This window comes from Pacificispira spongiicola (assembly GCF_012926505.1).
GTDB lineage: Bacteria > Pseudomonadota > Alphaproteobacteria > UBA8366 > Aestuariispiraceae > Pacificispira > Pacificispira spongiicola.
In genome coordinates this window covers 115,344-170,213 of the sequence record NZ_JABBNT010000005.1, presented here as the reverse complement: position 1 = coordinate 170,213, position 54,870 = coordinate 115,344, and the positions used below count along the sequence as shown (strand labels likewise).

Annotated in this window: 60 protein-coding genes and 2 tRNA genes (1 of these 62 cut by a window edge); 35 read left to right on the top strand and 27 right to left on the bottom strand. The window is 59.6% G+C overall.

Annotated features, from left to right (window positions below):
* Positions 1–133: 133 nt before the first annotated feature.
* Together HH303_RS16610 and HH303_RS16605 are read left to right on the top strand one after the other, a co-directional pair.
* The gene (locus HH303_RS16610; RefSeq protein WP_169626505.1) at positions 134–1,420 is read left to right on the top strand and encodes a mechanosensitive ion channel family protein; all 1,287 of its coding nucleotides are present in this window, start codon (positions 134–136) and stop codon (positions 1,418–1,420) included.
* Positions 1,417–1,971: a flavin reductase family protein gene (locus tag HH303_RS16605; RefSeq protein WP_169626504.1), complete on the top strand. Its 555-nt coding sequence runs from the start codon at positions 1,417–1,419 to the stop codon at positions 1,969–1,971. Before HH303_RS16610 ends, HH303_RS16605 begins: the two co-directional genes overlap by 4 nt.
* A 24-nt stretch (positions 1,972–1,995) precedes the next feature.
* Here the strand turns inward: HH303_RS16605 and HH303_RS16600 are convergent, their stop codons facing one another.
* Positions 1,996–2,280, bottom strand: a complete 285-nt coding sequence (locus HH303_RS16600) for a winged helix-turn-helix transcriptional regulator (protein ID WP_227421915.1) — start codon at positions 2,278–2,280, stop codon at positions 1,996–1,998.
* Positions 2,281–2,470: 190 nt separating this feature from the next.
* Between HH303_RS16600 and gstA the strand changes: the two genes are divergently transcribed.
* The 4 genes from gstA (at position 2,471) to HH303_RS16580 (ending at position 4,876) form a co-directional block, all read left to right on the top strand.
* The gene (gene gstA, locus HH303_RS16595; protein WP_169626502.1) at positions 2,471–3,082 is read left to right on the top strand and encodes a glutathione transferase GstA; all 612 of its coding nucleotides are present in this window, start codon (positions 2,471–2,473) and stop codon (positions 3,080–3,082) included.
* Entirely contained in the window at positions 3,079–3,459 is a 381-nt protein-coding gene (locus HH303_RS16590; RefSeq protein ID WP_169626501.1) for a nuclear transport factor 2 family protein, read from the top strand. Before gstA ends, HH303_RS16590 begins: the two co-directional genes overlap by 4 nt.
* A 3-nt stretch (positions 3,460–3,462) precedes the next feature.
* Entirely contained in the window at positions 3,463–3,684 is a 222-nt protein-coding gene (locus HH303_RS16585) for a tautomerase family protein (RefSeq protein WP_169626500.1), read from the top strand.
* A 205-nt stretch (positions 3,685–3,889) separates the two neighbouring features.
* A complete protein-coding gene (locus HH303_RS16580; protein ID WP_169626499.1) occupies positions 3,890–4,876 on the top strand; it encodes an LLM class flavin-dependent oxidoreductase in 987 nt (328 codons plus the stop codon).
* 70 nt (positions 4,877–4,946) lie between these two features.
* Here the strand turns inward: HH303_RS16580 and HH303_RS16575 are convergent, their stop codons facing one another.
* Both HH303_RS16575 and HH303_RS16570 read right to left on the bottom strand, forming a co-directional pair.
* Positions 4,947–5,246, bottom strand: a complete 300-nt coding sequence (locus HH303_RS16575; protein WP_169626498.1) for a putative quinol monooxygenase — start codon at positions 5,244–5,246, stop codon at positions 4,947–4,949.
* A gap of 16 nt (positions 5,247–5,262) precedes the next feature.
* Positions 5,263–6,279 (bottom strand): NADP-dependent oxidoreductase, encoded by a 1,017-nt coding sequence (locus HH303_RS16570; RefSeq protein WP_169626497.1) that lies wholly within the window; start codon positions 6,277–6,279, stop codon positions 5,263–5,265.
* A gap of 107 nt (positions 6,280–6,386) precedes the next feature.
* Here HH303_RS16570 and HH303_RS16565 point away from each other — a divergent pair, with 107 nt between their 5' ends.
* Positions 6,387–6,956, top strand: coding sequence for a TetR/AcrR family transcriptional regulator (locus tag HH303_RS16565; RefSeq protein ID WP_169626496.1), 570 nt, complete (start codon positions 6,387–6,389; stop codon positions 6,954–6,956).
* Positions 6,957–7,065: 109 nt separating this feature from the next.
* Here HH303_RS16565 and HH303_RS16560 read toward each other — a convergent pair whose 3' ends face one another.
* Positions 7,066–7,944: a sigma-70 family RNA polymerase sigma factor gene (locus HH303_RS16560; protein WP_319637440.1), complete on the bottom strand. Its 879-nt coding sequence runs from the start codon at positions 7,942–7,944 to the stop codon at positions 7,066–7,068.
* A complete protein-coding gene (locus HH303_RS16555) occupies positions 7,931–8,395 on the bottom strand; it encodes a carboxymuconolactone decarboxylase family protein (RefSeq protein ID WP_169626494.1) in 465 nt (154 codons plus the stop codon). The genes HH303_RS16560 and HH303_RS16555 overlap by 14 nt, the downstream gene beginning before the upstream one ends.
* A gap of 477 nt (positions 8,396–8,872) precedes the next feature.
* Between HH303_RS16555 and hemP the strand changes: the two genes are divergently transcribed.
* The 6 genes from hemP (at position 8,873) to HH303_RS16525 (ending at position 12,186) form a co-directional block, all read left to right on the top strand.
* Positions 8,873–9,043 (top strand): hemin uptake protein HemP, encoded by a 171-nt coding sequence (gene hemP, locus HH303_RS16550; protein ID WP_169626493.1) that lies wholly within the window; start codon positions 8,873–8,875, stop codon positions 9,041–9,043.
* A gap of 78 nt (positions 9,044–9,121) precedes the next feature.
* Complete coding sequence (locus HH303_RS16545; RefSeq protein ID WP_169626492.1) at positions 9,122–10,180, top strand: hemin-degrading factor; 1,059 nt, start codon at positions 9,122–9,124, stop codon at positions 10,178–10,180.
* 143 nt (positions 10,181–10,323) lie between these two features.
* A tRNA-Pro gene (locus HH303_RS16540) sits at positions 10,324–10,400 on the top strand.
* Positions 10,401–10,569: 169 nt separating this feature from the next.
* On the top strand, positions 10,570–11,100 hold the full coding sequence (locus tag HH303_RS16535) for a DUF2975 domain-containing protein (RefSeq protein ID WP_169626491.1): 531 nt from the start codon (positions 10,570–10,572) through the stop codon (positions 11,098–11,100).
* Between the two features lie 20 nt (positions 11,101–11,120).
* Complete coding sequence (locus HH303_RS20140; protein ID WP_169626490.1) at positions 11,121–11,423, top strand: helix-turn-helix domain-containing protein; 303 nt, start codon at positions 11,121–11,123, stop codon at positions 11,421–11,423.
* A complete protein-coding gene (locus HH303_RS16525; protein ID WP_169626489.1) occupies positions 11,350–12,186 on the top strand; it encodes a MipA/OmpV family protein in 837 nt (278 codons plus the stop codon). Before HH303_RS20140 ends, HH303_RS16525 begins: the two co-directional genes overlap by 74 nt.
* Positions 12,187–12,270: 84 nt before the next feature.
* Here the strand turns inward: HH303_RS16525 and HH303_RS16520 are convergent, their stop codons facing one another.
* The 3 genes from HH303_RS16520 to HH303_RS16510 form a co-directional block, all read right to left on the bottom strand.
* Complete coding sequence (locus HH303_RS16520) at positions 12,271–13,623, bottom strand: PepSY-associated TM helix domain-containing protein (protein ID WP_169626488.1); 1,353 nt, start codon at positions 13,621–13,623, stop codon at positions 12,271–12,273.
* Between the two features lie 73 nt (positions 13,624–13,696).
* Positions 13,697–14,107, bottom strand: a complete 411-nt coding sequence (locus HH303_RS16515; protein WP_169626487.1) for a hypothetical protein — start codon at positions 14,105–14,107, stop codon at positions 13,697–13,699.
* A 36-nt stretch (positions 14,108–14,143) separates the two neighbouring features.
* Positions 14,144–14,818, bottom strand: a complete 675-nt coding sequence (locus HH303_RS16510; protein ID WP_169626486.1) for a TetR/AcrR family transcriptional regulator — start codon at positions 14,816–14,818, stop codon at positions 14,144–14,146.
* A 228-nt stretch (positions 14,819–15,046) separates the two neighbouring features.
* On the opposite strand from HH303_RS16510, the gene HH303_RS16505 reads away from it, so the two are divergent.
* The 6 genes from HH303_RS16505 to HH303_RS16480 all read left to right on the top strand — a co-directional run bounded on the left by HH303_RS16505 (position 15,047) and on the right by HH303_RS16480 (position 22,850).
* Positions 15,047–16,699: a phytoene desaturase family protein gene (locus HH303_RS16505; protein WP_169626485.1), complete on the top strand. Its 1,653-nt coding sequence runs from the start codon at positions 15,047–15,049 to the stop codon at positions 16,697–16,699.
* Positions 16,699–18,246: a phytoene desaturase family protein gene (locus HH303_RS16500; protein WP_169626484.1), complete on the top strand. Its 1,548-nt coding sequence runs from the start codon at positions 16,699–16,701 to the stop codon at positions 18,244–18,246. Before HH303_RS16505 ends, HH303_RS16500 begins: the two co-directional genes overlap by 1 nt.
* Positions 18,243–19,442, top strand: coding sequence for an aminomethyltransferase family protein (locus HH303_RS16495; RefSeq protein ID WP_227421883.1), 1,200 nt, complete (start codon positions 18,243–18,245; stop codon positions 19,440–19,442). Before HH303_RS16500 ends, HH303_RS16495 begins: the two co-directional genes overlap by 4 nt.
* 4 nt (positions 19,443–19,446) lie before the next feature.
* Complete coding sequence (locus HH303_RS16490) at positions 19,447–20,868, top strand: aminotransferase (protein ID WP_319637439.1); 1,422 nt, start codon at positions 19,447–19,449, stop codon at positions 20,866–20,868.
* A 55-nt stretch (positions 20,869–20,923) separates the two neighbouring features.
* Positions 20,924–22,003: an extracellular solute-binding protein gene (locus tag HH303_RS16485; protein ID WP_169626482.1), complete on the top strand. Its 1,080-nt coding sequence runs from the start codon at positions 20,924–20,926 to the stop codon at positions 22,001–22,003.
* A 70-nt stretch (positions 22,004–22,073) separates the two neighbouring features.
* The gene (locus HH303_RS16480; protein ID WP_169626481.1) at positions 22,074–22,850 is read left to right on the top strand and encodes a methyltransferase domain-containing protein; all 777 of its coding nucleotides are present in this window, start codon (positions 22,074–22,076) and stop codon (positions 22,848–22,850) included.
* A 10-nt stretch (positions 22,851–22,860) separates the two neighbouring features.
* On the opposite strand, the gene HH303_RS16475 is transcribed toward HH303_RS16480, so the two are convergent.
* The 4 genes from HH303_RS16475 to HH303_RS16460 form a co-directional block, all read right to left on the bottom strand.
* Complete coding sequence (locus tag HH303_RS16475; RefSeq protein ID WP_319637438.1) at positions 22,861–23,964, bottom strand: ABC transporter ATP-binding protein; 1,104 nt, start codon at positions 23,962–23,964, stop codon at positions 22,861–22,863.
* Positions 23,961–24,761 (bottom strand): ABC transporter permease, encoded by an 801-nt coding sequence (locus HH303_RS16470; protein ID WP_169626480.1) that lies wholly within the window; start codon positions 24,759–24,761, stop codon positions 23,961–23,963. The genes HH303_RS16475 and HH303_RS16470 overlap by 4 nt, the downstream gene beginning before the upstream one ends.
* A 16-nt stretch (positions 24,762–24,777) precedes the next feature.
* Positions 24,778–25,659 carry an ABC transporter permease gene (locus tag HH303_RS16465; RefSeq protein WP_319637437.1) on the bottom strand — a complete coding sequence of 294 codons (882 nt, stop codon included), beginning with the start codon at positions 25,657–25,659 and terminating at the stop codon, positions 24,778–24,780.
* Between the two features lie 163 nt (positions 25,660–25,822).
* The gene (locus HH303_RS16460) at positions 25,823–27,055 is read right to left on the bottom strand and encodes an aromatic ring-hydroxylating oxygenase subunit alpha (protein WP_169626478.1); all 1,233 of its coding nucleotides are present in this window, start codon (positions 27,053–27,055) and stop codon (positions 25,823–25,825) included.
* A gap of 236 nt (positions 27,056–27,291) precedes the next feature.
* On the opposite strand from HH303_RS16460, the gene HH303_RS16455 reads away from it, so the two are divergent.
* From HH303_RS16455 to HH303_RS16410, 10 genes are all read left to right on the top strand, one after another.
* A complete protein-coding gene (locus HH303_RS16455) occupies positions 27,292–27,597 on the top strand; it encodes an ETC complex I subunit (protein WP_169626477.1) in 306 nt (101 codons plus the stop codon).
* A gap of 20 nt (positions 27,598–27,617) precedes the next feature.
* Positions 27,618–27,694: transfer RNA gene (locus HH303_RS16450), tRNA-Arg, on the top strand.
* A 121-nt stretch (positions 27,695–27,815) separates the two neighbouring features.
* Entirely contained in the window at positions 27,816–28,844 is a 1,029-nt protein-coding gene (locus tag HH303_RS16445) for a LacI family DNA-binding transcriptional regulator (protein WP_169626476.1), read from the top strand.
* Between the two features lie 157 nt (positions 28,845–29,001).
* Positions 29,002–30,324: an ABC transporter substrate-binding protein gene (locus tag HH303_RS16440; protein WP_169626475.1), complete on the top strand. Its 1,323-nt coding sequence runs from the start codon at positions 29,002–29,004 to the stop codon at positions 30,322–30,324.
* Positions 30,325–30,433: 109 nt separating this feature from the next.
* Positions 30,434–31,381: a carbohydrate ABC transporter permease gene (locus HH303_RS16435; protein WP_169626474.1), complete on the top strand. Its 948-nt coding sequence runs from the start codon at positions 30,434–30,436 to the stop codon at positions 31,379–31,381.
* Complete coding sequence (locus HH303_RS16430; RefSeq protein ID WP_169626473.1) at positions 31,378–32,316, top strand: carbohydrate ABC transporter permease; 939 nt, start codon at positions 31,378–31,380, stop codon at positions 32,314–32,316. Before HH303_RS16435 ends, HH303_RS16430 begins: the two co-directional genes overlap by 4 nt.
* Positions 32,313–32,516 (top strand): hypothetical protein, encoded by a 204-nt coding sequence (locus HH303_RS16425; RefSeq protein WP_169626472.1) that lies wholly within the window; start codon positions 32,313–32,315, stop codon positions 32,514–32,516. The genes HH303_RS16430 and HH303_RS16425 overlap by 4 nt, the downstream gene beginning before the upstream one ends.
* Before the next feature lie 7 nt (positions 32,517–32,523).
* Positions 32,524–33,621: an ABC transporter ATP-binding protein gene (locus tag HH303_RS16420; RefSeq protein ID WP_169626471.1), complete on the top strand. Its 1,098-nt coding sequence runs from the start codon at positions 32,524–32,526 to the stop codon at positions 33,619–33,621.
* Positions 33,614–34,609: an ABC transporter ATP-binding protein gene (locus HH303_RS16415; protein WP_169626470.1), complete on the top strand. Its 996-nt coding sequence runs from the start codon at positions 33,614–33,616 to the stop codon at positions 34,607–34,609. The genes HH303_RS16420 and HH303_RS16415 overlap by 8 nt, the downstream gene beginning before the upstream one ends.
* Positions 34,610–34,620: 11 nt before the next feature.
* Positions 34,621–36,240: a dihydroxyacetone kinase subunit DhaK gene (locus tag HH303_RS16410; protein WP_169626469.1), complete on the top strand. Its 1,620-nt coding sequence runs from the start codon at positions 34,621–34,623 to the stop codon at positions 36,238–36,240.
* Between the two features lie 30 nt (positions 36,241–36,270).
* On the opposite strand, the gene HH303_RS16405 is transcribed toward HH303_RS16410, so the two are convergent.
* Positions 36,271–37,392, bottom strand: a complete 1,122-nt coding sequence (locus tag HH303_RS16405; RefSeq protein ID WP_169626468.1) for a CaiB/BaiF CoA transferase family protein — start codon at positions 37,390–37,392, stop codon at positions 36,271–36,273.
* Between the two features lie 122 nt (positions 37,393–37,514).
* Here HH303_RS16405 and HH303_RS16400 point away from each other — a divergent pair, with 122 nt between their 5' ends.
* From HH303_RS16400 to HH303_RS16390, 3 genes are all read left to right on the top strand, one after another.
* Entirely contained in the window at positions 37,515–38,465 is a 951-nt protein-coding gene (locus HH303_RS16400; protein ID WP_169626467.1) for a LysR family transcriptional regulator, read from the top strand.
* A 116-nt stretch (positions 38,466–38,581) separates the two neighbouring features.
* Entirely contained in the window at positions 38,582–39,508 is a 927-nt protein-coding gene (locus tag HH303_RS16395) for a TauD/TfdA family dioxygenase (protein WP_169626466.1), read from the top strand.
* A 13-nt stretch (positions 39,509–39,521) separates the two neighbouring features.
* The gene (locus HH303_RS16390) at positions 39,522–40,238 is read left to right on the top strand and encodes an aldolase (protein WP_169626465.1); all 717 of its coding nucleotides are present in this window, start codon (positions 39,522–39,524) and stop codon (positions 40,236–40,238) included.
* A gap of 15 nt (positions 40,239–40,253) precedes the next feature.
* On the opposite strand, the gene HH303_RS16385 is transcribed toward HH303_RS16390, so the two are convergent.
* From HH303_RS16385 to HH303_RS16335, 11 genes are all read right to left on the bottom strand, one after another.
* Positions 40,254–41,078 (bottom strand): FAS1-like dehydratase domain-containing protein, encoded by an 825-nt coding sequence (locus HH303_RS16385; protein ID WP_169626464.1) that lies wholly within the window; start codon positions 41,076–41,078, stop codon positions 40,254–40,256.
* Positions 41,075–42,400, bottom strand: a complete 1,326-nt coding sequence (locus HH303_RS16380; protein WP_169626463.1) for an MmgE/PrpD family protein — start codon at positions 42,398–42,400, stop codon at positions 41,075–41,077. Before HH303_RS16380 ends, HH303_RS16385 begins: the two co-directional genes overlap by 4 nt.
* A complete protein-coding gene (locus tag HH303_RS16375; RefSeq protein WP_169626462.1) occupies positions 42,397–43,227 on the bottom strand; it encodes an HpcH/HpaI aldolase/citrate lyase family protein in 831 nt (276 codons plus the stop codon). The genes HH303_RS16380 and HH303_RS16375 overlap by 4 nt, the downstream gene beginning before the upstream one ends.
* A 2-nt stretch (positions 43,228–43,229) precedes the next feature.
* Entirely contained in the window at positions 43,230–44,393 is a 1,164-nt protein-coding gene (locus HH303_RS16370; RefSeq protein ID WP_169626461.1) for an acyl-CoA dehydrogenase family protein, read from the bottom strand.
* 129 nt (positions 44,394–44,522) lie between these two features.
* Complete coding sequence (locus tag HH303_RS16365; RefSeq protein WP_319637436.1) at positions 44,523–45,275, bottom strand: sulfite exporter TauE/SafE family protein; 753 nt, start codon at positions 45,273–45,275, stop codon at positions 44,523–44,525.
* 106 nt (positions 45,276–45,381) lie between these two features.
* On the bottom strand, positions 45,382–45,993 hold the full coding sequence (locus HH303_RS16360; RefSeq protein WP_227421882.1) for an HD family hydrolase: 612 nt from the start codon (positions 45,991–45,993) through the stop codon (positions 45,382–45,384).
* The gene (gene otnI, locus HH303_RS16355; RefSeq protein ID WP_169626460.1) at positions 45,990–46,769 is read right to left on the bottom strand and encodes a 2-oxo-tetronate isomerase; all 780 of its coding nucleotides are present in this window, start codon (positions 46,767–46,769) and stop codon (positions 45,990–45,992) included. The genes HH303_RS16360 and otnI overlap by 4 nt, the downstream gene beginning before the upstream one ends.
* Positions 46,770–46,778: 9 nt before the next feature.
* Positions 46,779–47,666, bottom strand: a complete 888-nt coding sequence (locus tag HH303_RS16350) for a C40 family peptidase (RefSeq protein ID WP_169626459.1) — start codon at positions 47,664–47,666, stop codon at positions 46,779–46,781.
* Positions 47,663–48,220, bottom strand: a complete 558-nt coding sequence (locus tag HH303_RS16345; RefSeq protein ID WP_169626458.1) for a protein phosphatase CheZ — start codon at positions 48,218–48,220, stop codon at positions 47,663–47,665. The genes HH303_RS16350 and HH303_RS16345 overlap by 4 nt, the downstream gene beginning before the upstream one ends.
* A 17-nt stretch (positions 48,221–48,237) precedes the next feature.
* Positions 48,238–48,477 carry an Lrp/AsnC ligand binding domain-containing protein gene (locus tag HH303_RS16340; RefSeq protein WP_169626457.1) on the bottom strand — a complete coding sequence of 80 codons (240 nt, stop codon included), beginning with the start codon at positions 48,475–48,477 and terminating at the stop codon, positions 48,238–48,240.
* Positions 48,478–48,587: 110 nt separating this feature from the next.
* On the bottom strand, positions 48,588–50,033 hold the full coding sequence (locus HH303_RS16335) for a DEAD/DEAH box helicase (RefSeq protein ID WP_227421881.1): 1,446 nt from the start codon (positions 50,031–50,033) through the stop codon (positions 48,588–48,590).
* Between the two features lie 206 nt (positions 50,034–50,239).
* Between HH303_RS16335 and HH303_RS16330 the strand changes: the two genes are divergently transcribed.
* Positions 50,240–50,782 (top strand): hydrolase, encoded by a 543-nt coding sequence (locus tag HH303_RS16330; protein WP_169626456.1) that lies wholly within the window; start codon positions 50,240–50,242, stop codon positions 50,780–50,782.
* Positions 50,783–50,788: 6 nt separating this feature from the next.
* Here the strand turns inward: HH303_RS16330 and HH303_RS16325 are convergent, their stop codons facing one another.
* Both HH303_RS16325 and parE read right to left on the bottom strand, forming a co-directional pair.
* Complete coding sequence (locus tag HH303_RS16325) at positions 50,789–51,289, bottom strand: hypothetical protein (protein ID WP_169626455.1); 501 nt, start codon at positions 51,287–51,289, stop codon at positions 50,789–50,791.
* A gap of 124 nt (positions 51,290–51,413) precedes the next feature.
* Entirely contained in the window at positions 51,414–53,402 is a 1,989-nt protein-coding gene (gene parE, locus HH303_RS16320; protein ID WP_169626454.1) for a DNA topoisomerase IV subunit B, read from the bottom strand.
* 86 nt (positions 53,403–53,488) lie between these two features.
* Here parE and HH303_RS16315 point away from each other — a divergent pair, with 86 nt between their 5' ends.
* Together HH303_RS16315 and HH303_RS16310 are read left to right on the top strand one after the other, a co-directional pair.
* Positions 53,489–53,878: an acyl-CoA thioesterase gene (locus HH303_RS16315; protein ID WP_169626453.1), complete on the top strand. Its 390-nt coding sequence runs from the start codon at positions 53,489–53,491 to the stop codon at positions 53,876–53,878.
* 36 nt (positions 53,879–53,914) lie between these two features.
* Positions 53,915–54,313 carry a rhodanese-like domain-containing protein gene (locus HH303_RS16310; protein ID WP_169626452.1) on the top strand — a complete coding sequence of 133 codons (399 nt, stop codon included), beginning with the start codon at positions 53,915–53,917 and terminating at the stop codon, positions 54,311–54,313.
* Here HH303_RS16310 and uvrA read toward each other — a convergent pair.
* Positions 54,310–54,870, bottom strand: the 3' end of a protein-coding gene (gene uvrA / locus HH303_RS16305; RefSeq protein ID WP_169626451.1) for an excinuclease ABC subunit UvrA. It continues 2,289 nt past the right edge of the window; 561 of the gene's 2,850 nt are visible here — the last part of the coding sequence; the start codon falls outside the window, past its right edge — the gene reads right to left on this strand; it ends in the stop codon at positions 54,310–54,312. The two genes, HH303_RS16310 and uvrA, sit on opposite strands and share 4 nt — an antisense overlap.

Below are 54,870 nucleotides of genomic sequence, written 5' to 3'. Positions count from 1 at the left end.
GGCTACAAATTCAGGCTGCTCGACTCTCCATTTTCTGTACCGCCTTGTGATCAATCCCTGCTAACCTGTTGAGATGGAACAGGAAGGGATAGTCGACCAAGCGCTCGACCCGGACCGTTGGCAAGGTTGGGGGATGGAAGCGTTGCAGTGGGTGCGGGGCGAATTGCTCGTTCCCGCCACGCTGGCGCAGATTGGCGTTATCGCCGCGGCCTGGGCTCTGGCGCGGTTTCTAGCGCCGAAATTGCAGCGTTACCTCGAAGGGTGGCTGGGAAAATTCCGCTACAGCCGTATTTCCGATGCCGTCATCCGGGCCGTCGCGCCGCTGTCTCTGCCGTTGATCTGGTTGCTATTGCAGTGGTTTTCCGTCTTCGCGGCACAGCGGGCGGGCTGGCCCAATCATCTGATCGAAAGCGTGGTCAGCCTGCTGACCGCCTGGGTCGTGATCCGGTTGATATCGAATACGGTGCGCGATCCGGGATGGGCGAAGACCCTGGCCATCGTCGCCTGGGGGATCGCGGCGTTGAACCTTCTGGGACTGTTGGGTCCCACAATCGCCGTGTTGGACAATATGGGCCTGACGCTGGGCGAAATCCGCATCACGCTGTTGGGCGCGATCAAGGCGGCGATCGTTCTGGCTGTCTTGCTGTGGTTGGCGGGGCTGGTATCGCATCTGGCGGATACGCAATTGGCGGGGGTGCGCTCGCTATCGCCCTCCGCGCGGGTATTGCTGGGAAAGACATTCCGGATCGTCATGATGGCGATTGCGGTGGTCGTCGCGCTCGACAGTATCGGGATCGACCTGACGGCGCTTGCCGTGTTTTCCGGCGCGGTCGGGCTCGGCATCGGCTTCGGGCTACAGAAGGTCGTGTCCAACCTGATCAGCGGATTGATCCTGCTGATGGACAAGTCGGTGAAACCGGGCGACGTCATCGCCATCGGGGATTCCTTCGGTTGGATCAATTCGCTGCGCGCCCGCTATGTCTCCGTCATCACGCGCGACGGCACGGAACACTTGATCCCGAATGAGGAATTGATCTCCCAACGGGTGGAGAATTGGTCCTATTCGAACACACTGATCCGCCTGAAGCTGCCGATCGGCATTTCCTACGATTCCGACCCGAAACTGGCGATGGAACTGGCGGTCGAGGCGGCGATGTCCGAAGACCGCGTGCGCAAGGAGCCGCCCCCGGTCGCGCGATTTATGAATTTCGGCAATGATGCGCTCGAACTCGAACTGCGCATCTGGATCGCGGACCCGCAGGACGGCGTCGCCAATGTGCGCAGCAATATCCTGCTGAAAATATGGGAATCCTATCGCGCGAATAGTATCGAATTCCCCTTCGGTCAGCGCGATCTGCATATCCGCTCCTCCGTGCCCATCCCGGTGCGGTTGGACGAGGACGGGGAGGTTGGTACGTGAAAAGCGGGTTCGAGGTACTCCCTCTCCACCGGGCATTCACCCTGATCGAGCCCGGACCCGTCGTGTTGGTTACGACCGGCGATGGGGCGAAGGACAACATCATGACCATCACCTGGACCATGGTGCTGGGCTTCGATGCGGAATTCGCGATCACGACGGGGCCGTGGAACCATTCCTACGCGGCATTGGAAACGTCGCGGGAATGCGTTCTGGCCATCCCGACGGTGGATATGATCGATACGGCGGTCGGGATTGGCATGTGCTCCGGTATCGATACGGATAAGTTCGCAAAGTTCGGTTTGACCCGCGTCGCGGCGGACCATGTTCGTGCGCCACTGATCGCTGAATGTCTCGCGAATATCGAATGCCGGGTCGTCGATATCGTAGCGCGGCACAACATCGTCATTCTGGAAGGCGTGGCCGCTTGGATCGACACCGCGCGGACGGAACGGCGCCTTCTGCACGCCGTTGGCGACGGCACTTTCGTTGCGGATGGCGAGGGGGTGGATCGGAAGGACTTAATGCGATCGAAACTGCCGCCGGGACTGTAACGCCAGCTTTCTATTGCTGAATTCCTACGCCGATCGAACGGTTTTCAACCTGTGTCCGACTTGGACGATTGCATCGAGCGCCGGGATCAGTTCCCGGCCCAAGGGTGTTAATTCGTATTCCGTGGACGGCGGGGATGTCCGTCTGACGTGGCGAACCAGCACGCCTCTTTCCTCCAATTCCGATAGGCGCGCGGAGAGTACCTTGGCCGAGATCGGGGGAATATCGGTCCTGAGTTCGCTGAAGCGGCGCGGTCCGGCACGTAGAGACCAAATCACATTCGGGGCCCAGGCCCCGGCGATCACGGCCATGCATTCCGTCAGCATGCAGGGTTCGGGTGGTTTTGGGCTTCGATTATGCCGCATCTTTAAAGTCATACTGAGTTACCAAGTTACTGCCGGGTAATCTATTTTTATAGGTTACTATTGGTTACTTCATTGTCAATGGATACCGATGCCGCCACCTATCCGCTTACCGAAACCGATAGGAGGCGAATACGCCATGAAACTGTTCTGCAAACCCGGTGCTTGTTCCCTGGCAAGTCACATCGTTCTGCACGAGATTGGGCGTCCGTTCGACATCGAATTCGTCGATACTGACTCCGGTAGAACCGCCGGCGGGGAAGAGTATCTGACGATCAATCCAAAGGGATATGTGCCGACGCTCCAACTTGACGACGGTCAGTTTCTGACGGAAGGACCCGCGATTCTGCAGTTTCTTGCGGATGGGTCGCCGACTACCGAGCTTGCGCCCGTTATTGGGAGCTTGGCGCGTGCGCGTATGTTGGAACACCTCACCTTCGTATCGTCGGAACTGCATAAAGCGTTCGCTCCCTTGTTCCGCGACGGAGCGACGGAGTCCGAAAAATCCGCCGCACGGGATGCGGTGACAGGCAAATTCGATCACGTCGAGGCAACCCTCGCGGACGGTCGAGACTATCTGGTGGGCGGAAAGATGACGATTTCCGATGCCTATCTGTTCGTCGTCGCGAACTGGGCGAATTTCACCGGCATCGACTTGGCGACTTGGCCACGGCTCGCGGCCTTTGTTGCCCGTATCGCTGCCCGATCCTCGACGCAGGCCGCGATGCGCGCCGAAGGGCTGATCCAATGATCGCCGATCAATATCACGCCGTATCCACGCTGATGGATTCCTATTTCGACGGATTGCACCATGCCGACAGCACTGTATTGCGGGGCGTCTTTCACCCGCGTCTCGCCTATGTCTGCGCCACGGAAGGGGACGAACTTTACCTGGATCTCGACACCTACATGGCACGGGTCGACAAAAGGGAACCGCCGGCCAAGCGCGGTGAGGCGCGCGATGAAGCCGTGCTGGAGATTGCGTTCGGAAACGATCGTCTGGCCCATGTCACCGCGCGGATGAGCATGATGGGCCGGACTTATCTGGACTTTCTGACCCTTGTTCGCGATGGCGCCGAATGGCGGATCGTCGCGAAAGTATTCACCTATTTGTCCCGAAAGGATTGAGCCATGCCCTACGTCAACATCAAGGTCACACGGGAAGGTGGGCCGGGCGGCAATGGGCCGTCACCGGAAGAGAAGGCGCGATTGATAAAGGGCGTGACGGATGTCCTCGTCGACGTCCTGGGAAAAAGCCCCGCCACGACATTCGTGGTGATCGATGAAGTCGAGATGGAAAGCTGGGGGATCGGCGGTTTACCGGTACCGGACTTTCGCAAACAATCACATTGATTGCGTTATGGCCTGAAAGGCACGGTGCGATTCAGGCTGAATCGGAACTGGTGGTGGGGTGTTCGACTCCAATCAGCGCCGCACTACCAGATTTCCACCGGCATAGGGAAAGTCTTTCCTCCCCACACTGGTCTCATGACGGCATTACACTAAGTACCGGACAAGAGTTTTCACCCGCCGCAGTTTACAGAACCATGGGACCATCATGACAACACTCTCCATTCTCGACCTCGTTCGGGTGACCGAAGACACGGACGCTACCGGGGCGCTCTATAATGCGCGCGATCTGGCCCAGCATGCGGAGGGTTGGGGTTATAACCGGATCTGGGTCGCGGAACATCACAATCTGGCGGGGATCGCCAGTGCCGCGACATCCGTCGTCATCGGTCATATCGCGGCGGGGACGAAAACGATCCGGGTCGGGGCAGGGGGTATCATGCTGCCGAACCATGCTCCCTATATCATCGCCGAACAGTTCGGTACCTTGGCGCGATTGTTTCCCGGTCGGATCGATCTGGGGCTGGGCCGCGCGCCGGGCACGGATCAATTGACCCTGCGGGCCTTGCGGCGCGATGCGGCGGCATCCGACCGCTTCCCGCAGGATGTGATGGAATTGAAAGCCTTCCTGGCGCCGGAAGAGCCGGGACAGCGCATCGTCGCGATCCCCGCCGCCGGGACCGAGGTGCCGCTCTGGATTCTGGGGTCGAGTCATTTTGGGGCGATGTTGGCTGCCGAATTGGGGCTGCCCTATGCCTTCGCGTCGCATTTCGCGCCGGATCATCTGTTGGAAGCCCTGGAGATTTACCGCAGCCGCTTCAAGCCGTCGGATCAACTGGATAAGCCTTACGCGATGGTGGGGGTGAACGTCATCGCCGCGGAAACCGACGCGGAAGCGAAGCGTCTGGCGACGACGCAGCAGATGTCCTTCACCAACATCTTTCGCGGGACGCGGGGGCTGGGGATGCCGCCGATCGACGATATCGAGGCGTATTGGAGTCCGGTCGAGAAGGCGCAAGTTCAGCGCATGCTCGCCCGCACGATTTACGGATCGCCGGAAACCGTCCGCACGGGCATCGCGGATTTGGTTCAGGAAACCGGTGCGGACGAACTGATAGTCGTGTCCGATGTCTACGAACATCCGAAGCGGCTGCGATCCTATGAAATCATCGCCGATGTCGGCATGACCAAGTAGCGGGAAGACCGGCGGGTCAGTTCAGGGCGCGCTCAACGGCCGTCATCCCGTCCGCCGCCGTCATGTCCGGTCAACCGGATCTGGGTACTTCTGCCACCACCTCGTAGGTTTGAAGGTCACTTTTGATCCTGGCGCCCCAGGTCTTCAGGAACGCCACCGTCTCCGCCCTTGAGAGATGGGCTGTCAGCGCTTCCCGGTCCTGCCAACGCTCGGCCACCACGAAGCGACCCGTAGGCCTGTGATCTAGAATGATGCCATAGAACTGGCAGCCCTCTTCGGCCTCCGTGCTGAGCCGGATCGCCTCAACGTCGCGGGCGAATGCGTCAACGTCCAGCGGATCGGTGTGGATGTTACCCATGAGTATGAGCATGTCGGTTTCCTCTCGTTCATAGGCCGACGGTCAACACGATCTTTCCCTGGATATGACCTTTGGCGGCCCGTTCATGCGCCTGGCGCGCCTCGGCAAGCGGATAGGTGCTGTCGATGACCGCACGGATCGTTCCGTCATCGAGCAAGCGGGCCAGTTCCGTCAGTTGCGCGCCGCTGGAACGGACCTGGGTTGTGGAGACCGCAATACCCCGCTTTTCGGCCTCTTCGGCATCTGAAAAGCCAAGCGGGTAGACCGGAAACAAGGCTCCTCCCGGCCTCAGCGTGCGCAGAAATCGACCCGATGTCGGCCCCCCCAGCGTATCGACGACCAAGTCAAGATCGTGAGCCACGTCCTCGGGCGGGGTCTTGGTGTAATCGATGAATTTGTCGGCGCCGAGGTCGCGCAGGATGGCCTCATGCTTGCTTGAGGCAACGGCAAGCACATGCGCGCCTTTCAGCTTCGCCACCTGCACCGCGAAATGTCCGACCCCGCCCGCGGCCCCGTTGATCAGCACAGTCTTGCCCTGAAGCGGGACCGGTTGATGCGGGTCGGCCTGAAGCGGGTTCGGTTCGCTGTGCCCGACATCCACCATGAACTGCCAGGCGGTAAGCAACGACATGGGGGCTGCGGCGGCATGAATGTGATCGATACCGACGGGCTTCCTCGCAAGTTCAGAAGCCGGCACGGTAACATATTCCGCATAGGCCTTGCTTTCCCCGACGCTGAAGAAGCGCACCATGGAATAGACCTCGTCGCCGACCGAAAACCCTTCTGCATCCTCTGCAACTGCCTCGACAATCCCTGAGATGTCGGTGCCCAGAATGAGTGGAAAATCCGCCTGCGGCCGCCATTCCGGCGGCAGCGCGCTGTAGCCGTCGCGCAGGTACCAGTCGGGAGGATTGATGCCGATGGCATGAACGCGCACCAGAACTTCGCCCGCCTGCGGTGCGGGTTTCGGAGCATCTTCGTATTGCAGGACGTCCGGGCCGCCGAAGGCGTGGATTCGGATGGCTTTCATTGTTTCGTACGACATGGCTTGGTCCTTTCAAGGCAAGCGTGCTACAGTTGGAGCACTGCTCCGCATTATGTGGAGCGACGCTCCGTTTAAACGGGGTGGCGCTCCGTTTGTCAAGTGATATCATGAGATCAGACGCCCGGAAGAACTACGATCACATCCTTGCTGTTGCCCGCGACCTTCTTTCTGCGGACGGCGTCGACGCGTCGCTGCGTGACATTGCCCGAAAGGCCGGCGTCGGAGATGGAACGCTGCATCGCCACTTTCCCACGCGCGAAGCCCTGCTGGAGGCCTTGCTCCGCACAAGCTTCGACGCGTTGAGCGGGCGGGCGGGCGAACTGGCGAAGAGCGAAAAAGCCGACGAGGCGCTATTAAGCTGGTTGCGCGAGGCGATTATGGTGACGCACAGCTACAAGGGTGTCATCGCGCCGATGGTAGCCGCGATCGCCGACGAAAACTCCGCCCTGCATTCCTCATGCGTGGATCTGCGCCGGGCGGGAGCGGCGCTTCTACAACGGGCGCAAGCCGAGGGCGTGGCTCGGGATGACATGGATGGCAACGATCTCTTCGCACTGATCAGCGCCCTGGCGTGGCTCGCCGATCAGCCTCCGCTCGTCCCGCGGGCGGATCACCTCTTCGACATCATATCGGACGCTATTCTCTTGAAGCGGCCCGGCGGGGGTTTGGAAAACTAGGGCGGACAAATTGATTATCGTGTCCGACGTCTACGAGCATCCAAAGCGGCTGCGATCCTATGAAATCATCGCCGATGTCGGCATGACCCCGTAATGGAAGACCAGCGGGTCAGTTCAGGGCGCGCGCGACGACCGTCATCTTATCCGGATTGCGCGTGATGAAGATCGATACGATCCGCCCATCGATGATTTCGAATGCGACGGTTTGCAAGACGCCTTCCGGATCGCGGCTTATGAAGCCGGGTAGGCCGTCTATTGTCGTCAAACGGATCAATTCCGTTTCCGCCCCACCGAATTTGCGGTGAATGCCTTCGAACAACCGTGTCACGCGATCGGCCCCGTAGACCGGGTTGGGGAAGGCCGCCACACGGCCGCCGCCGTCGGACCGGGCGATCACCGCGTCGCTCAGCAATCCTCGCAATGCATCGGCGTCGCCGCTCTTGGCTGCGTCGAAAAAGGCCTTTGCGATCCGTTCTCCCTCTGTCTTTTCCAGCGGGAACCGCGGACGGCTGTCGCGAACATGCTTGCGTGCACGGGACGCCAGTTGCCGGATTGCGGCGGCATCGCGACCCAGGGCCTCCGCAATATCGGGCATCGGTGTATCGAAAACGTCATGTAGCAGGAAAGCCGCGCGTTCCAGCGGCGACAGTCGTTCCAAGGCCAGCATCAGGGTGAGCGTCAGGTGATCCTCGCGCAGGTCGTCGTTCATGCCTTCATCGAGGATCGGTTCCGGCAACCAACTGCCGAAATAGGTTTCGCGCCGTGTACGGGCGGATTTCAGGTGATCGAGGCACAATCGCGCCACGGTGCGGCGCAGATAGGCGCCAGCATCCCGGATATCCCGACTTTCCGTCCGTTCCCAGCGAATCCAGGCATCCTGAACGATATCTTCGGCCTCCGGCATCGTACCGACCATCCGGTAGGCGAGACGCACCAGCCGGGGCCGGTGCGTCTCGAACATATCCGCTCTGGTATCAGGCGACGTCACGGATGTCGTCCTCGGGGTGGGCGGCGCGTAGACCGACCTGCAAGCGGTTCCAAACGTTGATCGACCCGATCGCAAAGGTCAGTTGGACGATCTCCTCGTCCGTGAAGGCCGCCTTCATCAGGTCGAAGTCGCTGTCGGGCGCGCCGGTCTCGGCAACGCGGGTCAGGGCTTCCGTCCAAGCGAGGGCGGCGCGTTCCCGTTCTGTGTAAAGTGTCGATTCACGCCACGCGTTCAGCATGTAGAGCCGCATTTCGCTTTCGCCATGTTTGCGCAGATCGGTGGTGTGCATATGGATGCAGAATGCGCATCCGTTGATCTGCGATGCCCGAAGTTTGATCAGTTCCAGAAGCATATGGTCAAGGCCGCTTTCCGCAAGAGTGGCCTCCAAGCCCATCATGGCCTTGATTGTTTTGGGGGCGAGGGCATGGGGGTTCTGAATTCTCGGTGTCATTTTAATCTCCGTCGTTAGTGGACAATGACAAGACGAAACAGGATCGGCCTTCGTGACATCGGCGATGGATTTTTTTGCACCTCGCATGCGCGCGTACGGGTACATCAATGTATTGATATACTCGGGTATGTTTGCATGACGTTCGTGACCCTTTTGCGGAAGAATGATGTTGACAATCATTCTTAACAAAAGGTATCTCAGAGCAGTGCAAACGCGAATAATTCGCATGTAGCGATGTGCAAGCCAGCGCGGTTCCTGAGAGACCGATTGCCAGCCAAGAACGCGTATTGGGTGATGCCCAGTTCCGGGTGCTGTGGGGGCAAGACGGATGCTGAACCGATTTCGTTTCCCGGTCCTGGATAAGGGAACCGCCGGACGGTTTGACCGTTTCGGGGGCATGCCATGCGTCGTTGTTGCTGAAACCGAAAGGGGAGCCGAGACCGGCCGCACGCAGTGAAGAACGACGGAGATAAAGACATGAACGCGCAAGCCGCCTCTTCCATGAGAACCGAAGCGACCGGATCGGACCCGATTGTGGTGTCGAGCAGCGACCTTCTTCGGGGGCGGACGGAAATCATGATCGACCATGGTGGGGAGTGCTATCGGCTGCGCCGAACCCGCCAGGGCAAGCTGATCCTGACGAAATAGTGCCTGACCCCCGTCGGGGAACCAATCCGTCCGGCACCGGTTCCGCGGGCCGCCGGTCATCTTATCCAGGAGTTGGAAATGACGAAGATCGAAAACGCGCAGGCCTTGCTGTCCAAATGGCAGACGCTGCAGCAGGAAGAACCGAATGTGCGCATCCGCGACGGTGCGGCGCGTTTGGGCGTCGGAGAGGGCGAGATCGTCGCCGCGAAGGTCGGCCAGAGCGTGCGGCGTCTGAACTTCGACGCGAAGACCCTGTTCGAAGGCATGCCCGCCGTGGGGCGGGTCATGGTGCTGACCCGCAACGAAACGGCGGTGCATGAACGCAAGGGCGTGTTCGGTCACGTGAATATCGGCAACGCCCACGGCTTCGTCTTGAACGAAACCATCGACCTGCGTCTGTTCCACAATGTTTGGCGCCATGCCTTCCTCATTGAGGAAGAAGTCCATGGGCGCATGCGGACCAGCCTGCAATTCTTCGACAAGGCCGGTCTGGCCATGCACAAGATATTCCTGCAGGAAGACAGCGATCGCGCCGCCTTCGACGCGCTGATTGACCCTATGGTGTCCGAAGACCAGACGCCGGGGATCGTCGCCTCCGCGCCCGCGCGCGACCCGAAGGTCCTCGCGGATAGCGAGATCGACAGCGACGCATTGCTGGAAGCCTGGTCCGGTCTGACCGACGTGCACCAGTTCCATGGCATGCTGCGGTCTTTCTCCGTCGAACGGCAGCAGGCGCTGCGCCTCGCCGAAGGCCGGTTCGTTGAATCCGTTGCGACGGATGGGCTGAAAACAGTGTTGAATTCGGCGTCGGAAAGCGGTCTGCCGATCATGGTGTTCGTCCGTAACCGCGGCTGCATTCAGATCCATACCGGCCCGGTTTCGTCGATCAAGGAAATGGGCGACTGGCTGAACGTCCTAGACCCGGACTTCAACCTGCATGTTCGCACGGATCGGCTGCAAAACGCCTATATCGTCCGCAAACCGACGGTGGACGGGATCGTCACGTCTTATGAGCTGTTCGACGTCGACGGCGATGTCGCCCTGACGCTGTTCGGCGCCCGCAAGCCGGGGGAGAAAGAGCTGGACGGTTGGCGCGACCTGACCGCCTCGCTGATCGAAACCAGCAAGGCCGCTTAATGCAAAATCAAAAAGCCTCGCAGGACAATCGCGCCTGCGAGGCTTCGGATTTCCCGCCGTCTTATCGGGGCATCTTCCCGCCCGGACCTTTAGGCGTTTGACAGTGGGTCTGAAATCACCGAAAACCCCAGCTATTCCCGCGTCGGGGCGTAGCGCAGTCTGGTAGCGCATCTGCTTTGGGAGCAGAGGGTCGTTGGTTCGAATCCAGCCGCCCCGACCATTTTCTCAAAATTCAAACTTTCGATCTCGGCCGGTAAGCGGGCGCGTTCCATTTTTGAGTTCGTCGTCTCGCTATAAAATATCGTTTATCGATAAAAAGTTATTGATTAACGGTTTGATTTCACATAATCAGGCTTCGACGGTGTTTGACTGGATGGGGCTTGCGGACCATGAGCGTTCGGAACACGGCTAATCTTCTTTTGGTGCTGGCGATCGTGGTCATCCTGATGCGCCTTGCCGAACCGTTGTTCATACGGGTCCTGCACGATGCGCAGGCGGTTCAGCCAAACGGAATCCTTCTGGTAAACGATTACTGGACGCTTCCGACGCTGGAGCGGATCGTGGTCGCCGTTGTGAGCATGGCGCCGCGCCTGATTTTTATCTGGGTGGCGTTCCAGGTCATCAGACTGTGCCGCGAGTTTCGAAGTGGTGAAGTGTTCACCCTGAAATCGGTCACATTGTTCCAGAAAGCCGCAAACGGCGTGATATGGCTCGCTGCGACCAAAACGCTGGAGGTTCCGGTGCTGTCCGGATTCCTGGGGTGGCGCGGGGTGCTGTCGGAGGGTTATCGGCCCGATATTACCGGCATATTCGAGATTCTGGAAATCGACATCCTGATGATGGGGGTCTTCTTCTTCCTGATCGCGCGAATCATGAAGCAAGGCCTTGAATTGAAGGCCGAGCAGGAACTGACGATCTGAGTCGATCCGGAGCGAAATTCATGCCCATCAACATCAATCTCGACGTCGTCCTCGCCCAACGGAAGATGCGACTGAACGAACTTTCCGACGCAATCGGCGTCACGATGCCCAACCTGTCGATTCTGAAAACCGGGAAGGCGAAAGCTATTCGGTTTTCGACCCTGGAAGCCATCTGCCGCGTGCTGGAATGCCAGCCCGGCGACATCATCGAGTTCGTGGAAGAACCGACCAACGACGAAAGTGGAAAAGATGAAAAAGACGATAATCGTGCTCCTCGGCGGTCTGGCGTCGGCGTTTTCAGCCGCTGCAAAGGCCGAGGATGACAGTGGGTTTTCCTTCTCCCTCGGCGCCGCCGCCCGATACAGCCCCGACTATGAAGGCTCTGACGATTATGAGGCAATGGCGCTGCCGATGATGTCCGTCGATTGGAAGGCGAAACGGTCGGATCTGGGCGACGGGGAAACGGATGCAAGTGTGGGGCTTTTGGACGCGAGCCTGTCTTTTCCCAAAGGCCTGGACGTGACCTTCGCGGATATTCGAGGGCCTTTGGGGGCGGTCGAGTTTTCGACCGGGCTTGGCTACGAATTCGGCCGCGACGCAGGTGACAATGACGCCCTAACGGGAATGGGCGATATCGACGGCTTTGTCGTCGGTAAGTTCGGCGCCCTGGTCAAATCACGGATCGGCCTTTTCGCCGGGGCCGATTTGAACCAGTCGCTCAGCGATGACGACAACGGCTATACGGTGGAAACGAAACTGGGCATGCAGATGCCTGTATCCGACTCCATAGTGTTGATTCCGCAAGTGTCGGCAGTTTGGGCGAGCGACGATCATATGCAGCAATTCTTCGGTGTCAGCGGAAGTCAGGCCGCATCCTCCGGTTATACCCGTTACACACCCGATTCCGGTTTCAAGACGGTTGGTGTCGGCGTTAGCGCCAATTGGGGGATTACCGAAAACTGGTCCCTGATCGGCAATGTCGGCGTGGATCGCCTGATTGGCGACGCGGCGGACAGTCCGCTGGTCGACGGCCCGGGCAACGCGACACAGCCGAGCCTTTTCCTGGGTGGCAGCTACAAATTCTGATTGGAAGAACGAAAACGCCCCGACCGAATAACGCCCCGGCTGCGCTGTTGCAGCCGGGGCGTTTCTTTTGCCACCTTCCGGGGTTTAAGCCGGTTTCGGTTGCATTACGCGGGTAAGGAGCAATTCGACCGTCAGCGCGACCAGCATCGACAGGCCGACCAGTGGGAAGAACAGTCCCGCGACGACGGCGATACCGAGGATCGCGCGTGGAATGCGCCAGTCCGCCGGGACACGCGGTGCGCCCAGAGAGCCTACCGGACGCCGTTTCCACCACATGACGATGGCCGATATCGCCATAAGGACGATGACTATACAGGCCAGCAGCATTGCGATCTGGTTCGCAGTGCCGAATTCCTGCCCCATATGGACGCTGATCCCCCATTCTGCCGCACGGCCCAATGCACCGAGATCGGCCAATCCCATGTCGAACAGAACCTCGCCGGTATATTGGTCCAGATGGATCACCCGTTCATAGGTGATGTCGTCCGGATAGACCGAGGCGGTGAAAACGCCGGTCGGGCCGTTCGGCATCGACAGGGCGTAACCGGGATGAATGCCCATGTCTTCCACAATCCGCACGACGGCGTCTAGGCCGGCGGGAATTCCTTCCGCCGCCTTGGACAGCGGCATGGGCTGGTTTTCCAGGATCCACGGCGCCCGATCCAGGGCTTCCCCCGTCAATACGGTGGATGTCGGGTATTTGTCCCAATATCCGTCGGGCATGCCGAGACCGGCGGAATAGGACAAGTCGTAGAAGTTCTTGCCCCAATACCCGGACCAGGGCAGGCCGGTGGTTGCTAGAAAGACGATGAAGGCTGCGGCGTAAATCCCTGTTACGGCATGGAAATCACGCCACATGGTGCGTCCGCGTGTCAGGCGCGGTTTCAGGACGCCTTCCTTCCGGCCGCGCGGCCACCACAGATAAACCCCGGTAACCGTCAGCAGGATCGCCCATCCGGCGACGCATTCGATGACCCGGTTCCCCAGCCAGCCGACATATTCCAGGCTATGCAGCTTGCGGATCGTCCACATCAGGGGGGACCCGGCAAATCCGGCGTCCCAGTCGCTGCCCAATACCGCGCCGGAATAGGGGTTCACATAGACGACATTTTTTTGTCCGTCTTCCGTAGCGATGCGAATCTGGGCGGCCCGGTCCGGGGCCGCCGGGGGCAGGTAGGCCTTCAACTTGCCAGGATGGGCGGTCAGGGCACTGGCCGTCAGCTCAGACGGTGTTAGGAATGCCGTCGCCGCCGGTTCGACGCGTCGAAGGTCGCTGTAGAATGCGTCGTTTATCTCGTCCTTGAAGAGATACAGTCCGCCGGTCACCGCCAGCAGGATCATGAAGGGCAGGACGATCAGTCCCGCATAGAAATGCCATCGCCAGACGGCACGATATAGCGGGGTGTTCACCGCCGCCGCGGAGGGTTTCTTGGTCATTATCCAATTCCATTGCAATAGGGTGCCCCGCCCTGACGGATCAGGGCGGCTGCTTGTCGGTTTTTAACGGCGATCAAGCGGCGAGGAGGGGCGGGCCTCTTGCCTGGAAGGCGCGTGGGATTTGCTGCGCGACGGGTCGGGTATCGTCCGCCGGTATCGGCAATGCGTCATAAATGACGGTGCTGTGCCCGACGACGGCAATGTCCGCGGCATCGAGTGCGTGCAACTGGGTGAACCAGGGGCAGGGCGAAGAGGTCGGCGCCTGCGCTTCCTGCGACGGGTCTTCCAATCCGGCATCGGCAAGCGGGATATAGAGGATCTCGCTACCGGAGCAGATCGCGATATACCCTTCTTTCTGCGGAAGGGCGGATGCCGGGGAGGAAAAGCTGTAGACCAACAGCAAGGCAAGCAGGACGCGGAAAACGCGATCCCACCAGTCATTGTTATGTCCGATCCCCCGGTGCATGGGGAAAATACGTGCCATGGATACGGCCAATTTGCACGTCAATTTGACATCGGATCAAACTGCCCGCGCCAATTCGAAAATCCGGGATTCATGTTGGGGAAAGACCGTGGCCAGATAGCGGGCAATAACGCCGCGCGCTTCCTTCAAGGACATGAAATTCGGGGTAATATGGATACGAATCCAGAATCCGTCGGTCAGCGTATCCAACGTGTCGGCGACGGATACCGCATCCCATTGCTTGCCGCTCATCTGGTCCTCTACCGCGCGACACAAGGACACCAGCATGTCATACCGTTCCTTGTCGTAGTGGTCGCAGAGTTCCGCGAAATTCGGGCGGGCCGTGGCTTCCCCCCAATAGGAGTTCCAAAGCGTCAGGTTACGGTTGTTGCAGATGATCGGGTCGAGGTCGGCATAGACGATCGCCATGATCTGTTCCAGCGGATCGTCCGGCGCGTCTGCCTGGGCCCGTTTCCAGGTCGCTTGATATTCCTCGTAATGCTTTTTCAGGGTTTCGGTGAGCAGGTTTTCCTTGCTCTTGAAATAGAAAACGGCGACGCCTTGGGACAGGCCCGCAGCCTTGGACACGGTGGCGAGGGTAGTTGCGGACATGCCGTGCGTCACGATCGAATCGATTGCCGCCTCGACAAGTTGTTTCCGGCGTTTGGCGGCGTTTTCCGTCTGCTCGCCCTTCGGTCTGCCAAGCGGCTTTTTCGCATGCGCGTCGGACATTGGCGTTCCGTTTTCCTCCTGTTTCTCACCCTCATCTTTCGATGATGCGGCGCTGTGGCGCAAGGGGTGACTTAAAACGGATTTTATTTTTTTAAATAAGCGCTCAAAAAAATATAGACGGTTTTGCGCGCTTCGGCTAGCCTCAATCCTGAAATGAAATTGTGATCACGAATTTCCGGGCCGTTGCGCTCAGGGTTCGAGACGGCGTTGGGAGCGTGGGACAGTCGTATGACCGAAGTATCGGGAAAGAACGGAAAGGCGGGGCGTTATGACGCGATCGTCGTCGGGGCGGGTCATAACGGCCTGACGGCCGGGGCGTATCTGGCCAAGGCGGGGTTGAAAACCCTGATCGTGGAAAAGAACGACTATATCGGCGGGGCGGCGGTCAGTCGGGAATTGCACGAAGGCTGGACCTATTCGAATTGTTCTTATGTTTGCAGTCTGCTGCGCCCGGAAGTGGCGCGCGATTTGGAACTTGGCCGGCACGGCCTTCAGGTCATTCCCTATGAGGGTGGGGCGACCTTCCTGAACAATGGCGATCATTTCGGGTCCTATGCGGAACACAACGCGTTCCGGCGCGAAATTCAGCGCCATAGCCCGATCGACGCGGACGCGTATGACCGGTATTCGCGCTACATCATGCGGCAATGCCGATTCATTCGGCCGCTTCTGCTGCGCACGCCGCCGGATCCGGTCAGTATGCGGCCGAAGGATTTGCAGGAAATGATGTTCCTGCTGAAACGCTTCCACGATCTCGGCGCCCGTGAAATGGCCGATATGCTGCGCTTCTGGACCATGTCGGTCGGGGAATTCCTGGACGAATTCTTCGAAAGCGAGGTCCTCAAGGCGCATTTCGCGGGCAGCGGCATTATCGGGACCGGTCTGGGCGTCTATTCGCCGGGGACGGCCTATGTCCTGCTGCACCACTATATGGGCGACGTCGACGGCAGCATCGGGGCCTGGGGCTTCACGCGTGGCGGTATGGGGGGCGTCAGCAAGGCGCTGAGTCTCGCCTTCATGGAAGCGGGGGGCGAGATCGTCACCGGCAGCGGCATCAACCATTTCCTGACGGAGAACGGGCAGGTCTCCGGCGTCGTGCTGGACAATGGCGATGTGTATGAGGCGTCGACCGTTGTCTCCAATATGGATGTCCGCCGGACCTTCCTGGAACATGTCGAGGAAGGCGAATTGGACGGCGACTTCATCAAGGCGGTGAAGCGGTTCAAGATACGCGGGTCGTCCGGGAAACTGAACATCGCCTTGGACAGCCTGCCCGACTTCCCGGCGCTGCCGCCGAATTCCATCTTGATGCAGGGGGACATGCATGCCTCCGAATCTCTGGATGAGCTGGAGCGGGCCTATGACGATTGGAAGGTCGGGAAATGGTCGGAAGAGCCGTATTTCGACATGCTGATCCCGTCCCAGATCGACCCGACGCTGACCCATCCGGGCAAGCATATGATGACGGTTTTCGTGCAATACGCACCCTATGAACTGGCGGGCGGCGAGTCCTGGAACGGTCCGGCGCGGCAGGCCTTTGCCGATACGGTGATCAACAAGATCGCCCGGCACAGTCCCGGCTTCCGCGACAAGATCGTCCATATGGAAGTCCGCACGCCCTGGGATATCGAAAACGAGGTCGGGTTGACGGAAGGCAATATCTTCCAGGGCGAACTGACTTTCGATCAGCTTTTGTTCAACCGGCCGGTCCCTGGCTATGCCCAGTATCGGTCGCCGATCAAAGGCTTGTATTTGTGTGGATCGTCCGCGCATCCGGGCGGCGGCGTCATGGCCGCGCCGGGGGCGAATGCCGCGCGCGAAGTGTTGAGTGATATGGGCCGTGCCGCCGTCGGCAACGGTGTTATGGGGAGGGCTGCCTGATGCAATACGACACGATCGTCATCGGGGGCGGTCATAACGGCCTTGCCGCGGCGACGCTGTTGGCGAAGGCGGGGCAGTCCGTTCTGGTTCTGGAAAAGGGTGCACAGCCGGGTGGGGCCGTGGGCGTGACCAGGTTCAAGGACGGAGGTAGCGTGCCGCGCTACGCGCATTCGACCATCGCCCTCGGTCGTCAGGAAATTTCGGATCTGGGGCTTTCCCGCCACGGTCTGACGGGTCGGGAGGCACCGCTGTCGACGTTGCTGTTGAGCGATGACGGGCGGCATGTCTACCTGGATGGCCCCAGCGTCGCCTATGCCGACGGGGCGGCGCATCCCGATGCCGCGGGTTTCACGGCACTGCGGGATCGTCTGAGCCGCTTTGCCGACAAGCTGGCGCCGCTTGTGGCCGCGCCGCCGCCGCAATTGGAAGGCGGCGATTGGCGGGAAATCGTGGGGCTTGCCGGGCTTGCCTTCGGTATTCGGCGCTTGGGCGCCGTGGATAGCCGCGAATTCATGCGTGTTTTGCTGTCCAACGTTTATGACACCGTGCTGGACGAAATGGACGACAGTCCGCTGGCGGCGCTTTTGGGTGTCGACGCGGTCCTGGGCGGACGTCAGGGTCCGCGTGCGCCAGGCACGGTGTTGACGCTTTTGCAGCGCTTGAGGAATGGAGGAAATCGTATCGTGCCGAAAGGTGGGATGGCGACCGTTGTCGACGCTTTTGCGGAGGCCGCGAGCGCTGCCGGCGTGACCATTCGATGCAAGACCGGTGTCACGGCCATCCTGACCGAGGACGACCGGGCTACCGGCGTCGAAACGGAAGAGGGGGAACGCATAACCTGCGGACGCGTCCTGTCGAGCCTCGATCCGATGACGACGATCCGTTTGACCGGCATCGGCCAGTTCGATGCGGAGGATGTGCGACGTGTCCGCAATATTCGGACGCGCGGGGCGGCGGCGAAGGTCAACCTGTCCCTGTCCGCCATGCCAAGCTTTACCGGTGTATCCGACAAGCAGGCGTCGGGCCGTATCCTCACCGCGCAAGGTTTGGGCGACCTGGAACTGACCTACAATGCGGTAAAATACGGCGAAATGCCGGAAACCCCGATTATGGAGATTGTCCTGCCGGGCCGCCGCGATGCGGAAATGGGCGCAACCTTGTCCGCGATCGTCCAATACGTGCCTTACGATTTGCAGGGCGGATGGACGGACAGTGCGAAGAAGACTCTGGAAAGCAAGGTGCTGGATCGCTTGGAAGGATTCGCGCCGGGCCTGACGGCATCGGTTCAGGAAGCGGAAGTCTTGACCCCCGTCGATATCGAAACGGAAACCGGCGCGCCGGGCGGTCATTGGCATCATGGAGAACTGATCGCCGACCAGATGCTGATGTTGCGCCCCGTACCGGGGATGGATCGATACGAAATGCCCGTTTCCGGCATGTATCTGTGTGGGGCGTCGACCCATCCGGGCGGCGACGTGACCGGCCTGCCGGGCTGCAACGCGGCGCGACAGGTGTTGAAAGGATTGAAGAAGAGGGCCGCGGCATGAGCGTTATCAAGAAACCCGCGATGAAGGGTGTGCAGCGCGGCCTGTCGCCGACCCCGTTCCATGACTTCCTGGCCCCCATGAATCTGGAACAGTCCTGGATGGACTGGGCCGGCTTTCTGTCGCCGCGCCATTTTGAATCGATCGAAAGCGAGTATTTCGCCATCCGCAATCAGGCGACCGTCTTCGATGTTTCCCCGATGCGGAAATACCGAATTGCCGGGCCTGATGCGCTGACCGTCATGAACCGTCTCGTCACGCGCAATGTGGCGAAGATGAGGGACAATCGCGTCGCTTATTCCATCTGGTGCGACGAGGATGGCAATGTCATCGACGACGGCACGGTGTTTCGCTTCACCGCGACCGATTTCCGTCTGTGCTGCCAGGAACCGCAATTCTCCTGGCTGAACGACGTTGCCTGGGGCTTCGATGTCGAAATCGTGGATGAAAGTCTGGACGTCGCCGGTCTGTCGCTGCAGGGACCAACCAGCTATGCGGTGTTGAAAGCGGCGGGTTTCAACGGTGTTGAGACGATGAAGCCGTTCGATATCCGCCATTTTGACGATGGCGTGACCGTATCGCGCACCGGCTTCACCGGCGATTTGGGCTATGAGCTGTGGGTCCCGAACGATAAGGCTGCCGCACTGTGGCAGCATCTGTTTGCGGCGGGCCGTATTCACGGGTTGAAACCCGTCGGATACGAGGCGGTGGAAATGACCCGGATCGAGGCGGGGCTTCTGCTGCCGGGGAAGGATTTTCAATCAAGTCATCACGCCCTGCGGTCGACCCGCGGGCGGACGCCGTTCGAACTGGGGTTCGGATGGATGGTGGATTTCGGGAAAGGGCATTTCAATGGCCGTCGCGCCCTCCTGAAAGCAAAGGAGACCGGTCCCCGTTACATGGTGGTCGGGCTCGACATTGACGGCAACAAACCGGCTTACGACGCGTTGGTTTATCATCGCGGCAAGGTCGAGGCGGGTCACGTTACCTCTGCCCTATGGTCGCCGACCTGCAAACGCAATCTCGCGTTTGCCATGTTGAAGGCACCCTACGGGATCGGTGTGACGGACGACCTGTTCGTCGAAATATACCGCGACAAGGAAGGAAAGTGGGAGAAGGGACTGGCACGCGCCAGGATCGTCAACCGCCGTTTCTTCGATTATCCGCGCCGGGCGGCAACCCCGCCGGCGCTTTACTGACCGGATGGCGAACCGGGAAGCACAACTCAAAGATCGGAAAGGTGTCATGAAGGCGCATAACAGGTCTTCGCAGACCATTAGAGATTACGATAACAAATACTACATGCATCCTTGGGAAGGGATGGACAGCTTCGGTCAGGCGGACCGAACGATTTCGGCGAGTGCCGAAGGCATCTACGTGTATGACGAACACGGAAACCGCCTGATCGACGGGCCGGGCGGCATGTGGTGCACCCAGATCGGATACGGACGCCGCGACATGGCCGACGCCATCGCGGATCAGGTTATGCGCCTCAGCTACCATTCCCCGTGGAATACGGCCAGCGAGCCCCCGGCGGTTTTGGCGAAAAAGCTGGCGGATTTGGCGCCCGGCGGTCTGAACAACGTGTTCTTTACAACGGGCGGGTCGACGGCGGTCGATACCGCCATTCGCTATATGCATTTCTACAACAACCGTTTAGGCCGTCCGAACAAGAAGACCGTAATTTCCCGCGATAAGGCGTATCACGGCTCCACCTTCCTGTCGGCCTCTGTCACGGGGCGCGATCGGGGCAAGAACTTCCTCGATGTCGATCGGGAACGCGTACATCTGCTGCCCGACGTCAACCCGCTGATCCGACCGGAGGGCATGAGCCTGGACGACTGGTGCGCCGCGAAGGTGAAAGACCTTGAGGACGCGATTGTCGCCCTGGGTCCGGATTCGGTCGGCGCCTTTATCGCGGAACCGATCTTGGCGTCCGGCGGCGTGATCATCCCGCCGAACGGCTATCACAAGGGATGCATGGAGGTCTGCCGCAAATACGACGTCCTCTACATTTCCGACGAGGTTGTGACGGGATTTGGCCGGTTGGGTCATTGGTTCGCGTCGAAGGATGTATTTGATATCGAACCGGATATGATCACCTGCGCTAAGGGCCTCACGTCCGGGTATCTTCCGCTCGGTGCGTGCCTGATCAACGACCGCATCGTCGATCCGATCAGCGGCCCTGATCAGGAAGGCGTGATGTTCAACAACGGATATACTTATTCGGGGCATCCGGTCGCTTGTGCGGCGGCGTTGAAGAATATCGAGATCATGGAAACCGAAAAAATCCTGGAACATGTTCGCGAGATATCTCCATACTTCCTGGAGCGACTTCATTCTTTGAGGGATGAGCCAATGGTCGGAGATACGCGCGGAATCGGTCTTGTCGGCTGCGTCCAGGGGAAGGTGACCGGGGACGGTGATTCCTACGCCCTCGATCAGCAGTTCGGCGCCAAGGTCGATGAGAAATGCGAGGAAATGGGACTGATCGTTCGTCCCATGGCCAATATGTGCGTTTTCTCGCCGCCGCTGATCATCACGAAGACGCAAATTGACGACATGTTCGACATTCTCCGAGAAGCGATCCGTCAGGTCGCCAGGGAGTTTCCGCAGGCCGCGTAACATCGCGGTCATCGGCTGGGGATGGCCGACCACCAATAACAAGGGAGTTTTCACTATGGTATTGGAGACAGTTAAAAAGGTAGCAACTGCGGCTGTTGTCGCGGCATTTTCCGTCGGCGTTTTCGCCGGCGGGGTGCAGGCGGCGGATCCGGATCTGGTCGTGTTCGACTGGTCCGGTTACGAAGACCCGAACTTCTATCTGGGTTACAACGAGAAGCACGGCGACGCGCCGACCTTCTCCTTCTTCGGGGACGAGGAAGAAGCCTTCCAGAAGCTTCGGGCCGGTTTCAAGGCCGATCTGGCGCATCCCTGCGCGCAGAGCATTGTGCGTTGGAAAGACGCCGGACTGCTGGCGCCCATGGATGCGACCAAGATTAACGGTTACGACAATTTGATCCCTGGTTTGCGCGACATGCCGGGCTTCCATGACGGCAACACCGTTTGGTTCCTGCCGATTGACTGGGGCAATACGGCGCTGACCTACCGGGCGGATACGGTCCCGGTGGAGGACGTGCAGTCCCTTCAGGTCTTTGCCGACCCGAAGTATGAGGGCAAGATTTCCATCGGCGACAATGTCGACGATGCCTACGCGCTCGCCTTCCTGGCAATCGGCGTGACGGATTGGACGACGGCGACCGACGAGCAGTTCCAGGCCGCGTCGGAATTCCTGCGCAAGGTTCATCAGAACGTCCGCCTGTATTGGCAGGACGGCGCGACCCTGGCGCAATCCATGGTGTCGGGTGAGGTCCAGATCGCCTGGGCGTGGAACGAAACCTTCGTGCAGATGCAGGCTGAAGGCCACAACGTTCTCATGAAGCGCGATACGGACGAAGGACTGTCCAGCTGGGTCTGCGGCTATACGCATATCGCCAGCGGTGAAGGCAAAGAAGACAAGATGTACGACTTCATCAACGCCTGGCTTGAGGACCGTACGGCCGATTACATCGTCAATGCCTGGGGTTATGGTCATTCCAGCCAGACCGGCCTGAACAAGGTCGATCCGGCGGTCCTGGCCGGTGCGGGCTACGACAATGTCGAAGCTTTCATGGACAAGACCCTGTGGCAGGCGCCGGTTCCGGCGCAGCTTCGCGAGAAAATGATCGCGGAATTCGAACAGATCAAAGCCGGCTTCTAAACTGGACTATGATTAGGAAAGCGGCCGCTCCCGATTCCGGGGGCGGCCCTTTTCGTTTGGAGGTGCAAGCATGTCCGACGATTTGTTCTATGACGAAACGCATATCGCCTTTTTGGAGGAAATGTGGGGGGAGGGGTTCCTCTCCCCCGGTGGCCCGGAGGAATTAAACCGCATCCTCGACGGATTGGACCTGACCGGGAAAACCATAGTCGATATCGGCTGTGGGACGGGCGGGGTCGCCGTGCGACTGGCGCGGGATTATGGCGCGGCGCGCGTCATCGGCCTTGATGTGGAAGCACCCGTCTGCGCCCATGCCAGACGTCGCGCTGACCAGGCTGGGGTTTCGGACCGTGTCGAAATCCGGCAGGTGGAGCCGGGGCCGATGCCCTTGGAAAACGGATCGGTCGATATCGTCTTCAGCAAGGATTCCATCGTGCATATCCCGGACAAGGAAACCCTGTCCGCAGATGCCTTCAGGGTTTTACGGTCCGGCGGATGTTTCGCCGCATCGGATTGGCTGATTTCCCATGATGGGGACCCGTCGCCGGAAATGGCGGACTATATCCGCAAGGAAGACTTGGGTTTCGGCATGGCGTCGCCCGGCCGCTACCGAAAGGCGCTGGAAGGGGCAGGGTTCCTGAACGTGGCGCTGACCAACCGCAACCCCTGGTACAAGACGATCGCGCCGAAGGAATTGGCGCGCCTGCGCGGTGAGGATCGGGCGCGGTTCGAGTCGGCGCTCGGCGTCGACGGCGTCGCGCATATGGCTGATCTTTGGGAGAGCATGATCCGGGTGCTGGACAGCGGCGAGCACTGTCCGCACCATTTCCGCGCCTGGAAACCCTGATCGATCGACGTTAAGCCAGCGGCACGAGGCTTTCCGGTCCCCAGCCGATCCGGACGGGCTCATTTTCCGCCAGGATTCGGCGACCGACCGTATTGCGCATGGAAACCGTAATCGGTTCGTCCTGGCCCGGCACGGCGACCGAATAATAGGTCATGTCCCCGTAATAGGACGCCCCGGCGATCCGACCTTCGATGACCCGTTCGGCTTCCTGGTTGGAATCGATCATCAGCGTGATGCGTTCCGGGCGAACGCCGACGGAGAAGCTGGACCCAAAGGTAACGCCGTGCGGATTGTTGATCTGCACCTTACCGAAAATCGAGGAGTCGATCGTGACATGGCCGTTGGTCTGGTCCAGCAGGTTCGCCTCGATAAAGTTCATCCCGCCGATGAAATCCGCAACATTGCGGGTCTTCGGATGTTGATAGATTTGCTCCGGCGTATCGCATTGGGCGATCTTGCCGCCGAACATGACGGCGATCCGGTCAGACATGGTCACAGCCTCTTCCTGATCGTGGGTGACCAGGATAAAGGTGATGCCGACCTGACGTTGCAGCTGGCGCAATTCGACCTGCATATGCTCGCGCAGTTTCTTGTCCAGCGCCGAGAGCGGTTCATCCAACAGCAGGACCTTCGGGCGCATGATCAGGGCGCGGGCCAGGGCGACGCGTTGCCGCTGACCGCCGGACAATTCGTTCGCGCGTCGGGCGCCAAGATGGCCGAGACCGACCTGATCCAAGGAGTCCTGAACCCGCTTGTCCCGTTCCGTCGAGGATAGACGTTGGCGGCGCAGGCCATAGGCGACATTCTGCGCCACCGTCAGATGCGGAAAGATCGCATAGGATTGAAAGACCATATTCGTCGGCCGCCGGTTCGCCGGAACGCCCGACATCGGCTGGTCGTCGATGAAGATTTCGCCTTCCGTCGGATCGTCGAAGCCGGCAATCAGACGCAACAGGGTGGTCTTGCCGCATCCGGACGGGCCTAGAAGGGAAAAGAATTCGCCGCTTTTAATGTCGAGGCTGACCCCGTCCAGGGCCGCGAAATCGCCGAAACGGCGCCAGACCTGATCGACACGGATCATGGGGCGGGAGTTTGAAGAGTTGGCAGCACTCACAATACGCTCTCCTTAATACCGGTGCGTTTCTGGACGCGGCGACGGAAGAATTCCGCCATCCAGAGCAGAAGGAAGGACGAAATCAGCAGGCAGCTTCCCAGCGCGACCACGGTCGGCAGTTTCGCCGTGAAGCGTAATTGGCCCCAGATATAGATCGGCAGGGTCGGTTCGGTCCCGCTGAGGAAGAAGGCGACGATGAACTCGTCCAGCGAGATCGTGAAGGTGATCAGCAGGCTGGACACGATGCCCGGTGCAACCATCGGCAGGGTCACGCGGAAGAAGGTCATCAGCGGCCCTTCGCCCAAATCCATTGAGGCCTCTTCCAGGCTTTTGTCGAAACCTTCGAAACTGGATATCAAGACGGCTATGGAGAAGGGAACCGTCATCAGGATGTGGCCCAGCGTGACGCTGAACAGCGACAGGTCGAACCCCATGCGCAGCAACACGACCAAAAGCGATATCGCGATGATGATTTCCGGTAGGACCAGCGGCAGCATGACGAAGGCGGTGATCGTTTTTTTGGCGAAGAAATTGTACCGCGTGACGGCCCGCGCCCCGCAAATGCCCAGCAGCGTGGAGAAGAACGCCGTTGCACAGGCGACCTTCAGACTGTTGACCAAGGACAGAAGCATCGGTTCTTCCTTCAACAGAGTTTCGTACCAATGCGTGGTGAAACCCTTGATGGGGAAGGCGACGATGGTGCTGTCGTTGAAGGAAAACAGCGGCAGCAGCAACACCGGCAGATACAGAATGAACATGAAGACGACGGCATAGAGGGTCAGGAAACGGAATTTCATGATCGTGTCTCCCCGCCTATCGAATCCGTGAGCCGATGAACTTGATGAAACCGGCCACCGATACGGCGACGGCGGTCACGCAGACCATCGCGGTGATGGCAAGGGCCGCACCCAGCGGCCAGTTGTTCGCTTTACCGAACTGAATCTGGATGAAGTTCGCGATCATCACCCCGTCCTTCCCACCGACCAGCTTCGGCGTCACATAGTCGCCGACCGTCGGGATGAACACGACAAGCGTCGCCGCGATCACGCCGGGAAGAGAAAGGGGCAGGGTGACCCGCAGGAACCGCATCAGCGGCTTGTCGCCCAGGTCTGTCGCCGCCTCCAGCAGGCTGCGGTCGATCTTTTCCAGCGACACATAGATCGGCAGGATCGCGAAGGGCAGCCAGGCATGCGACAGCGTCACAATGACGGCATTCATGTTGTAGAGAATGAAACTGAGCGGCTCGTCGATCAGGCCCAGATTGATCAGCGTCGAGTTGATCAACCCGTCATAGCCCAACACGAGCTTCCAGGCGAAAATACGGAGTAGATAGCTGGTCCAGAATGGGATGGTGATCAGGAAGATCCAGATCGCCTTGTGATCCTGCACGCGGAAGGCGACGAAATAGGCGATCGGATAGGCCAGGACGACGGTAACCAGGGTTACGGTTCCAGCGACGATCAAAGACCGGAAAAGCAGCGTCTGATAGATCGGCTTTTCCCAGATAATCGCATAGTTCTTGAGCGTTAGCGTCGTATCGAAGTCGAGGTAGTGCTGCGTCCAGAAGCTGAAGGTAATAATGACGCCGATGGGAATGGCGAGGAGGAGGAGCGCGTATATCAGGGTGGGGCTCATCAAGGTGAAGCCACGCATCCCTTCGCTACGCATCAGTCGCGTGAATTGCGTCGTTGTCACCGTTGGAGCCTCCTTCCGTGTGCGCATACGGAATTTCGGCTACAGCATTCCTCAGGCATCCTGTGCCTCCCCTAAAGCCTCTCCAGATACCCGCTTTCGCGGTACATGCGCTCCCCTTCCGGCCGTCCTCCCTCTAGCGGGGAGGATCGTGCCGGTTCGACGGTCATTCGGCCGCCACGTCGCGTGACGCTGTCATTTCCTTGTTTACCGTCGAGACAGTGTTCGGGGCGGGTTCGCTGTCCAGATTCAGGACGGGAACCTTGGCCCGGAAGCCATCATGCCAAGAGCGTACATTGTATTCGCGGTCCGACAAAATAATTCCGTCATACGCGCTCGACTCGGTCGCTTCGCAGGACCATTCGATCAACTGCGTATCTTCTTCATAGGTCTGATCGTCGATCCGGCCCGTTAGGAAGATCAACTGCTTCATCGTCTGGGAGTCCGGTGCTGCGCAATAGGTGGCCGACCGTTGGATCGTGCGCCGGGCCGATATCGGGAATTCCTGATAATAGTTGATCATGCCCGGATAGAAGCTGATCACGTTGTTCGGGAAAATGCCGATATAGAACCACATCTTCTTCTGGTCTTCCGGGATTTCCGGGACGGCGGACAGAAGCTTCTTATAGTGCCGGACGCTCCAGGTGCGGCCCGGATGGTCGTTCAGGATGCCATAGGAAACGCTGGTGCCGTTTTGCAGCGGTTCGTCCCAATAGCCGCCGCCATACAGTTCCTGTAGGGCGGGGTGGGCCATGGAGACGTGGTATCCTTCATTGTCGACGTCACGCACCGATTTCCAGTTCACGGCCATTTCGTGTTCGGAGCGCGTGCCATCGGCAGGGACCCAGTTTTCCAGGTCGATGTCTTTCAGCTTATCTTCATGCCGCGCCATCATTTCGGCGATAGAGGGCTGATCGCTGGTCTGGAAACGGATGAAAACCAGACCCTTCCAGATTTCCATTTCGATCGGCTTCAGACCATGTTCGACGGGGTCGAGCTTCGGCAGGCTTTCCGGGATGGCCGGGCTGCGCAATGTGCCGTCCAGATTATAGGTCCAGCCATGGAAGGGGCAGGTCATGACATGCTTACAGACGCCCTTGTCCTCTGCGACGACGCGGGATCCGCGATGGCGGCACAGATTGTGGAAGGCGCGGACGACGCCGTCCTTGCCGCGCATGATGACGGCGCGGTCGCCGCACATGTCGAAGGTCATGAAGCTTCCCGGATCGGGAACGTCGTTCACGTGACAGGCGATTTGCCAGTGACGACGGAACAGCGCGTCCTTTTCGACGGTGTTCAGCTCCTCGCTGTAATAGGTCCAGGCGGGCAGTCCGCTGCGGTCCCATTCGTTGGGAACCGTGCTCAATTGTTTTTCCTCGGCGGTTAGGGGGCGAGTCATCGTCCCACTCCTTCATTTTTTTAAACGCTCACTCAAAATAAATAGATTTGCGGTTCTTGTCACCCTGAAAATTTAGGCTCGAAAGTGTCACTCGCTTGCGCGGCCCGGAATATGGGGGTAGGGAAAATGCACGAAATGGGCGTTCGTCCAGCACGTTACTGTCTGTAAAACCGGGCGGGGACATGCTAAACGCACGCATGTAATCGATCCTTTGCCCGAACAGTCGGAGGAAAACCGTGGAAGTCAGGATTTTCAAACCCGCCAAAACCGCGATGCAGTCCGGCCGTGGGAAGACGAAAGACTGGATCGTGGAATTCGAGCCGACCGATGCGAGCCGCCCGGACCCGCTGATGGGTTGGGTCGGGTCCGCCGATACGCGCAAACAGGTGCGCCTGTCCTTCGAAACGGAAGAAGAGGCCGTGGCCTACGCCAAGAAGCAGGGCTATTCCTACACCGTGGAAAAGCCGAAATCCCGCCGGATCAAGCCGAAGGCCTATGCCGATAATTTCGCCTATGACCGGCGCCGTCCCTGGACGCACTAATTTAAGTCTGCGTCCCATACGGTCCCTTAGCTCAACTGGATAGAGCACCCGCCTTCTAAGCGGACGGTTGCAGGTTCGAGTCCTGCAGGGACCGCCACCTTCTTCTTTTCCGACTTTCCACGTCGATTTTCTGCCGACCTTGATCGCAACGTATAAAGAATTTACGATGATGTACGTAAATCAGATAGATAGCGGTATTTTCGTCTGAAAGGGTGACGATGGTTAAGCCCACCGTCCATGATATTGCGAAAGAGGCGGGGGTCAGTCTGGCGACGGTGGACCGGGTTCTCAATGCCCGTCCCGGCGTGCGGGAAAAGACTATCGCCAAGGTTCAAGCCGCTGTCGAGAAGATCGGCTATGTCCGCGATACCAATGCCGCCAACCTTGCGCGTCAGAAGCTCTATCGTTTTGCCTTCGTGCTGCCGGAGGGGCCCAGCCAGTTCACCGATACGGTAAAGGCCGGACTGGGGGAGGTCGTCTCCTCCCAATTGGTCGACAGGGTCGCGATCAAGGTTCTGACGGTTCCGTCCTATGACCCGCATGCCGTCGTCCGGTCGCTGCAAACGATCAACGCCGCGCGCTATGACGGCGTTGCGTTGATGGTCCCGGAAACCCCGCAAATTCGCGATGCCATTTCCCATTTGAAGGAAGAAGGTCTGGCGGTCGTCACCATGGTGTCGGATCTGCCGCATTCGACGCGGGACTATTTCGTCGGGGTGAACAGCATTGCCGCCGGACGCACGGCGGGGCTACTGATGGGCCGGTTCCTGCCGGGGGGCGGGGAGGTGCTGGTCGTGACGAATTCCCTGCGATCCCGAGATAGCTTGGAGCGCCGGTTGGGGTTCGATGCCGTTGTCGCGGAAGGATTTCCGAAATTATCGGTCCTGCCGACGGTCGAATCCTTTGACGATCCGGCCCGGCTGCCGGACGTCATCAAGGATGTGGTGAAGACCCGTCCAAATCTTGTCGGCGTGTATTCGATGGGGTTCGGGAATACGGCGGTCCTGTCGGCGCTGCGTGAAACGGGCAGGCTCTCCGACCTGACCGTGATCATGCATGAGCTGACCCCGGCCGTCCGCCAAGCCCTGGTCGATAACGAAGTTGCCGCGGTGATTACGCAAAATGTCGGTCATTTGGTGCGTAGCGCCATTCGTGTTTTGCGCGGTTTGTGCGACCAGCAGCCGATTTACGATGCGCAGGAACGTATCCGAATCGAGATCGTTCTGCGCGAAAATCTTCCCTATTAAGCGTCTCTTCCGATTGTAAGAAAGTTGCTGTTTTCTGGGAAAACGGTGGCGTCATGTTTCGTTTTCTTGACAAGAGGTACGTACCTCATTTATGACTCCTCTATCAGATAAAAAGGAGGCTGCGGGCAATCATGACCCGCAGGGAGAGGAGACCCCAATGAAGAGCACCAAGATACTTGCCGTTGCCACGCTGGCGGCGGCTTGCGGTTTCGCCGCGCCTTCCGCGAAGGCCGACGACCTGACCCTGTGCTGGGCGGCCTGGGATCCGGCGAACGCTCTGGTCGAGCTGTCGAAGGATTTCGAAGCCAAATCCGGTCATAAGATGAGCTTCGAATTCGTGCCGTGGCCGAATTTCGCAGACCGGATGCTCAACGAATTGAACTCCGGCGGTCAGCTGTGCGATCTGATGATCGGCGACAGCCAGTGGATCGGCGGCGCCGCGGAAAACGGCCATTACATAAAGCTGAACGATTTCTTCGATAAAGAAGGGATCACGATGGACGACTTCATCCCGGCGACGGTGACGGGGTATTCCGAATGGCCGAAGAACACGCCGAATTACTGGGCCCTTCCGGCCTTCGGTGACGTTGTCGGTTGGACCTATCGCAAGGATTGGTTCTCCCGTCCGGAACTGCGGGCGGAATATAAGGAAAAATACGGCCGTGAGCTGGAGCCGCCGAAAACCCTGGCGGAATTGAAGGATATCGCCGAATTCTTCCAGGGCCGTGAAATCGACGGTACGACGGTTTATGGCGCCGCGATCTATACCGAACGCGGTTCGGAAGGGATCACGATGGGTGTGACCAACGCCCTCTATAACTACGGGTTCGAATACGAAAACCCGAACAAGCCGTATGACCTGGAAGGGTTCGTGAACTCGGCGGGTGCCGTTGAAGGTCTCGAATTTTATAAGGCGCTGTACGATTGCTGCACGCCTCCGGGCTCGTCCGACTGGTACATGTCGGAAGATATCGACGCCTATAAGTCCGGTCAGGTCGCCTTACAGATGAACTTCGCCTTCATCTGGCCGGGCGTGAACGCCGATGCGAATGTCGGCGGTGACAAATCCGGCTATTTCCCGAACCCGGCCGGACCCGGCGGCCACTTCGCGCAGCTCGGCGGGCAGGGGATTTCGGTCGTGTCCTATTCCGACAGCCAGGATGCGGCGCTCGAATACATCAAATGGTTCGCGCAACCGGAAATTCAGGCGAAATGGTGGGAACTGGGCGGCTATTCGGCGCTGCGCGCGGTCGTGGAAGACCCGGGCTTCGCCTCCAGCCAGCCTTATGCGCAGACCTTCCTCGACTCCATGGCGATCGTGAAGGATTTCTGGGCGGAACCGGCCTATGCCGACCTGCTGCTGGCGATGCAGAAGCGCGTACATGACTACGTGATCGCCGGTCAGGGCACGGCAAAGGAAGCGCTTGACGGTTTGGTGCAAGACTGGACCGAAACCTTCGAAGACGAAGGCAAGATGTAAGACCACCGAACACGATCTCAAGCCCAAGTAGATCGTGTAAACTCGCGCGGGGCCCGGCGGGCGCCGGGACCCCGCGTCTCTTCTTCGAAGCGAATGAGGTACCAGTCTCATGTCCGGGACAGTGATGGAGCGCGCAGCCAATGCGACGCCGCCGAAATTGGCACGACAGATCAAAGGGCTATCGGATAAGACGATTGCCTGGATCTTCGTGGCCCCGACGATCTTCCTGCTGCTGGCGGTCAATATCTTCCCGCTGATCTGGACGATCCGCCTCAGCTTCACGAATTTCCGCGTCAATCGAGCCAATCTGGAAACGAAATTCGTCGGACTGCGCAATTACGAACGCATCCTGACGGACAGCGATATCTGGCTGACGATGCAGGCGACCGCGCATTTCCTATTCTGGACGCTGTTCTTTCAGGTGCTGATCGGCTTCGCGCTCGCCTGGCTGATCAACCGCAAATTCAAGGGCAACGATCTTTGGACGACGATCATCGTGTTGCCGATGATGCTGTCGCCGGCCGTTGTCGGGAACTTCTGGACCTTCCTGTATCAGCCGCAGATCGGCCTGTTCAACTACGCCATCGCCTTCCTGACCGGCGCAGACCCGTCCAGTTTCTCCATGATCGGGGAGGTATCCCTGGCCCCCTGGTCCATCGTCATCGTCGATACCTGGATGTGGACGCCCTTCGTGATGCTGATCTGCCTTGCGGGGCTGCGATCCATCCCGGATTCGATTTATGAGGCCGCGGAATGCGACCGGGCGTCTAAATGGCGGCAGTTCTGGACGATCACGGTGCCGATGGTGCTGCCCTTCCTGATGCTGGCCGTCCTGTTCCGCGGGATCGAGAATTTCAAGATGTTCGACCTCGTCGTGCAGCTGACCGGCGGCGGGCCGGGGTCGACGACGGAACTGACATCCATCAACCTGAAACGGGAGGCGTTTGAAAAATGGCGCACGGGCTACGCATCCGCCTATGCGATCATCCTGTTCGTCACCGTGTTCGGGCTCGCTTCCATCTATGTGAAAGCGTTGAATAAGGTGAAGGAAAGATGAGCGGCTTTTCCGTAACAGAGCCGTCGCGCGGGCAGAAATGGATCGCCGGTATCCTGGTGGTGACCTATGCCCTTGTCACGTTGCTGCCATTGCTGTGGATCATCGCCACCGGCTTCAAATCGCCGTCCGACGCCATCGCCTATCCGCCGAAGGCGGTCTTCGAGCCGACCCTGGAAGGCTATGTGAATCTGTTCACGACGCGGACGCGGCAGACGCCGGATTATCTGGCCGAAAACCCGCCGGAAACCTGGTATGACGAGATCGTGCGGAAATACGACATGGTGGTCGTCGGTCCGTCGCGATACGGTGAACGGTTCCTGAATTCGATCATCATCGGGTTTGGATCGACCTTCCTGTCGGTCTTTCTGGGGACGTTGGCGGCCTATGCCTTTTCCCGGTACAAGGTGCCGCTGAAGGACGATTTGCTGTTCTTCATCCTGTCGACCCGCATGATGCCGCCGATTGCCGTGGCGATTCCAATCTTCCTGATGTTCCGGTCTCTCGGGCTGTCGGACACTCATGCGGGGATGATTCTGCTGTATACGGCGGTGAACCTGTCTCTGGCGGTCTGGCTGCTGAAAGGGTTTATCGACGAAATTCCTCGCGAATATGAGGAAGCGGCCCTGATCGACGGCTATACGCGGTTTCAGGCCTTCTACAAGGTCGTGTTACCGCAGGCTGCGACGGGGATCGCCTCGACGGCCATCTTCTGCCTGATCTTCGCCTGGAACGAATATGCTTTCGCGGTGTTGCTGACATCCGGTACGGCGCAGACGGCCCCGCCGTTCATCCCGACCATCATCGGGGTCGGCGGCCAGGATTGGCCGGCCGTTGCCGCCGGGGCGACCCTGTTCCTTCTGCCGGTCATGGTCTTCACCATTCTGTTGCGCAAACACCTGTTGCGCGGGATCACGTTCGGGGCGGTGCGCAAATGATCATCGACTTCTTCAAAACCCAAATCAAAGGGCTGATCCGTCTGCGCCGGGGGCCATGGGAAATGCTGGCATCGATCTTGATCGCGCTTGGCGTGGTGATGCTGATGCAGCCCTTCGCACTGGTCGCCTATACCTATTCCTTCTTTGTCCTGTTGGTCGGCACGGTGATGTTCATCGTCGTCAGCCATTTTCCCGAGTAGTGATGTCATGGCCGAAATCGTAATCAAAAACCTGCGCAAGGAATTCGGCAGCTTCACGGCGGTCCAATCCTCGTCCTTCAAGATCGAGGATGGGGAGTTCTTCATGCTGTTGGGACCGTCGGGCTGCGGCAAGACCACGACGCTGCGCATGATCGCGGGGCTGGAGCTTCCGACGTCGGGCGAAATTTACATCGATGGGCAGGAGGTCGGGCAGAAACCGGCCAGCCAGCGCGACATCGCCTTCGTCTTTCAGATGTTCGCCCTCTATCCGCATATGAATGTGCGCAAGAATATCAGCTACCCCCTTGTCAGCCAGGGCATGCCCAAGGCGCAGGTGAAGGAAAAGGTGGCGGAAGTCGCGCGCATTTTGGGGATTGAGGATATTCTGAATTCTTCGGTCAGTGGGCTTTCCGGCGGTGACCGGCAGCGCGTCGCCCTCGGCCGAGCTATTGTCCGTGACCCGAAATGCTTCCTGATGGACGAACCCCTGGGCGCGCTCGACGCGGAATTCCGGGAGCATATGGCCGAAGAACTGCGCGCGCTTCACGACCGGATGGGGGCGACGACGGTCTATGTCACGCACGATCAGTTGGAGGCCATGCAGATGGGCGACAAGATCGTGGTGATGAATCACGGCGTCATCGAACAATTCGGCGCGCCGCAGGATATTTACGACAAACCCGCGACCATGTTCGTCGCGGACTTTATCGGCTCCCCGCCGATGAATTTTCTACGGTTTCATGAAAGCCTGGACGTCGGTGCAACCACGGCGCATCTGCATGGCGAAGCGGTCGAAATCCCGGCACTGCGGGAGGCGTTTGACGGCGACATGGTCTATGGCATTCGGCCGGAACATATCCGGCTGGACGATGCCGCCGGATATCGGGGCGAGGTGATCGCGACCGAATATCTGGGCACGACCCAGATCGTCACCCTCTCGACCAGCAACGGCGAGGTGAAGGCGCGTATATCGTCGGATCAAATCGCGAAAGTCGGGGACAAGGTCGGCCTGTCCTTCAACGGGACGACGGCGACCCTGTTCGACAATCAGTCCGGTCGGGCGATCCGCTCGGCCCTGAACGAGGGAGTGCTGTCCCATGGCTGATGTCTTCCTGTCGAACGTCACAAAGAAATTCGGATCGATCACCGCCGTCAACGACGTTTCCATGCATGTGGAGGACGGATCCTTCGTCGTCCTGCTGGGACCGACCGGGGCGGGCAAGACGACGACCCTGCGCCTGATCGCCGGTTTGGAAACGCCGGATGGCGGGGATATCCGGATCGGTGACCATTCCGTCGTCGGCTATACCCCGGCACAGCGCAATGTCGCGATGGTGTTTCAGCAATATTCGCTTTATCCGCATATGTCGGTGCGGGACAATCTGTCCTTCCCATTGCGCTCGCCCATCCTGAAAACGCCGGAAGCCGAAATTAAGCGCAAGGTTCAGGACGTGGCGGAGGTACTGCATATCGCGCATAAGCTGGACAACAAGGCGACGGCGCTTTCCGGCGGGGAGATGCAGCGGGTTTCGATTGGGCGCGCCCTGGTCCGTGAACCGTCGGTCTACCTGATGGACGAACCGTTAAGTTCCCTAGACGCCAAACTGCGATCCGATCTGCGTATCGAATTGAAACGCATTCAGGCTAGCCTGGGCGCGACCATCCTGTACGTGACCCATGACCAGATCGAAGCGATGACCATGGCGACCCATGTCGGTGTTCTGGACAAGGGCGGGCTGGTACAGTTCGGATCGCCGCGGGAAATCTACGAAAGCCCGAAAAGCATCTATGTCGCCGGTCGTTTGGGGCAGCCGCGCATCAATCTGTTGCCCGCCGATATCTTCGCGGGCGCGCCGTCCGGCGCGACCACCATAGGCCTGCGTCCCGAACATATCCGTCAAGGAGAAGGCAAACCGGCGGAGGTTGTTCGGGTGGAACATTTGGGCGATCAATCGCGACTGCACCTGACCATGGACGGGCACGCTATCGTGACCCTGACTGACCCCCACACCGCGCTTGAACCCGGCGAACGGATCGCCATTCAACCGCGCGACGCCTTGTATTTCGACGCCGATGGCGCGCGGATCGTTTAGGGAGAACCGTCATGAAACAATTCATCAATACCAAGGAAAGCCTGGTTACCGAAGCGATCGACGGAACGTTGAGAACGGCGGGCGGTCGCTTGGCGCGTCTGGACGGGTATCCGCATATCAAGGTCGTCGTCCGAACCGATTGGGATCGGTCGAAGGTTGCGCTCGTTTCCGGCGGCGGATCGGGGCATGAGCCCAGCCATGCGGGGTTCGTCGGGCAGGGGATGCTGACCGCGGCGGTCTGTGGCGAGGTCTTTGCCTCCCCGTCGGTGGATGCGGTTCTGGCGGGTATTCTTGCCGTAACGGGGAAGGCGGGGTGCCTTCTGATCGTAAAGAACTATACCGGGGATCGACTGAACTTCGGGCTGGCGGCGGAACGCGCCCGTGCCCAGGGGCTGAAGGTCAATATGGTCATCATCGATGACGACGTGGCGTTGCCCGACCTGCCGCAGGCGCGCGGTGTTGCGGGAACCCTGTTCGTTCATAAGATCGCGGGGGCTTTGGCGGAGCAGGGAGCGGACCTTGACACAGTGACAAGTACTGCTGCGAAGGTCATCGCGGGTGTTTCCTCTATCGGTATGTCCCTGGATTCCTGCACCATTCCGGGGTCGCCCAAGGACAACCGCATTCCGGAAGGGAAAGCCGAACTGGGACTGGGCATTCACGGCGAACCCGGCGTTGAACAGGTCGATTTCGCCAATGCGAAGGACGCCATGGACATGGTCGTCGAAAAGCTGGCGCCGCATATCGGTCCCGGCCCGCATGTCGCCCTGGTCAACAATCTGGGCAGCACGACGCCCCTTGAAATGGCGGTGCTGGCGGAAGAACTGCACAAATCCCGTATCGGCGGGCAAATTCGGTGGATGATCGGCCCGGCGCCGATGATGACCTCCCTTGATATGCGCGGCTTTTCAATCTCTCTGCTGCCGGTCGGCAAGGCGGAGGAAAGCGCGTTGCTGTCCCCGGTCGCGCCGACCGCATGGCCCGGTTGTCATGCGGTGGGACAGGTGGCTGTCCTGCCGCTGCCGGACGGGTTGGCACCGATCGCGCCGATGCCCTCCCAAAACGCGGAAAGTCGCGATTTCATCGAACGCTGCTGTCGCATTCTCATTGCGGCAGAGTCGGACCTGAATGCCCTGGATCAGAAATCCGGGGACGGCGATACGGGAAGCACGCTCGCCACGGCGGCACGTGCCTTGATCCAAGCGCTCGACCGCTTGCCGCAGGCCGATACCACGCAATTGTATCGGGCCATCGGGTTGGAATTGAGCCAGACCATGGGCGGGTCGTCCGGTGTATTGCTGGCGATCTTCTTTGCGGCGGCGGGCGATGCCTCCGCGAACGGTCAGGACATGATCGGGGCGCTGAAAGCCGGATTGCAGCGTATTCAGGAAGTCGGTGGCGCCGCACCCGGCGACCGGACCATGATCGACGCTCTTGCGCCTGCCTTGGACGCGCTATCGGACGGTGTTGCGGCGGCGGCCACGGCGGCACGCGCCGGTGCGGATGCGACGGCGAAGATCGACAAGGCCCGCGCCGGACGAGCGAGCTATATTTCAGCGGAAAATCTGATCGGCCATAACGATCCGGGGGCGGAAGCCGTGGCGCGTTTGTTTGAAGAACTGGTAGGCTGATAGAACGGCAACGCGCGCGTGAAGCGGGGGTTAGGAAAATTCTCGCTTCACCGCATCGGTATGTTCGCCAAGGGCCGGGACCGGTCCGAATTCCGGCGAGTTTCCGTCCACCAGGGCGCCGGGAGCGAGCAGCCGGACCGGGCCGGTCGGCGTTTCGGCGTCGACATACCGATTTTGCGGATGGGATTGCAGATCCTCCATGCCGTTGATCCGCCCGAAAGCGATGCGGGCCTTCAGTAGCATGTCCGCCAGCACATCCTGATCGTGCTGCACGAAGGCGGCGGTGACGATTTCATTTAAGGCTGGGCGGTTCGCGACGCGGTTGCTGTTGCTGGAAAAGCGCGGATCCGTGGCGACTGACGCCTGTCCCAGGATCGTGTCACAGAAAACGACCCATTCCCGTTCGTTCTGAATGGCAATCAGGATTTCCTTGCCGTCGCGCGTTGGATAGGCGCCATAGGGTGCGATGGTCGGGTGGTTCAATCCGGGGCGGTCCGGGGTCTTGCCGCCATAGACATATTGCAGATATGGCACGTTCATCCAGTCGCCCAGCGCATGGAACAGCGATACCGCGATGTGGCGTCCTTTGCCGGTGCGTTCGCGCGCGTACAACGCTTGAAGAACGGATTGGTGTGCGGTCATCCCGGCGGAAATATCGCAAACCGAAACACCAACACGCGCCGAGCCCGCCGGATTGCCGGTGATCGAAGATAAGCCGCTTTCCGCCTGAATCAGCAGGTCATAGGCCTTGTAGTTCCGATAGGGGCCGTTATCGCCGTAACCGGAAATCGAGACGGTGATCAGACGCGGGTTCTTTTTCCGCAGCGCGTCGGCGGCAAAGCCCAGCTTTTCTATGGCGCCGGGGGCCAGATTCTGGACGAAGATATCGGCCTTCGCGATCATTGCATGCATGAGCTGCGCGTCGGCGGCGTCCTTCAGGTTCAGACACACCGATTCCTTCCCGCGGTTCAGCCAGACGAAATAGGCGCTTTCCCCATGGACGAGGTGATCGTAATTCCGGGCGAAGTCGCCTTCCGGGCGTTCGACCTTCACGACACGGGCACCGGCCTCCGCCAGTCTGCCTGTCAAATAAGGGGCCGCCACCGCCTGTTCGACGGAAACAACGAACAACCCCTCCAAATCACCAACCATGGATACCGTCCTTTAAAATGATCGCAAGAATGGCGAATGTGAGGTGATTTGAGAAATAGTTATCGACGGGATATGTCATAGGATAATCTTATGGCCTTCTCACCTTGTTGCCGAGTTACCCAATGGATATCCGACAGCTCCGCTATTTCATCGCCATCGCGCAGTCGTCGTCGCTATCGAGCGCGGCGCATAGCCTGAATGTCGCACAACCGTCTTTGTCTCAACATCTGGCGAATATGGAGCAGGAGCTGGGCGTTCGACTGGTCGAACGGTCGCATCGGGGGTCGGTTCTGACGGAAGAGGGGCGGATTTTCCTGCAATATGCCAAACATATCTGCAACAGCATGGATGCCTGCTTGGCGGAAATGCAGGATTTAGGGCAGGCGGTGCACGGTAGCGTCAGTTTCGGCATGCCGCCGTCGGTATCCATGGTTATGTCCGTTCCCCTTGCCGAAACGGTTCGAGTCGAGTTGCCGGAGGTTCGCCTGAAAGCGATTGAGGCGATGAGCGGCTATATCAAGGCCTGGATCGAGGACGAAACCGTCGAAATCGGATTCCTATACGATTTGCAGGGCGTCGAGCATTTCGAGGCGGTGCATGTGCTGGACGAACAGGTCTATTTCTTTTCCGCGCCCGATGCATGGCCGCTATCGACACCGCCGGGGGAGCCGGTGCGGATGGCCGACCTCGCTGGGATAGACATGATCCTGCCCGGCCGGACACATGGATTGCGCCGGATCGTGGAAGACGCCGCGTCGCGCAGCGGAACGACCTTGAATGTCGTCATCGAAATGGATGCGATGACACAGATTAAGGATCTGGTGGCGCGCGGCTCCGCCTATACGGCATTTGCGCCGGCAGCGGTCTACGATTTCGTGTCACGGGGCGAACTGTTGCGCGCGCCGATCATCGACCCGGTGCCGTCACGCCCAGTCTATCTGGTCCGGAAGCCGACCCGGATGATGAGCCGCGCCTGCCGCGCCGTCCGCGACGTCACGCTGGATGTCGCAAAAGATCTGGTGCAGCGCGGAATCTGGGAAGGTCAATTATACATGACCGACGATAAGAAATGACATTGGCCCTCTTGCCTGCATGGCATTAGTCGGGTTTGCTCCTGTTCGACTAAAGATAACAGGGAAAAAACGGCCAAATGAATGCAATTCCGATGATAAAAGACCGCAGCCTTCCCATGATGTTACGTGTTCCGGCAGGCGACGGTACTGCCTGGGCGCGGGAAAACGCGGCGGATATTCAGGCGATCGCGGAAAAGGCGGGCGTTGTCTTGTTACGTGGATTCGACCTGCCGTCCCCGGTGGCCTTCCGCGCGGTCTGTCAGGCGATCGAACCGGATTTGCGGCCCTATACCGGTGGCGATTCCCCGCGCACCGGCGTGACGGATCAGGTCTATACCTCAACCGAATATGATGCCGATTTGGAAGTTTTTCTGCACAACGAGCTTTCCTATGCCGGATGGTCGCCGCGTATCGTCTTCTTTGGCTGCCTGATACCGTCGGCCGAAGGTGGCGAAACCCATATTGCGGACGGACGGCAGGTCTATCAGGCGATCCCGTCGGATATCCGGGATCGTTTCGAAACGCGCGGCATCGTCTATCTGCAACATCTGTGGGACGCGGATGGAAAGCCGGGCATCGGCAAGAGCTGGCAGGAGACCTTCGAAACCGATAGCCGAGAAGCGGTGGAAGCCTATCTGCGCCAATCCGGGATGGACTGGACCTGGACGGATTACGGCATTCGCACCCGCGCGCCGCATGACGCTATCGTGACCCATCCGAAAACCGGCGAGAAATGCTGGTGGAATCAGGCCGATCAATGGCATCGCGACCTCGGCGGCGTGAAGACATCTTTTGGCGGCTCGGACGATCCACGCTTCGATCCGTCGACGGCGGGCGAGGGGTCGCTGGGCAATCACGTGATCTATGGCGACGGGACGGAAATCGACGCGGATGACCTGCGCACCATTCGGTCCGTGACCCGATCCCTGGAAGTCGCTTTTCCCTGGGAGGCCGGCGATGTGATGGTCGTCGACAACGTTCTGGCAATGCATGGGCGGAAACCGTTCAAGGGCGAGCGCCGAATTCTCGTTGCAATGGCGTAGAGGGGTGGGGGGTATGACGGAAATTCAAACGCTTCGGCGCGACTTGGCGGCCGCCTTCGTTCTGGCGGATCGGTTCGGGCTGTCGGAAGGGATCTGTAATCACTTCTCTGCCGTCGTGCCGGGGCGGGACGAACGCTTCCTGATCAATCCCTATGGCCTGCATTGGTCCGAAATGAAGCCGGACAGCCTGTTGCTCATCGATGGGCAGGGGACGGTTTTGGAGGGCGAGGGCGAGGTGGAAGCCACCGCCCGGACGATCCATATCGCCGGACACCGCGCAAACCCGCGCCATAAGGTCCTGCTGCACACGCATATGCCCCATGCCACCGCGCTGACCATGTTGGAGGGCGGCAAGCTGGAAATGGCGCATCAGACCGCTGTGCGATTTTGGCGTCGAATGGCGCACCACGCTTTCGGCGGCATCGCATTGGACGATGCGGAAGGGGAACGGATCGCGGAAGCGCAGAAGGACAATCCCGACGCCGATATTTTTTTCCTGGATAATCATGGTGTCACTGTCGGCGGCGAAAGCGTGGCCGCAGCCTTCGATGACCTCTATTACCTGGAACGGGCCTGCCGGCAGCAGATATTGGCGCAATCCACCGGGCTGCCCTTCAAGATCATTTCGGACGATATGCTGCTGGATACACACCGGCAGTTGGAACAGGTGCGAATTCCGCAGGCGGAATCCTTCTACACCGCGTTGTTGCGGTGTCATGCCCTGGGGTGATGTTTGGGGGTCGGGTCAGGCCTCCGCCGTGGCCTGCATGGTGACCGTATCGTCCCCGACCTTGCGAACCCGCAGATCGAGACCGCGATCCGACTCTCGTGCTTCCACAATGACCGGAATGCCGCAGATCAATGGAGATACACCGCGATAGGTGAAGCATGACGGTGCCTTGCCGAACAGCTTTGCCGCCATGTTCTGCATCCACGTTGCCTGCATCGGTCCATGCACGACCAGCCCGGCATAACCTTCTTCCTGCGTCGCATAGGGGAAATCGTAGTGGATGCGGTGACCGTTGAAGGTCAGCGCGGAATAGCGGAACAACAAGGTCGGTGTCGGGGTGACTTTCCATTGGTCGACGGTCGCCCACGCCTCCGCCACAGGCGGTGCGGGTGGCGCGGCACCAGCGGCAGGGGCTTCCCGATAGACGATGTTCTGAACCTCGTTGATACGCGGGTCGCCATCGACCGAGTAGCTGTGTTCCACCGTAACGAAGCCTAAATTTCCGCTGCGACCCTGCTTGAATGTCACGTCGGTAATCACTGATTTTCTTGTGACTATGTCATTCAGAGACAAATCTCGGATGGTGGTCACGCTACCGCCCGCCCACATCCGTCGCGGCAGGGGCAGTTTTGGTAGAAAGAGCCCGGTGCGCGGGTGTCCGTCCGGCCCCAGTTCCGCCGCTTCCACGGAATCGGGAGCAAGGCACCATTGGAAGCCACAGGGGACGGGGCCGGGACCCAGCAGGCCTGTCAGCGTGACCTTGAAATGGTCCAGCATGCGATCCGTGATGGGTTCGCTGCTGATCCGCGCTCTGCCGATCCAATCGCGGTACTCGCTCATTCCGCGCTCCCCAAAAAGGCGCCTAGGTCTTGGGCTGTCAACGTGGACAGGCGCGAGGACAAATCGGCGAGCCGCGCGGCCCTATCCGCGCCCAGAACATCGATGGCCTTCCTATGCAGCCCGGATGTCAGTTCTGATTCCGACAAACGTGCCGCTAGGTCATAGTCGATTTGGATTTCGGCGCCGTCCGTTAACGTCAGGCTGCCGACCGCCTGCATATCCGTCAGCGATGGATCGCCGGAAACATCGACTTTCGGCGCGAATGCGGCCAGGTCGGGGTCGCGCGCCAGGGCGTCCGTGTAAATCCGGTCGCTGCCGGTGGCGATACCGTTCAACACCATCCCGGCAAGCCAGCGGTAACTGAACTTTACCTCCAGTCCCGTGCGCGGCGTGTCGATGTTACAAACCGACAGCCAACGCGGATTGGTGCGCAGCGTGAACCGCGCCACACTGTCCGTGGAAATCGCGTTGGACGCGCCTTTCGCCCGCAACAGGCCTTCAATCATCGCATGCGTGCCGTGGCAGCAGGCGTGGAACTTATATTTGATATCCTCAAACAGGAAAGTTTCCGGCGGTAGGTTTAGCAATGCCGCGTCCGGTGTAGGCGCGTCCGAATGGGTCGGGATAAAGCCCTGCGGCCCCATCAACCCGTCATCGGCGGAGGTGAAGCCCTTCGCCGCCAATTTCGCGCATTCGACGCCGTTGGCCGCAGCAATCCCGGCATTGTAGGGTTTCCCCATTGTGCCGAACTGGCTTTTCAAACCGGACGCGCGTGTCGCACAGAGGCCGATGGCCGCGCGCATCTGATCGCGGGTCAAACCGTATAGGCGTCCCGCCGCGACCGTCGCCCCGAAGGCACCGGCGGTGGCGGTTTGGTGAAAGCCGCGATTGTAATGAACCGCCCCCAAGGTCATGCCGATCCGGATTGCCGCTTCGGCGCCGACCAGGAAGGCGGAAACCACCGCATCGGCGGTCGCGCCGATTTCTTCCCCCACGGCCAGGGCCGCCGGATAAACGCCAACGGACAGATGGCCGATATGGGCGAAATGGGTATCGTCATAGTCCAACGCATGGCTGGTCGCACCATTGACCAGGGCCGCCATGCGGGCAGGGGCCTTGCCGCCACCGATCACGGTCGCGGCCTTCACCCCGGCCTCCTCTTCCGACAGGGCGCGCAGATGCCGGCTCAACGGTTCGGATGCGCCGGCGCGACCACAGACAAGCCAATCGGCCAGAGAATGGCGCGCCATGGCCAGGGCAGTGGCCGGAAGGCTCTCTTCCCGCAACATCGCGATATCCAGGATTGCGTCGTTCAGTGTCATAGGGCGGCCTTCGCGTTCAAACTCTCGTTCAGGTCAAGAATGGATCGTGCCCGGTCGATGACGGGCTTGTCGACCATCTCGCCGTCGACCGCGACCGCATCACCGCCGGATGCGGCGGCTAGAATTCGGTGCGCCCAGGCGAGTGTGTCCTCGTCGGGCCGATAGCCTTCGATCGCCGAGGCGAGTTGTTTTGGATGGATCAGCAGTTTCCCGCGGAATCCCAATTCATTGCCATGGGCCGCATCGTCTCGGATCAAGTCGGGCCGGTCGATCCCGGTGGTGACCCCGTCGATGGGGCCCGGCAGCCCGGCAAGGCGGGAGGCGACGACCAGCGTGCTGCGCGCGTGCAGAAGCGCGGTAGGTGTATGGGCGCAGCCGATATCCGCGCTGTAGTCGATCGATCCGAAAACGAGCCGGTCACAGGCGGCGGCGATGGATGTGGCGTTATTCAGTCCGCGCGCCGTTTCGATCAAGGCGAAGATAGCCATGCCTTGAGGAACGGCATTGCGTATCTGGATGATTTGGTCTGGGTATTCCGCCTTGGGCAGGACGATCCCGTCGATACCGACGCGCCCGGCGATTTCGATATCCTTGGCGAACCAAGGGGTGCCGACGCCGTTAATGCGCAAGAATAAGGCTGTATCACCCGGAGGCAGCTCGACGGCTCGTAGACCGTCCGCCGCCTGCGTCTTGTCCGTTGGGGCGACGGCGTCTTCGAGATCGATGACGACCGTATCGGTCCCGGCGGCGCAGGCCTTGGCGATCCGGTCCGGCCGCGTGGCGGGAACGAAGAGAGGGAAGGAGGTCGCGGCGGCTTTCCGTGTCATGTTCAGAAGGACCGCGGCAGACCCAGAATATGTTCCGCCACATAGGACAGGATCAGGTTCGTCGAGATCGGCGCGACCTGATACAGGCGGGTTTCCTTGAATTTGCGTTCGATATCGTATTCTTCCGCGAAGCCGAACCCGCCATGGGTTTGCAGGCAGGCATTGGCCGCTTCCCAGGAGGCGTCGGCGGCCAACAATTTCGCCATATTCGCCTGTGCGCCGCAGGCCTCGCCCGCGTCGAAACGGCGACAGGCCTCGAACCGCATCAAGTTTGCAGCCTCCACATTCACATAGGCTTTGGCGAGGGGGAATTGGACGCCCTGGTTCTGGCCGATCGGCCGGTCGAAGACGATGCGCTCATTGGCGTATTGCGTGGCGCGTTCCAGGAACCAGTAGCCGTCGCCGATGCATTCCGCGGCGATCAGCGTACGTTCCGCGTTCAGCCCGTCCAGGATGTAGCGGAAGCCTTTGCCTTCTTCCCCGATCAGGTTTTCCGCCGGAATTTCCAGATTGTCGAAGAAGACTTCGTTGGTTTCATGGCCGACCATGTTCTTGATCGGGCTGATTTCCATGCCGTTGCCCAAGGCATCCTTCAGGTCGACGATGAAAATCGACATGCCTTCGGATTTGCGTTTCACCTCCGGCAGCGGCGTCGTGCGGGCGAGCAAGATCATCAGGTCGGAATGCTGAATGCGGCTGATCCAGACCTTCTGGCCGTTAACGATGTAACGGTCGCCCTTGCGCATGGCGGTCGTCTTCAGCTTTGTCGTGTCGGTGCCGGTCGTCGGTTCCGTGACCGCCATGGATTGCAGGCGCAAGTCGCCGCTGGCGATCCCCGGCAAGTAGGCGCGTTTCTGCTCTTCCGATCCGTGGCGCAGCAGGGTGCCCATATTGTACATCTGACCGTGGCAGTGTCCGGCATTGCCGCCCGACCGATTGATCTCCTCCATCACGATGCTGGCTTCCGTCAGGCCCAGGCCCGATCCGCCGTATTCTTCCGGGATCATCGCGGCTAGCCAGCCGTCGCGCGTCAGGGCATTGATGAAATCTTCGGGATAGATGTCCTTCGACGCATGTTCCCGGTGATAGTCACTCGGGAATTCCTGGCAGAGAGCGCGCAGCGCATCGCGAAGTTCGTCGTGGTCGCTGGGGGCACTGGTCTGCATGGGAGTCCTCCGTCACTGCACCGTTCTTGATTTTAACGGGGCTAGAACTACTCCAATGCGGCGGAAAACAGGCCATATGAAATTCATATAGCCTGCTTTGGCGGAACCTATCGTCGTCAGATCGGGGGGTTAGGTGAGGTAGTCGAACAATAGCTTCACGCCGATTGCCGCCAGCATGACCAGGATGATCCGGTCGAAGGTTTCTCGGGACAGGCGCTTGCCGATCCGCGCCCCCAACGGCATTCCCGCCATCAGCGGGATCAGCGCCACGAAGCTGAGGATGAAGCGTTCCCAGGTCATCAACCCATACCAGACCATCAAGGGGAACTGCGACACCGCCATCGCCGCGAAGAAGACGGAAATCGTGGCGATGAACTCTTCACGTTTCAGACGTTGCGCGTTCATGAAGGTGATGGAAACCGGCGCGGAAATCCCGCAGGCCCCCTGCAACATGCCCGCGAAGGCCCCGACCGGAAAACTGATGCGGGTCGCAATGCCGCGATCCAGGGCCCAATGCGGTTTGGCGAGACGGAAGGCGATATAGACGAAGACGATTCCCGCGACGATCAGTAGCAGACTGTCCCCGGATAGGACGGCCAACAGGACGGTGCCGAAAGCGGCACCCAACAATCCTGCAAAGGCGAAGACATAGGTGAAGCGGCCGGGCAGGCGATGGTCCCAGTAGACCTGCGCTTGCCGGATATTGGTGACGAAATTGGGGATCACGAACATGGTGACGGCGAAGGGCACGTCGTAGAACAGGGCCATCAGCGGAACGACGATGATCGGCGCACCCGCGCCGGTCGCGCCCTTCAGGATGCCGCCCGCGAGGAATCCGGCACCGACGATCAGAAGCATTTCAAGGGTATGGATATCGATCACGGAAATAGCCTTGGAAACGACACGGCGCCAATTTGCCGGAAACGAGGGGACCGAACCAGTCTGCCGCCGGTCGTGAGAACGGCGACTGTATGGAACAAGTCGACGCTTACCGCTGCATCGCCGTGTTTAGGGAAATGAAGCGCCGAAGGAAACGGGTCTTGGCCTCGGTCGGGGGAATTGGGGTTGGGTCGAAGGGGCCACTGGCTGGGACTTTCGGTGGCTTCCCCCAGATTTTGACGGCTTCCGCCTCCGCAAAGCCGGCGATGCCGGTCGCTTCGATCCTGGCGGCATGCAGATCGGCCTTCTTAATCAGTTTCTTCAGGGTTGGAGGAATTGCTGGGGGCAATCCGAACCGGATATGGATCGCGCGCTGCAATCTGTCCTCGAGGTCGCGGTAGTTATAACCGATCGCGTTCTTGAACGGCGATATCATGTCTCCGACGACATATTCGCTGGCATCGTGCAGCAGCGCCAGCAGCCGCTTTTCCGGCGATAGGCCCGGGTCGATTTCCACCGCCAGCGCCTCCACCATCACGCAATGCTGGGCGACGGAAAACGCCCAGTCGCCGGTCGTCTGGCCGTTCCAGCGGGCGACGCGGGCGAGACCGTGGGCGATATCGTCTATTTCGATATCGACCGGACTCGGGTTGAGCAGGTCCAAGCGGCGGCCGCTCAACATGCGTTGCCAGGCCCTAGGCTCCGTTGCGCGGCGCGTCATGATTTGTACCGTTGCATCCATCCGAGACCGGACCAGGTATCGTCGCGGGGGACATATTCGCACCCTACCCAGCCGTCGTAACCGAGGGTGTCGAGACGTTTCAGAACCGGTTCGTAATTCACTTCCCCGGTATCCGGCTCGTTCCGTCCGGGAACGCCGGCGATCTGAATGTGGCCGATCCGGTCAATGCATCGTTCCAGGGTCGCGATCAGATCGCCCTGCATGATTTGCCGGTGATAGAGGTCGAGTTGAAGGGCGATATTCGATGCCTGAACATTGTCGATGATCCGCAAGGCGTGCTCGGTCTTGTTCAGAACGTAGTTGGGGATGTCGCGGGTATTGATCGGCTCCACCAATAATTGGATACCGGACTTTGCCGCTCGCGGGGCAATCCGCCGAAGGTTTGCTTCCATCGTGGAGTGATGCACGCGTTCGTCCAGCGTGATCGGCGCGACACCTGCCATGACATGCAGTTTGCGGCAGTCCAACGCCTCCGCATACTCCAAGGCCTTGGCAAAGCCGCGTTCGAATTCCGCTTCTCGGCCGGGAAGGGCGCCGTTTCCCCGATCGCCCCGTTGCCAGTCGCCCGGCGGCAGATTGATATGAACGAGGGGGAGGCCGCACTGGTCCTTGGCATCCTGCAATTCGTCGGTGGGGAAATCGTATGGGAATTGGATTTCAACGCCGTCAAATCCGGCCTCTTTTGCCGCGGAGAACCGCTCCAACATGGGCAGTTCGGTAAACAGCATCGAAAGATTGGCCGTGAAACGCGGCATAATTGCCCCCTATCTTAACCGACGGATGCTTCGTATTTCCAGATTCTCGACCCGGCGGATGTGATCCTCCATTCGATCTAGCGGCCAGATACGCACCGCCATATCAGTGGCATTGGCGTGAATGGCGTGAGTTTCGTTCACCATCATTCCGACATGGCCGGGCCAAAAAACCAAGTCGCCGCGTTGGAGATCCGCGTGCGATACAGATAGGGGATAGCCGACTTCGCGTTCCTGCATGTCCGTATCGCGCGGGCAGGGGACGCCGCAGGCTTCCAACGCGAATTGAACCATGGCGGAACAATCCAGTCCCTGATTGGATCGCCCCCCCCACAGATAGGGAGCCTCCAGAAAACGCTGGGCAACCGAAACGGCGTCGGATTCATAGGTGCCGACCGGCATCAGATGTTCGGAATAAATCCATTGGCCATCGGCGATGCGGGACCAGCGGTTTTGCCGATCCACAACAGTCACGCGAGATCCGAAAGACAGCGCGGATGTTGCAAAACGCTTTACGTCCGGGGCGGGGTAGAGGTGGCTGCTGCGGACAGACACCCGGTGTGTCGGCAAGGGCTGATCCTGCGCCAAGGCCCGTTCGTCGATATAGCCGGTATACAAGTCCCGTTGCGATTGGACCCAAGCCCAGCCGTTCGCCCGGTCGTATACCCGGACGGATTCGCCCTGCAGATATTCGGTTTCCCGCGCCATTGCCATATCGGGTTCCCGCCGGACCGGCACCACGGGAAGGCATATTTGCGCCGGTGTGCCTTCGATAAAGCGATCGGCGGTCACACGGCCCTTGAGGCTGATGTCGGCCAAATCCGACCGGTAAAGGTTCCGTCGGCGGTCCGGCGGTTCGGTGGCCAGCGTATCAACGACTGTAAGGGTCGGCCCGGTCAATCGAACAACTTGTCGATTTCATCCTGGGAAATCGACGCTTCCTTTTGCAGGGCGGGACCGTTCAACAGGGCGTCATCGCCTTCAACCTTGTTTTCCTCGGCATATTGACCGGCAAGGCGGTTGATTTCTTCCTGTCCCCACAGTTCGATCATGCGGTTGACCCGTTCCTCGACGAATTTCATCGACCGCACGATCTTCGTCACGCGCTGACCGGTAATGTCCTGGAACGTGCAGGCTTCGATCGCCGCCATGGTCTCTTCATTGATCTTGTCGCACAAGGCGCCGCGTTTATCGGCATCCTCTTCGCCGCGCAGGGCTTCAACCGTGTTGTCGACCACTTCCATCCGTTCCAGGATCGAATGGGTCGCTTCTTCCGTCGCGCCGACGATGGCGTCCAACTGATCCGCCATGGAATCGAAGCGGGTCTGACTGCCTTCGGACGCGACCATCTGCGCGATTTCTTCGCGAAAGCGCCGCACATACTGAACAAGGCTGATGATTTCGCCCTTCAGTTCCCGGTCCGATTCACGACGATTCCCCAATCGATCCCCCATAAACTCTCTCCCCGACCTTAAAACGCCTTGAAGGCCAACGTGGTGAACGTGTCTCGGACGCCCGGCAGGCGTTGAATTTGTTCGGTCACGAAATGGCCTATATCCAAGTCCTCAGGAATGTAACATTTCATCAAAAGGTCGTATTGGCCAGAGGTTGAGTAAACCTCGGAGACATGCTCCACCGATTCGATCGCTTCCGCCGCCGTCTTGTAAGCATCTCCCAGTTCGCATTTAACCTGGACGAATAACGTGCGCATGGCGGGTTGGCTCCTCTATCGAATGGCACCGGACGGATTGATAGGCGCAACAATGCATCCTCCCAACGGGCAGGTGCAAGTGAAAGCAGGGATTTTAGGAATAAGGACGATCAGCGCCGCAGCAGGAAGGCCGGAACCTGTTCCGTCTGACCGAAAGGCGTGTCCTTGATATCCGGCAACGGATCGTCGTTCACATCGTAATAGGAATCACGATCCCGACCGCCGGATTTACGACCGCCGCGGCCACGGCTTTCCTCGCGGGTTTTCGCGTCCTGACGCGGGGCCTCGTTTTCACGCGGCGCTTTGTTTTCGCGCGGGGCCTTGTCGGTGCGTTTCGACCGCGACTTCCGGGGGGGCTTGGTATCTTCGGCATTGGATGCTTCGACGCCGGTGTCATCGGTCTCGACCGGCGCTTCCTTGGCGTCGGTATTGTCCGTCACGGGGATCTTCTTGCCGATCAACTTTTCGATGAAGCCCAGATATTTCGATTCCGCGTCGCTGGCGAGGGTGATGGAAACGCCTTTGCGCCCGGCACGACCGGTGCGACCGATCCGATGGACATAGTCTTCCGCATGGGTCGGAACGTCATAGTTGAAGACGTGGCTGACCGACGGGATGTCCAGACCGCGCGCGGCAACATCGGAGCATACCAGAATGGTGATCTCGTTTTTCTTGAACCGATCCAGCCATTCCAGGCGCTTGTACTGGTCCATGTCGCCGTGCAGGGCGCCGGTAGAGAACCCGGCCTCTTCAAGGGCGCGATACAGGGTCGCGACATCTCGCTTGCGGTTGCAGAAGACCAGACCGTTCGTGATTGTGTCGTCTTTCAACAGCCGGAACAGAGTGCGCCGCTTCTGGCGGCCATCGACCCGAATGACGGATTGGGTGATCGTGTCCGCCGTGCTGGCGGGGGGCGAGACCGTGATTTCCTTCGGATTGGACAGGAATTTCGCGGCCAGCCTGCGGATTTCCGGCGGCATGGTAGCGGAAAACATCAGCGTCTGTCGCAACGGCGGCATCAGCGACACGATCTTTTCGACATCGGGGATGAAGCCCATGTCGAGCATCCGGTCAGCCTCGTCGATCACCAAGACTTTGGTATCTGTCAGGATGACCTTACCACGTTCGCAATGGTCCATCAGTCGGCCCGGCGTCGCGATCAGGACATCCACGCCGCGATTCAGTTTCGCTTCCTGGTCGGCAAAGGAAACGCCGCCGATCAGCAAGGCCATGTTCAGCTTGTTGTACTTGCCGTAAGTCTCGAAATTGTCCGCGACTTGCGCGGCCAATTCGCGCGTCGGTTCCAGGATGACGGTCCGCGGCATGCGGGCGCGGCTGCGCCCCTGGCTCAGGATATCGATCATCGGCAGGGTGAAGGAAGCGGTTTTGCCGGTCCCCGTTTGCGCGCATCCCAGGATGTCGCGATTCATCAGGACGTAGGGGATCGCCTTTTCCTGAATGGGAGTCGGAGTTTCGTAGCCCGCATCGCTGATCGCGCGGAGGATCGGATCGCTGAGACCTAAATCGGCAAAAGTTGTCGCCATGAGTTCCTTCATTGCCTGACTTCCCGTGGGGAGCGGCGCCCCCGGCTATCGCGGAAAATCGTCATCTATCGGCATTCGCAAGTTGCGGCGGACTATAGGCGGCGTGGGAAGAGTGTCAATTAACCTGCCGGATTCCGACGGGTTTTTACTTAGGCCGTTGTCCAACTGTTGCCTGTTGGCTACGGTTTGGCGGTACTAGATTAGGATGGGTTGTGGAAATGCTTATCGAATGCGACCAATCGCTGTTATTCGTCGTGGATGTTCAGGAACGCCTCGTCCCCGCTATTTTTGAGGCGGATCGGGTTGTTGCCAATAGTCTACGCCTGATCGAGGCGGCGCGGATGCTGAACATTCCCATATTATGCAGCGAACAATATCCGAAGGGTTTAGGGCATACGGTGCCTGAAGTTCGATCCCGCCTTTCGAACGGCGAAATTTTCGCAAAAACCCATTTCTCCTGCGCCCGTGACGACGTGATCGCGACGGCGGTCGCCGCGACCGGACGACGTCAGATCGTCCTGTGCGGTACCGAATCGCATGTTTGCGTCCTGCAATCGGCCTTCGGATTCAAGGGGGAGGGATACGATGTCTTCGTCGTTGAGGATGCCGTATCCAGCCGTCGTCCCGAAAGCGTTACAAGCGCCGTGCGACGCCTAAGCGCCTCGGGAATAGGCGTTGTGACGACGGAAATGGCCTTGTTCGAGTGGATCGGTCAGGCGGGGACGGAGGATTTCAAATCCCTTCGCCATTTGTTCAAGTAGCGGTCGTTAGCAGGAACCGAACAGGCACGTCGCACCCGCGCCACTTCGCGGGTCCGGACGAAGCTTGAAAAGGGTTCTGGTCGCCGTCGCGAAAGCGAACGCGAATTCCTCATCGCCCGGCTTTGCACCGTTCGGAATCTTTAGCCAAACCGTGCTGAACTCGCTGGTATTCTTGCACAAGGTCAACATCGCGATATCCGGCGAGTCGTTTTCCGACGGACTCGGCAACGCGTTGCCGCATAGCGTTTGCCCCAGGGCATCCTGCGCCGGATTGAACAGTACAACAGTACGCAACGGTGAATTCGGCGCATCCGTCGGCGTATCGGAGAAGCGGATGGGCAACCCCGGATTGTTTCCCGACATGGCCTGTCCAATGATATCCGAAAGCTCTTTATTATCGGCAAGATACGGGTTTCCGATAACAGTCAGCTTCATGTCTTTGTTGCCATTGAACGCCATGATTTCGTCATGGCTGTATCCGGCTCCGAAATAGTCCTTATAGACCACGGGACCACCGCAGGCGGATAGAAGGACGGCACAAGACATCAGCGTCGCGGCGCTAAGAAGTCGTTTCATCCAACCGGACTCCGACAATCAGTTTCGTCAGATAAGGGATATGGGTATGAGGGAATTAGACGTCCAGTTCGTCGATGAACTGGGCGTTTTCCTGGATGAACTGGAACCGCATTTCCGGCTTTTTGCCCATTAGGGTTTCCACCATCTTCGCCGTGCGGCGGCTTTCCTCAAGCTCTTCCTCGCGGCTGCGGTTCGGCAGGTCGACGCGCAGTAGGGTACGTTTCGACGGATCCATTGTGGTATCCCGCAACTGGGCCGGCGGCATTTCGCCCAAGCCTTTGAACCGGCTGATATCGACCTTTGCATTCGGTTTGAATTCGGTCTTCAGCGCTGCGTCTTTCGCCGCGTCGTCCATGGCATAGACTGACTTTCCGCCTTGGGACAGTCGATACAGCGGCGGTTGTGCCAGGAACAGGCGGCCCGCTTCGACCAGGCCCGGCATTTCGCGGTAGAAGAAGGTCATCAGAAGGGACGCGATATGCGCGCCGTCGACATCGGCATCGGTCATGATGATGACGCGCTCGTAGCGCAGCTTTTCGACGTTGAAATCCGCCCGCGTACCACAACCCAGGGCCTGAATGATGTCCTTCAGTTCCTGGTTCTGCTTCAGCTTATCGGCAGAGGCGGAGGCGACGTTCAGAATCTTGCCCTTCATCGGCAGAATTGCCTGGGTTTTGCGGTTGCGCGCTTGCTTTGCGCTGCCGCCGGCGCTGTCGCCCTCAACCAGGAAGATTTCCGTGTCTTCCGCGCTTTCGTCCGAACAATCGGCCAGCTTACCGGGCAGGCGCAGTTTTCGCGTCGGCGTCTTGCGGCGCTGTTCCTTCTGCTGCTTGCGTTTCTGGCGTTCGTCCACGCGTTCCAGAATGCGTTCCAGCAGATCGTTGGCGGATGCCGGGTCTTCTGACAGCCAATGATCGAACCGATCCTTCAACGCCAGTTCGACCATGCGCCCGGCCTCGATCGAGACGAGCTTTTCCTTGGTCTGACCCTGGAACTGAGGGTCCGGGATAAAGACCGACAGCATGATGCAGGCTTCGCCCGTGATGTCGTCGCCGGTGATCTGGCTGGCCTTCTTGTTGCCGACCAGATCGCCATAGGCCCGCAACGATTTAGCCAAGGCAGAGCGCATCGCGCTTTCATGGGTGCCGCCCTGCGGTGTCGGGACGGTGTTGCAATAGGTGCTGCAGAAGCCGTCGCCATCGGCGGGCCAGTGAATGGCCCATTCCATCTGGCCGACGCCGTCCTGCGCCTTCCAAGACGCGGCGAAGGGGCGCGGCGTGATCGTGGCGCGGGCGCCCAGAGTCGCGGTCAGATAGTCCTTCAAACCGCCGGGAAAGTGCAGGGAGCTTTTCTCCGGAACGTCGGAGCCGTCCTTGATCAGGCTTTTCGGACAGGTCCAGCGGATTTCCACGCCCTTGAACAGATAGGCCTTCGACCGCGCCATGCGGAACAGGACGGCCGGATCGAATTTCTGGCGGTCGCCGAAAATTTGCGTATCCGGACGGAATGTCACCGACGTGCCGCGTCGGTTCGGGGCGTCGCCGACTTTCGCCAGCGGGCCTTGCGCATGACCGCGGGAATAGGTCTGGCGGTAGAGTGTGCGCTCGCGGGCAACCTCGACAACCAAGTTTTCCGACAGCGCATTGACGACGGAAATACCCACGCCATGCAACCCGCCGGAGGTCGCATAGACCTTGCCGGAGAATTTCCCGCCGGAATGAAGCGTCGTCAGAATGACCTCAAGCGCCGACTTGTCCTTGTATTTCGGATGCGGGTCGATCGGAATGCCGCGCCCATTGTCGCGGACAGTGACGGAGCCGTCCTCCAGCAGGTCGAGCTCAATACGGCTGGCATGCCCGGCCACCGCCTCGTCCATGGAGTTATCCAGCACTTCGGCCACCAGATGGTGATAGGCACGTTCATCCGTACCGCCGATATACATGCCGGGACGATGACGGACGGGTTCCAAGCCCTCAAGGACTTCGATATCCTTGGCGGAGTAGCCCGAATCTTTGCTGCCGGAATTCTGGAACAAATCGCTCATGGGGGCATTATACGGGCAGACTCGGTTGCTGCAAGCGTATAAGGTATGGTTGTGTTTCTTCAGACACTAGATGTGGGATAGGGTTAATGGGGCAGAATCAAGAACAGGAACCGCGCGGCGAATTGCAGATTCGCACGCTTGCCATGCCGTCGGACACGAACCCGTCCGGTGATATTTTCGGCGGTTGGGTCCTGTCGCAGATGGATATTGCCGGCGGCATTCTTGCCGGGCACCGCGCGAAGGGACGTGTCGCGACGGTCGCCGTGGACGGCATGACGTTTCATCTGCCGGTTTTTGTCGGCGATATCGTCTGCTGCTATGCCGATGTCGTTCGGGTCGGGCGAACCTCGATCGCGATCAACGTTCAGACCTGGGCCCTGCGCGCGAACAGCCGGGAACGGATGTTGGTGACGGAAGGGGTCTACACCTATGTCGCCATAGGACAGGACCGGAAGCCCCGGGTGATCGGGGGCTGACCGCCGTCAAACCGGAAAATAGACTGGAGATGTCGCATGGCCCTGAAAACACCCGTTTCACGGATGGTTGCCGACGCGAAGGCCCGTATTCGGGAAATCGATGCGCCCGAGGCCATCGCCATGGCGGATCGCGACGATGTCGTGATCGTCGACCTGCGCGACCCGCGCGAACGCGACCGCGTCGGCTATATTGAAGGGGCCTTCCATTGCCCGCGCGGCATGGTCGAATTCTGGGTCGACCCGGAAAGCCCCTATTTCAAGCCGATCTTCGGCGAGGACAAGACCTTCGTTTTCCACTGTGCCTCCGGCTGGCGGTCGGCTCTGACGGTCGACACGTTGCAGAATATGGGCATGGAAAAGGTCGCCCACATCACCGGCGGGTTTTCATCCTGGGTGGAAGCGGGCGGTCCTCATGTCGGGCCAAAAGGCGGTTAACCGGCCTTTTTCTGCGCAACCTGTAGATAGGGCTTCAGATAGTGGCCGGTATGCGACCGGTCGGACTTGGCGATTTCTTCCGGGGTGCCCTGGGCGACGATTTCGCCGCCGCGTGTGCCCCCGTCGGGGCCCAGGTCGATGATCCAATCGGCGGTTTTGATGACCTCCAGATTGTGTTCGATGACGACGATGGTGTTTCCGGAATCGACAAGGGTTTGAAGGACTTCCAGCAATTTGTTGACGTCGTGGAAGTGCAGTCCCGTCGTCGGTTCATCCAGCACATAGAGCGTGCGGCCCGTCGCTTTCTTTGCCAGTTCCTTGGCCAGTTTGACGCGTTGCGCCTCGCCACCCGATAGGGTCGTCGCCTGCTGTCCGATCTTGATATAGCCCAGGCCGACACGTTGCAGAGTCACCAGCTTGTCGCGGATCGCCGGGACGGCCTTGAAGAATTCCGCGCCTTCGTCGACCGTCATTTCCAGCACATCCGCAATGGACTTGTCGCGATAGTGGATTTCAAGCGTTTCGCGGTTGTAGCGGTGACCGTGGCACTGATCGCA

What these genes read in the sequence shown, in the direction of transcription:
- HH303_RS16385 (WP_169626464.1), bottom strand. Translation starts at nt 41,078, where the DNA reads ATGAGCGAGTACCGCGATTGGATCGGCAGAGCGCGGATCAGCAGCGAA.
- HH303_RS16535 (WP_169626491.1), top strand. Translation starts at nt 10,570, where the DNA reads ATGAGCGTTCGGAACACGGCTAATCTTCTTTTGGTGCTGGCGATCGTG.
- HH303_RS16335 (WP_227421881.1), bottom strand. Translation starts at nt 50,033, where the DNA reads ATGAAGGAACTCATGGCGACAACTTTTGCCGATTTAGGTCTCAGCGAT.
- HH303_RS16480 (WP_169626481.1), top strand. Translation starts at nt 22,074, where the DNA reads ATGTCCGACGATTTGTTCTATGACGAAACGCATATCGCCTTTTTGGAG.
- HH303_RS16400 (WP_169626467.1), top strand. Translation starts at nt 37,515, where the DNA reads ATGGATATCCGACAGCTCCGCTATTTCATCGCCATCGCGCAGTCGTCG.
- HH303_RS16390 (WP_169626465.1), top strand. Translation starts at nt 39,522, where the DNA reads ATGACGGAAATTCAAACGCTTCGGCGCGACTTGGCGGCCGCCTTCGTT.
- HH303_RS16420 (WP_169626471.1), top strand. Translation starts at nt 32,524, where the DNA reads ATGGCCGAAATCGTAATCAAAAACCTGCGCAAGGAATTCGGCAGCTTC.
- HH303_RS16410 (WP_169626469.1), top strand. Translation starts at nt 34,621, where the DNA reads ATGAAACAATTCATCAATACCAAGGAAAGCCTGGTTACCGAAGCGATC.
- HH303_RS16430 (WP_169626473.1), top strand. Translation starts at nt 31,378, where the DNA reads ATGAGCGGCTTTTCCGTAACAGAGCCGTCGCGCGGGCAGAAATGGATC.
- HH303_RS16500 (WP_169626484.1), top strand. Translation starts at nt 16,699, where the DNA reads ATGCAATACGACACGATCGTCATCGGGGGCGGTCATAACGGCCTTGCC.
- HH303_RS16490 (WP_319637439.1), top strand. Translation starts at nt 19,447, where the DNA reads ATGGCGAACCGGGAAGCACAACTCAAAGATCGGAAAGGTGTCATGAAG.
- HH303_RS16470 (WP_169626480.1), bottom strand. Translation starts at nt 24,761, where the DNA reads ATGAAATTCCGTTTCCTGACCCTCTATGCCGTCGTCTTCATGTTCATT.
- HH303_RS16575 (WP_169626498.1), bottom strand. Translation starts at nt 5,246, where the DNA reads ATGCTCATACTCATGGGTAACATCCACACCGATCCGCTGGACGTTGAC.
- HH303_RS16555 (WP_169626494.1), bottom strand. Translation starts at nt 8,395, where the DNA reads ATGACACCGAGAATTCAGAACCCCCATGCCCTCGCCCCCAAAACAATC.
- HH303_RS16580 (WP_169626499.1), top strand. Translation starts at nt 3,890, where the DNA reads ATGACAACACTCTCCATTCTCGACCTCGTTCGGGTGACCGAAGACACG.
- HH303_RS16485 (WP_169626482.1), top strand. Translation starts at nt 20,924, where the DNA reads ATGGTATTGGAGACAGTTAAAAAGGTAGCAACTGCGGCTGTTGTCGCG.
- HH303_RS16600 (WP_227421915.1), bottom strand. Translation starts at nt 2,280, where the DNA reads ATGGCCGTGATCGCCGGGGCCTGGGCCCCGAATGTGATTTGGTCTCTA.
- otnI (WP_169626460.1), bottom strand. Translation starts at nt 46,769, where the DNA reads ATGCCGCGTTTCACGGCCAATCTTTCGATGCTGTTTACCGAACTGCCC.
- HH303_RS16425 (WP_169626472.1), top strand. Translation starts at nt 32,313, where the DNA reads ATGATCATCGACTTCTTCAAAACCCAAATCAAAGGGCTGATCCGTCTG.
- HH303_RS16545 (WP_169626492.1), top strand. Translation starts at nt 9,122, where the DNA reads ATGACGAAGATCGAAAACGCGCAGGCCTTGCTGTCCAAATGGCAGACG.
- HH303_RS16345 (WP_169626458.1), bottom strand. Translation starts at nt 48,220, where the DNA reads ATGGGGGATCGATTGGGGAATCGTCGTGAATCGGACCGGGAACTGAAG.
- HH303_RS16520 (WP_169626488.1), bottom strand. Translation starts at nt 13,623, where the DNA reads ATGACCAAGAAACCCTCCGCGGCGGCGGTGAACACCCCGCTATATCGT.
- hemP (WP_169626493.1), top strand. Translation starts at nt 8,873, where the DNA reads ATGAACGCGCAAGCCGCCTCTTCCATGAGAACCGAAGCGACCGGATCG.
- gstA (WP_169626502.1), top strand. Translation starts at nt 2,471, where the DNA reads ATGAAACTGTTCTGCAAACCCGGTGCTTGTTCCCTGGCAAGTCACATC.
- HH303_RS16310 (WP_169626452.1), top strand. Translation starts at nt 53,915, where the DNA reads ATGGCCCTGAAAACACCCGTTTCACGGATGGTTGCCGACGCGAAGGCC.
- HH303_RS16360 (WP_227421882.1), bottom strand. Translation starts at nt 45,993, where the DNA reads ATGACGCGCCGCGCAACGGAGCCTAGGGCCTGGCAACGCATGTTGAGC.
- HH303_RS16505 (WP_169626485.1), top strand. Translation starts at nt 15,047, where the DNA reads ATGACCGAAGTATCGGGAAAGAACGGAAAGGCGGGGCGTTATGACGCG.
- HH303_RS16315 (WP_169626453.1), top strand. Translation starts at nt 53,489, where the DNA reads ATGGGGCAGAATCAAGAACAGGAACCGCGCGGCGAATTGCAGATTCGC.
- HH303_RS16380 (WP_169626463.1), bottom strand. Translation starts at nt 42,400, where the DNA reads ATGACACTGAACGACGCAATCCTGGATATCGCGATGTTGCGGGAAGAG.
- HH303_RS16445 (WP_169626476.1), top strand. Translation starts at nt 27,816, where the DNA reads ATGGTTAAGCCCACCGTCCATGATATTGCGAAAGAGGCGGGGGTCAGT.
- HH303_RS16525 (WP_169626489.1), top strand. Translation starts at nt 11,350, where the DNA reads ATGAAAAAGACGATAATCGTGCTCCTCGGCGGTCTGGCGTCGGCGTTT.
- HH303_RS16570 (WP_169626497.1), bottom strand. Translation starts at nt 6,279, where the DNA reads ATGTCGTACGAAACAATGAAAGCCATCCGAATCCACGCCTTCGGCGGC.
- HH303_RS16610 (WP_169626505.1), top strand. Translation starts at nt 134, where the DNA reads ATGGAAGCGTTGCAGTGGGTGCGGGGCGAATTGCTCGTTCCCGCCACG.
- HH303_RS16515 (WP_169626487.1), bottom strand. Translation starts at nt 14,107, where the DNA reads ATGGCACGTATTTTCCCCATGCACCGGGGGATCGGACATAACAATGAC.
- HH303_RS16440 (WP_169626475.1), top strand. Translation starts at nt 29,002, where the DNA reads ATGAAGAGCACCAAGATACTTGCCGTTGCCACGCTGGCGGCGGCTTGC.
- HH303_RS16340 (WP_169626457.1), bottom strand. Translation starts at nt 48,477, where the DNA reads ATGCGCACGTTATTCGTCCAGGTTAAATGCGAACTGGGAGATGCTTAC.
- HH303_RS16585 (WP_169626500.1), top strand. Translation starts at nt 3,463, where the DNA reads ATGCCCTACGTCAACATCAAGGTCACACGGGAAGGTGGGCCGGGCGGC.
- HH303_RS16590 (WP_169626501.1), top strand. Translation starts at nt 3,079, where the DNA reads ATGATCGCCGATCAATATCACGCCGTATCCACGCTGATGGATTCCTAT.
- HH303_RS16370 (WP_169626461.1), bottom strand. Translation starts at nt 44,393, where the DNA reads ATGCAGACCAGTGCCCCCAGCGACCACGACGAACTTCGCGATGCGCTG.
- HH303_RS16435 (WP_169626474.1), top strand. Translation starts at nt 30,434, where the DNA reads ATGTCCGGGACAGTGATGGAGCGCGCAGCCAATGCGACGCCGCCGAAA.
- HH303_RS16510 (WP_169626486.1), bottom strand. Translation starts at nt 14,818, where the DNA reads ATGTCCGACGCGCATGCGAAAAAGCCGCTTGGCAGACCGAAGGGCGAG.
- HH303_RS16495 (WP_227421883.1), top strand. Translation starts at nt 18,243, where the DNA reads ATGAGCGTTATCAAGAAACCCGCGATGAAGGGTGTGCAGCGCGGCCTG.
- HH303_RS16565 (WP_169626496.1), top strand. Translation starts at nt 6,387, where the DNA reads ATGAGATCAGACGCCCGGAAGAACTACGATCACATCCTTGCTGTTGCC.
- HH303_RS16460 (WP_169626478.1), bottom strand. Translation starts at nt 27,055, where the DNA reads ATGACTCGCCCCCTAACCGCCGAGGAAAAACAATTGAGCACGGTTCCC.
- HH303_RS16330 (WP_169626456.1), top strand. Translation starts at nt 50,240, where the DNA reads ATGCTTATCGAATGCGACCAATCGCTGTTATTCGTCGTGGATGTTCAG.
- parE (WP_169626454.1), bottom strand. Translation starts at nt 53,402, where the DNA reads ATGAGCGATTTGTTCCAGAATTCCGGCAGCAAAGATTCGGGCTACTCC.
- HH303_RS16375 (WP_169626462.1), bottom strand. Translation starts at nt 43,227, where the DNA reads ATGACACGGAAAGCCGCCGCGACCTCCTTCCCTCTCTTCGTTCCCGCC.
- HH303_RS16405 (WP_169626468.1), bottom strand. Translation starts at nt 37,392, where the DNA reads ATGGTTGGTGATTTGGAGGGGTTGTTCGTTGTTTCCGTCGAACAGGCG.
- HH303_RS20140 (WP_169626490.1), top strand. Translation starts at nt 11,121, where the DNA reads ATGCCCATCAACATCAATCTCGACGTCGTCCTCGCCCAACGGAAGATG.
- HH303_RS16415 (WP_169626470.1), top strand. Translation starts at nt 33,614, where the DNA reads ATGGCTGATGTCTTCCTGTCGAACGTCACAAAGAAATTCGGATCGATC.
- HH303_RS16395 (WP_169626466.1), top strand. Translation starts at nt 38,582, where the DNA reads ATGATGTTACGTGTTCCGGCAGGCGACGGTACTGCCTGGGCGCGGGAA.